Below are 57671 nucleotides of genomic sequence, written 5' to 3' on the forward strand. Positions count from 1 at the left end.
CGTAAGCGGCATAATAAGTAATATCTGCCCCTGTAGGTGTACCATGTTGTTCTGTCCACATTTTTCCAGAATCTCCCCAGTTACCCGAAGAGCTGCCAAAAGGCATACCGGCACGAATGCCTTCCAGAGTAAAAATTTCATCTTTTACCATATCCACAGAATATTTATTTTCAGGATGGCACATTTCGGCATACCATTCAGGCGTTTTTTCTTTTATCATTTGACAGCTTGTTATTTGTATAGAGGCTAAAAAGCAGATTAAAAGTTTTATAGTTTTTTTATCCCTGTTGCTCCATGTTTTAACAATGCTGATTCTATTATTTATACGACTCATTATATACTTTATAATCGTTAGGATATATGCGTATACTGTCAACCTTAAGAATCTGGTTGTTTAGAAAAACTTCAATACTTCTATTGTCTTCTGCAATTTTTATCTGCATTTCATTATCGCCCGATATGTTTTTAAAACGTTCAAATAATTCTTTTTGATTGAAAAAAATTCTTCCTTCAAATTTTTCATTTTTTCCAGTTTCCCAGAAAAACTGCATGACTTGCGGCAAGGCTCTTTCTTTCATTTTATTTTCTAAGAGCCACGGGCGCAGCATTTGGTCTTTTTCGGCATTATAATATTCTGTATCAACTTCAAAGATTTTAAATTGCGGATTCTCAGATATAAAAACGGGTCTCCAGTTATAACGAATGCGATAAGTATCCCACAACTCACAGCTGGCATCTGGTACAAAAAAGTCTTTTGCCAGATCATCAAAACGTTTCGGAGAAAAACGCCAAATTTTTAAATACTTATTTTTGGCATCTTGCAGTTCCTCTTTATTTGTAATTATTTCGGCTTGATACCGTCCAATTTCAATTACCGTTAAACCATAGTTGGCCCAGACTACCACCATGCCTTTGGGCGCAAAGCCAAAAATAAGACTTGTAAAAGCATCGTAAGATCTATATGGAGCTTCTGTATCCTGAATATAACTTAAATCTGAATCGCCTTCGTAAACATATTCTTTAACTGTTTTTCCTTTAATTTCTTTAAAAGCATAGTTTCGTTTTATCTGATCTTTCATTTTCTCTACTGGGAGTTCTATTTTCAGTCTGTAAAAAGTATTATCGTAACCGGCATAATAAGTAATATCTGCGCCAGTGGGTGTGCCATGCTGTTCTGTCCACATTTTTCCAGAATCTCCCCAATTACCCGAAGATCCTCCATAAGGAAGTCCTGCTTGTAAGCCTTCCAGAGTAAAAATGTTGTCTTTTACTATATCTATTCTATATTTATTTTCAGGATGGCACATTTCGGCATGCTATTCGGGTGTTTTTTCTTTTATCATTTGACAGCTTGTTATTTGTATAGTGGCTAAAAAGCAGATTAAAAGTTTTATAGTTTTTTTATCCATTGTGTATTTCTCTTTTGCGGTATTTTTCGTGTAATGCCCCTTCTTTTGCAGGTGCCTGGCTTTCGCGCCCGCCAAGCCCAATTTCATTGGCTTTTACAGACCAGTGCAGGTATTGGTTTTTTAATTTTTGAAGGCTTTCTAAATCAAGGTAATCTCAATAAGATAATCAATATTTATATCTATATAATCTATGAACTATATAAAAAGTAATAACTAATTCAAATAATAAATAAATAAGAATAATAACAATTGAAGATGTTTCAAAACATTTGGGATTATTAAATAAATGATATTGATAAACGCATTTATATAAAATACAGACAAACAATTCAAATACAATAAAAAATAAATTCCCCATTTATATTTAACTCTCATTAATTTTTCTACTATAACTAAAATAGCAGACAGCACATATAGCAAAAATGTTAAGTAGAACGCAATTAACGTAAATATTCCTCTATCACTGCTTTCATAATGTTTTGATATGTATATGTTTAATCTTGTAAAAAGAATAATTAGAATAAAAAATGCACAAAAACATTAAAAAAGCATTAACTATTATTTTTTTCATTAGAAATTTATTCGTGATCTTTTGATTGATAAAGCTTGTTAACTATAAAAAAAGTCAAAAACAATTCGAAAATAAAATAAATCAAGATAATTATAATTGATGAAATGCTAAATGATTTTGAATCATTAAATAAATTATATTCATAAAATGCATCACAACAAAAATGAAATATGCAATGTAGATATAGTATAAAGATGCATATATATTTTAGACTTGTTTCAACGATTTTTTCTACAAATACCATTATAAAAACAATTAACCAAATAATTGTGGTAACTATAAACTCTAGAGCTATTAATATAGGATTCCCAGAAGTATTCTCAGGTGCGTAAGAATCTAATGAGGTAAATAATCCTCTAAATAAAAAGAATTGAATAAAGAATATTAAGAATCCAAAGATTAAAAGCTTTTTCATTAAAATTTTAATTAGATTTATTTTTTGTATATAATATTTTTGTCACATAAAAAGTAACCATTAATTCAAATAATAAATAAATAAGAATAATAACAATTGAAGATGTTACAAAACATTTGGGATTATTAAATAAATGGTATTGATAAAACGCGTTTATACAAAATACAGACAAACAATTCAAATACAATAAAAAATACATTCCCCATTTATATTTAACTCTCATTAATTTTTCTACTATAACTAAAATAACGGACAGCGCATATAGCAAAAATGTTAAATAGAACGCAATTAACGTAAATATTCCTCTATCATTACTTTCATAATGTTTTGGAATGTATGCGTTTAATCTTGTAAAAAGAACAATCAGAATAAAAAAATGTACAAAAAACATTAAAAAACTAATTAAAGCTATTTTTTTCATTAAAATTTCAGTTTATATGCGTCAGTATAGTAAAAATAATTTTCAGTTTTTATGCTGAATTTAAGATTTAATAAATTGGTTATTTCTTCTCCATCAAAAGGTATGGGATAGTTTCCTTCGTACATCATATATTTAATTGTAAATTCCTTAGCTTCTTTTGCTTTTTGTAAATAATCTGTAAAAGCAATAGAATCCCCTGACGCTGCTAATCTTGTAGGACTAGAATAAAAAACTGGTATAAAAAACTCTCTTTTTCCTCTTTTTTTAGCAATCTCATAATCAATTATTCCTTTTAAAGAACATTTATTTTCTGCAGCAAATTTTGTCATTCTTTCAAAAACGCTTATGTCAAATTTTTGTAGATCTAATTTAAATTTTAGGGCAAGCAGCCATGCTAAATTCTTCACATAGTTTAAATACCAGTCAGGTCTTATGTAAATCATATCTGGATAACCACTATCTATAGTTAGATGCTCTGTTGTAAAATATCCACCGCCATACATTTTAAATTTATCTGTTGATTTAAGCAAATAGATTTCTTGAAATTCTTCGGTTAAGGTTTTTCCATTAAAAGCTTCTCTTTGATAATTTTCATTTGTTAAAAAAGAATATCCATATTTTTTGGTGAATTCGTTAATTCTAACAATCCACGGTTCTACATCTTTAGCCAATGATTTTCCTCCTTGACCTTTCCAGCTGGCAATTGCTTTCGGTAAGTTTTCATCCCCTAAATGCAAATTATAAGCAGTTAAATTACTCGGTTTGATATTATCTAATTTTGTATGCGCATAGGTATCACCAAACCTATGCAATAATTCTCCAAGTTGACGAATACAATCTTCCCGATTTTTATCATTAATTTTTAACCATAGAATTTTTACTGCCGTCATAAATTCTTCAATTCCATGAAAGCCTCCTGTTAAAGAATGCACAGAACCTTGATAATCTGGATCCGCCCAAGTGTCGTTTAATTCAAAATCTATTTCACTATGAATTGTAGTGTCTGGCGCTTCAGTAGCAATTGCTAATTCTTCAGCATTTTCTTCATTCATCCCCAGCATTAAACATACTAAATATACTGTACTATAGTGTCCGTCTGTTTCATAAAGTAATGCAGAATTTATTAGTTTTTTCTTTGGCGCATCTTCAGGATTTCCGTATGTAATTTGATTATCTGCAGTTTCCCTAATAAATCCACCTGCATTATTAATAATATTACCATTACTATACATCTTATAATTCCCACCGGTAGTTTTTGTGATCGTACCTTTTACAAATCTTGTCCTCATGATTTAATTATTGGTAGTGGTTTCACCACTATTGTTTTGGATATCATTTTTAGCATGTTTTTGAATGTCTTTCTCGGTATTGTTTTGAATACCCTCTAAAGCTGTTTCTTGTCTTTCTTTTTCAGTATGAGAATGAAAATCTCCGTCAATTTGTTCATGGTATCCACCAACCACATAAAGTGTTTTATCTCCGTCAACCTTTGTATTCATTATTCCTCCGACCCCTAAAGTTTTATTGGCCCCCGCTGTTTCAGAAATATTTTGGCCACCATCAATTTTTATATTTTTTCCTGCTGTTATAATAATATCTTCACCAGCTTCCAGTTCAATATTTTTAGGTGCTTTTAGTTTTATATTTCCATCACCATATACTACAACAAGAGCTTGTCCTTTTTCGCTTTCAATGGTAATATCACCCGTTTCATCATTAAGAATAGCCTTATTACCGCTTCGGGTTCTAAATACCTTTAAATCATTATTAGGCGTACTGAAACCGCTTTTTTCTTTTCTACTGGTTATGGTTCCCATTGCAATAGGCAGTTCGGCATTATTGCCCTGAAAATCTACAAAAACTGTATCGCCAATTTCCGGCAGCGTATGGTTTCCTCTGGCATCGCCTCCGTATTTCTGCACGAAGGGAATATAAGGAGTGGTTTCGCCTTTGGCTTCCTGCCACGGCATCTGCACCTGTATGCCGCTGAGTCCGTCCGGGTCTGCATTGCCTGTTACAACTGCGGTCTGGCTTCTGCAGAACGGCACTAAATCAGGATCGGTTTGGGGAGAAAATACAGAACCGTTAAAGTTTACGGCTGTAAAATAGTTTTCATACCCGCCTCCGTCGTCGCAAATGTGGGTTATCTGCGTTACGCGGTAGGAGCTTTCCAGCTGTACGTCGACACCTGCTATCCTGACTTCGTTTCCTATCGTAATTCCCGGAACTTCGCTGGAGGCTTTTACTTCTGTTAAACGGCTTAGAATTTCGCGCATTTTGTTTTTGGCATATTCTTCTGAGGATCGTCGTGCATATCCTCCAACAGGATTCTGGTTGAGCTGTATTATGGTTTCTTTATTAAAGAACTCATTAGACTTATTTAAAAAATTCTGCTGAAAACCGTCGGCTTCCCTTCTGTATTTTAAGGTTTCATCGGTTCTGTAACTGCCGTCGCGGTTGTCATTTTCTATTACTTTGAATATTGCCGGCAGGAGTTTTATGGAATAATCAAAATCCTGCATGTTTACCCCGTAAACTAATTGCGGCTGTCCGCCCACACCGCCCGGGCTTCCAAAAACAGTTGTGCGTCCGTTATAATACAGCCAGTGTCCGTTTCTTTTTGCCAGACGGTTTAGAAAAGAGAAATTACTTTCGTTATACTGCACCGTATAAGGCAGGTTTTCTAAATAAAATGGTCTTACATCCATATCAATATCACAGCCTGATTTTACTTTGGTTACAATATCGCTCAGGGTCATATTGGTAAAAGAATTGCATTCGGGACCGTTTTCCAGTGCTATCGTGGAGCTTTTTCCTTTTATTACGATAGTTTCTTCTATATTTTTTACATTGGATTTCTGCAGTTTTACTTTGGTTACCACACCATAGAACTGCATGGTATAATGTTTAAGGTCTGCGCCAATCATAAGATCTTCCAGACCGTCTATAGGTTTTATTTCGATGCTGATTTTCTCGCCGTACAGTTTCTGGGAAAAAGGCATCACACTTTTAAACTCGTCTACTAATAAATCCTGTCGTACTTCAAATGAAAAAGTATGATGATCATGGATGGTTTGAAAAATTTTTAATTTATTGAAATTGGTAATCCTGATTTCGCCTACTTTAATGGTGGTTATTGTTTGTAATGCCATGGTGGTTGTTTTTAATTAATTACTGGATATATATGCTTCTATCTGCGGATGAATACAGGATTTGAATTTTTGAAAAACAACAAAATATTTATCGGTTTTATCGCCGCTGTTTTCAAAAAAATACATGCCGTTTGTTACTCTTTCAATTCCGTAATGAGAATTTTCGAATTGTTTAAAATAGCTGTATGCCATTTCTATTACGGTTTCTTTTGTAGTGAAGTAATGAGTTATGCCATGACTGGTAAATGAATCTCCAGGCTTTGGATAATAGATTTTACCATTTATAATTAATTCTTTGGGAATGGTCAGCCAGACATTATCATTTTTGTCTTTAAAATAAAATAGAAAATCTGCGGAAACATTAAAAAGAGTACCATTGTCTGTGTCTAAAAGAGCAGCACTTTTACGGGTTTTATAATCACCTTTAGTTACAATAGGTTTTCGATACTTTTGGCTTAGTAAATTTTGGAGTAATTCCTGAGACTGCATATAATTACTTTAAATTGGTTTGATAGTTTAGTAAATATATGTCTGGTTGAAACTGTTAATTAGCCCCTAAAAGGTATTTTTATAACAGAATAAGGTATTTTTTGAAGCAGAAAAGATATTTTGTTTGTGAGAGTATGACTCAATTGTAAAGCATGAATCGTATATTTTTTTCTAAAACTTTAGATTAAGATATTTCTTAAAATGAAAAAACTTCCCGCTAAAAAGAGGGAAGTTTTCGGTTTTTAATAGTATTAAAAACTTATAAATCAATTTTTAAAATGGCGCCATTACTTGTATTGCTGCTCTTTCATTTGATCAATTTACTTTTTTTAATTGCAAAATTATTCCAAACGAATTTTATAAACCTTGACATTTGTCAAAATCGTACTTAATTCTTCAAAAAAATGCCGGATTTCCTGATTTGGCCCAAATAATTAATCTGATTTTTTAGGAATAGTTAATTACTGAAAAAAAATAAATTTAGGTACGCATTGCGGATAATTAAATAAAATGAGATCTATAATTTTGTGTAAAATCCAAGAGAAAAAGGATTCTAGAACCCTAAATAAAACTAAAAACATATGTCTGATTTTTTAAAACAATTTGGAGAAGACCTTAAAAAAAATATTCCAGGTTTCATCGCAGTTTCTGTAGCAGAAATTCAAAGCGGAATGTCGTATTTTTCACTTTCAACTGTAAGTGATTTTGATCCGGAACTAGCTTCGGCTTATAACCTTGAAGTAGTTAAGGCAAAAATGAATGCTATTAAGGCTTTAAAAATAACCGATCAGGCTATTGACAATATCATGATTACGCTTACATCTCAAATTCATATTCTTGACGTTTCAGACAATGGTGATTATTTTATCTACCTGGCTGTAGATTCTACAAAAGCAAATCTTGGAATGACAAAATCGATTTTGAATAAATACAAAAAAGAGATTACCCAAAAACTGTAATTGCCCTAATTTATAATTTTAAAAGAGGATTTTCTATTTTGAATTTCCTCTTTTTTATTTCATGCCATTTTTTGTCTGCGAAGATTGATTTATATTTAGTCCGTAAACAAATTTAGTAAATGGAATTACGAAAGTACTTCGAAAAATACCACGACGAAGAAACCTGTATTGAAGAATTAAGAGACAAACGGCTGCAAAATGGTTTGTCTTGCAGGAAATGCGCACATAATCAGCATTCGTTTCGAAGAGTTGATTTAAAATTTCAATGCAAAAAATGCGGCAGCAGAATGAGCCTGCGGTCGGGAACCGTGATGGAAAATTCAAATCTGCCTATAAAATACTGGATGATCTGTATTGAATTGATGACGCTTTCTAAAAGAAAATTTTCCATATTGCAGATTCAGTATTTATTAGGCCACAAACGCTACGAACCTATTTGGTTAATGGTGCAGAAAATTCGTCTGGTGATGCAAAAGAGAGACGAAAAATATACTTTGCGTGCTTATTCTGAATTCGATTCTGAATTTCTCAAGGAGATCGACAAACTGACCTACAAAAAGAAAACTAAAGATACCAGCGAAAACTGACCGGGAAATATTAATTACATCGAAAACTTTGTTTCATTTTATAATCTGCAACCTGTAAATTTCAAAAGAAACTATTTCCAGCTTTTATCTTTGTTACACTTCTATCAGGATGTTTTCTTTTTAGATGTGTAAATCGAAATTTATGAGCACGATTAAAAAAGGTTGTATACTACTATATTGTGTCTTGGCTTCGCAAATTTTAAAAGCTCAGGACGCGCCTTATTCAATAGGTTTTATACCGGCTTCTATTGAAGAAATCGATGTTGCGTTCCCTATTTATGACAAATGGCATTTAAGCGGACAAGCCGATGTACAGTTAGTTACACAAGGAGCTTATACAAATGGAAATCCGTTTGAATATACACAAAGAGTAGTAGTAAGACCATGGCTGATATATTCGGGATTTAAAAATATCAAACTATGGCTTGGTTATGCACACAATCAAAAATATGCTGTAGAAGAAGCCGGAAACTACGAAACTCTCGAAAACAGACTTATTGTAATGGGAACTTTTTCTCAGGAAATGCCTAAAGGATCTATTTTTGAACAGGTTCGTTTTGAAACTAAATTTTTTGATGACAGAACCGGCACTCATCAAACAATTCCAAGAATAAGAGCAAGATTCGGCGTAAACCATTATCTGCGTCAAACAAAAGAAAAACCATTGTTTCTGGCTCCCAATTTAGGATATTATACAGAGCTGATGCTGAAATTTGCTTCTAAAGATTATGCGAAAGAACATTTTGATCTTTTTAGATTATCTGTGTATTACAGTGCAGGTATAACACCAAATGTTCATTTTCTGGCAGGAATAATAGGGCAGATGCAGCTTCGCACAAACGGAACCCAGTTTGATGTGTATTACGGGCCAATGGTTTCTGTAAAATACAGCATCAGACCAAAAGAAAGAGAAACTTTTGACAGCGTTGACGGCGGTGCTGATTAGAATAGTGTTTTAAATAAAATGTAAATATAATGGGTTGGCTTTTAATCCTGTTTAGGTTAACTAAACAGGATTTTTAGATTTAAGTTATACCGTTTTTAAAACGCCTCCATCGGCTCTAAGACAAGAACCGTTTGTTGCAATGGCAAGCGGGCTTGACAAATAAACAGCCAGAGAAGCAATTTCTGCCGGATCGATAAAACGCTGTAATAAAGAATGCGGATTCGTCTGCTGTATAATAGCGCTTTTCATTTGCTCAACTTCTATATTTTGTAAAGAAGCAATATGTTCAATTGCTGAGGCAACACCATCAGAATAAGTTGGACCGCCTAAAATAGTATTGACAGTAACTTCAGTTCCTAAAGTTAGTTTCGATAGACCATTGCCAACAGCCATCATAGCCGCTTTTGTCATTCCGTAATGAATCATGTTTCCGGGAATATTCACACCAGATTCACTGCTGATGAAAATAATTCTTCCAGATTTTTTCTGAAGCATCTGCGGTAAAAGTTTCTTAGAAAGTTTGATACTGCTCATTACATTAATCTCAAAAATTCGGTACCAGTCTTCGTCTTCTATCGTTTCAAAATCTTTTAATTCAAAAACACCTACGTTGTTTATTAAAATGTCAATATTGCTTAGCAGGTTTAATAATGCGGTTACTTCTGCTTTATTTCCAAAATCGCACACAATACCTGAAACTGCGGCATTTGGAAATTCATCTTTTAATTTTTGAACCGCCAGGTTGGTTTTTTCTTCATTTCTTCCGTTAATAATAACTTCGGCTTTTTCATTTAATAATTGTTTCGCAATCGCAAAACCAATTCCTTGTGTCGAACCGCTGATGAAAGCTTTTTTTCCTTCTAATTTTAAATTCATTTTTTATTGTTTTAATTTTTGTAATGATCGATACATAAATAGTCAAAAAAATTAGCTGATAACAGCTAATTGCATTTCTATTTGATTTCTTAGGACGTTTTTGTCCGGATACATTCGGCGAAGTGTATTAAGTCCGCACCAAAATGTTATTAAATATCTGCCCAGTATTTCGGGATCTGTCTGCGTTTTTAGGTTTCCTTTTATTTGTTCGTTTTTAATAGCCTGAGTAAACATTTGTTCGACTTCTTTTAAAATCTGAACCGCATTGGCTTCCAAAGCTTCATCAATAAAAGTCATTTCTACAACCGTATTAGCAATAATACAGCCTTTAAGGTGCTCATTTTCTTCTGCGGAAGCGATACTTCTAAAAAAATCTTTGATTAATTCTAAGGGAGAGTCGCTCTTACTCAATTCAATTTTAAAAGCATCAAAGGCCAATCGTCGTTCTTCAATGGCTTTTTGAAAAACCTCTTTTTTACCGCCTTTAAAAGTGTTGTAAAAACTTCCGGCTCCGGCGCCGGTGGCTTTTTGCAAATCGCTCAATGAAGTGGCGCTGTATCCTTTCTGCCAAAAAACTTCTTGTGCTTTTTTTACAACATCAGCGTCTTCGTAGATTGTTGGTCTTCCTCTCATTTTTGATTTTTGATTTTGTAATGATTGGTACAAAATTATACAAAAATAGCTTTACTCCAAATTTTAAAGCATTTTTTTAAACTCTATTTATAGTTTCAAGTTCCATTCTTTTTGATGCTCCGGTTATACATCATGCTTTTTGAGTGTTCCTGTTTTATGTTTGATTATAAGTTAAGATATAGTAAATCAGTGTTTTGGAAAGAGTTTGTGTTCAGGTTTTTTGTGTTCGTGTCGATTGAATTACTAACTTATTAGTTAAAAAACTAACAAATTAGTTTGTCTACTAATTAATTAGTAGTATCTTGCATCAAAATATTTCAACTATGATAAAATTAGCCAAACGAGAAGAACAGATCATGCAGGTATTTTGGGATTTAAATAAAGCTTTTATACGAGATATAATCCCGCTGCTTCCAGATCCGAAACCGCATTACAATAGTGTAGCCACTATAGTAAAGATTCTTGCCGAAAAAGGTTTTTTAAGTTTTGAAACCGCCGGAAATATGCATTGCTTTTTTCCAATAATCAGCAGGGAAGAATACCAGCAGTTTGCCCTTAAAGATATTGTCAGTCAATATTTTGATAACTCATATCCCAGAATGTTAGCTTTTTTTGCAAAAGAACAAAAGCTTTCAGATAAGGAATTAGATGAAATTGTGAGCATCATTAAAAAAGAAAAAATATGATACCTTATATCTTATACACCGCGCTTATTCTTTCGGCTTGTTTTTTGTTTTACAAACTGCTGCTGCAAAAAGAAACTTTTTTTCATTTGAACAGATATGTACTGCTTTTTTGTATGGTATTGGCATTTACACTGCCTTTAATTCCGGTGCCGCAGCAATTATCATTTAGAAAAAATGCAGCAGAACAGTCTATTGAGGCTGTAAAAATCCCAACTGGAACTGCTGCGGCTCAAACATCAAAAGAAAAATCTATTCAGCCTGCACCTGTTGAGGAGACAAAACAAGTAATCAATGTTGATGTCTTACTGCAGGGTATAATTTATTTATACTGGTTTGGTGTGGTAATATTTGGTCTTAATTTTTTAATGCAGGCCCTTATATTGCTTTTTAGATCCTATTCAGGATCTGCAATTCAGGATGGAAAGTTTCGTATTGTTGAAATAACGGGCGATAAAGCGCCGTGTTCTTTTGGTAATAACATTTTTATCAATCCTGAAAAATACGAATGGGAAACCTACAACCAAATTCTGCTTCACGAAAAAATCCATATTGAACAGAAACATACCATAGATCTTCTGCTTGCAGAGGTTGTTTTGGTTTTTCAATGGTTTAATCCGTTTGCATGGCAGTGGCGAAAAGCACTCGAAACTAATCTTGAATTTTTAACCGATGATCAAATGCTGCAGCACGATACGGTTGAAAGAGAGAGTTATCAGTTTAGTTTGTTAAAAGTAGCTGCGCCGCAATTTCCTTTGAGTCTTACAACTAACTATAATCAATCATTATTAAAAAAACGAATCATCATGATGAACTCAAAAAAATCAAATGTGCACACCACATGGAAATATTTTTTCCTTGTGCCGCTAATGGTGCTTTTTGCCTGCCTTTTTAATCAATCGGCAGCGCAGAGCCAGTCTTTAAATTCTAAAGGCGAATCGAAACAAAATGTTATCGTTGAAGATGAAATGAAAACCGATGGGAACTGGTTTGCCGTTATCAAAGGCGATTCTATAGAAATCAGCTTTAAAAGTGATCAGCATAATAATTCTTCGCATACTTTTCAATTACGTGAATTAAGCGGTATTCCGAGAGATAAACAAGGCGATTTTACTTTGACGCGCGAAGCAGGAACCATGAATTTTAATGGAAAATTTGAAGGTGACAAAGGAATGGGAACTTATAAATTTACTGCAAATAAAGATTACAGCACCGCTATGAACAAAGAAGGATTAGATATTAAAAAAGATAATGATCTAATGGTGTTCTTTTTAATTAATATCAAAGTCTCTTATGTGCAGATGCTTAAGAAAAACGGCTTTAATAATTTAGATAAAGATCAGGTTATTCCGCTTGCTGCTTTAGATGTAAATGAAGCTTATATAACTTCAATCAAAAAAGCTATTCCGGATATTGATTTAGAAAATCTTGTTCCTTTTAAATCATTAGGAATAGACAAAGCTTTTATTGAAGAAATTCGCAGTTCAGGTTATAAAGATGTTAGTCCAAGTAATATTATTGCCTTAAAATCTCAGGGTATTGACGGAAAATATATCAATGATTTCCGCAGTTCAGGTAAAAAAAGCGATAACGCTGAAAATAACAACAGAAACAATAATGATGACAACGACGACGATAATATCATTGCTTTTAAAGCATTAAACGTTGATAAGGCTTTTATTGATTCTTTTAAAGCATTAGGATATAACAACCTTTCAAACGGTGATCTTATTGGATTAAAGTCTTTAAATGTAACTCCAGAATACGTTAAAAGTTTTCAAAATGCCGGTTATAAAAACATTTCGGCAGAAAATCTAATGGCTTTAAAATCTCAGAATATTTCACCAGATTTAGTAAAAGAATACAAAAGTCTAGGGTTTGATAATCTTGATCTCGAAGAAATTGTGGGAGCAAAAGCAATTGGTACAACTCCGGCTTATATTAAATCGATGCGTGCAAAAGGGCATGATTTTAAAAGTCTTGAAAAATATATTGCTTTAAAAGCGCTGGCTAATAATTAATTATTTGAATCAGCTTTAAAATACCTCAGTTGTAAGACTAAAAAAGCCCAAACCTAAACAGGAATGGGCTTTTTTGTATAATGAGTTTTCTATATTTCTTTTTTCTTTAAACAGCGGCCTCTTGGTTCGTCGCCTTCATAGAGTACAATTTCCGAATGTAAAAACTGAGCTGCATCTGCAGAACCTTTTACTTTTATAGCACTGCGTTCTATCATTTCAGCTTCAAATTCTGTTAATACAATTTCTCTAATTCCAGTTTTTCTCCATTCAGAAGAAGTCTGGCATCTTTTTACAATTCCACGTGCCAGTGTCAGCGCGTCTAGTAATGCCTGATTAGCTCCTTGTCCTTTAAACGGACTCATTGGGTGAGCAGCATCGCCAATTAAAGTTACTGAACCGGCATTTTTTAATAAATCTGGCTGCAGCAATTCGCGGTCATAAACAGGATATCCTGAAATCTGGGCTTCTTGGGTTGCCATTAATATCTGCGGAATAGGATCGTGCCACTGTGTCCTGCGGCAGGCTTCTTCTTTGAGTGCTTTTGGACCTTTTGCACTTAATATTTTTGCATCGTTTTCAGACATTGGAAAACTAAGCTGCCACATTATAGAATCTGATTTATAAGGCATAATGTAGATACGTTCATTGCCGTTTGCCGTTTGAAAAACCGTTGCACCGTCGAGCAAAGGACTTTCTAGATTTTCAAGAGCGCTCAATGGGCAGATTCCTAATATTACAATGCAGTCCAAATAACGTAAAGGCGTAATTTCATCGCCAATCAGCAACTTTCGAACAGAACTGCGAATTCCGTCAGCACCAACAACAAGATCTGCTTTATAAGTTTTAGTTTCGCCGTTTACCTGAAAATTGAGATCAATATTTTTATCATTTTGGTTAAAATCAATTAATTGATGTCCCCATTGAACTTTATCATGTCCGCCAAGCTGTTCAAGCAAAGACAAACGCAAAGACTGCCTGGCGATGTGCATATTGGTGCGTTTAGAAGTTGTTTTTGCATTAGACTGCAGCCATTTTCGAATTCCCCATTCGCCAATAACTTTTCCTTCAGTAGTATGAACCAAGTGTCTTGTCGAAATAACTTTTTCGTCTAATGAAAAAATACCTAAACCTTCTATTGCCTTACTAGCCTGCTGTAAAGTAAGTCCGTAACCCTGAGAACGGGCTTCGAAATCAGCATCACGTTCAAAAAGTGTAAAAGGAATCCCTCTGTGCAAACAAGCCACAGCGAGAGCCGTACCGCCAATACCGGCACCAATAATGGCAATATGGGGCAGGTTTTTATTGTCTGGTTCAGGAAAATTTAGTGAAGAAATTAAACCAGATCCGTTGCATTTTGTGCAGGTGTATAAGTGTGCTTTTGGGCGGACAGGAGCTTTGCCTTCGTTGTTATTTGTTTGAAATAAATTTAATGCTGTTTGATAATCACGACGGGCTTTATTGCTTAGTCCGCGGTTTTTTTTACCACTTCCTTGGCATTCTTTACAAATAGTCCAGCTTGTTTTTTCGTTTTCTGATCTTTCCACTTTCTCTTATTTTACCGGACTTTAAAACGTGAATTTTTCTGCGTTTTCTGGTGTGCAAATTTATGACAAAAGATGGGTTTGTCAAAACGGCTTCAAAATTTCGGAATTAAGATTGTATTCTGCTTGCAATGGTTTAATATTAAATAATTTGTGTTTTGTTTTGGAAGTATATTTTATAACTTTTACAGATGATTATGTAAGCGCCGTTTTTTGTATTTGAAGTAATTTTATTAAAATTTAAAACTTGAAATTATGGGCACAAATAATCAAAATCCGAATGCTGCTAAACCAAGCGGATCAGATAATCGAAGCGACACAAGAAAACATCAATATAAAGATCATGATGAAGTTTTAACAAATGATGAAAATTATGATGTTGATACTCATGAATTTAAAGGCGAAGAGCCTGATTTTGATGATAAGTTGAATAACGAAGAAAAAAAATAAAATAAAAGTCTCAATTTTTTGAGACTTTTTTATTTTCGATGACAGAAAAGGACCAATTAGAAGATTGTTTACAATTTTTGACAAAAATGAAGAAGTAAAAAGAAACTATGATTTGATTTTTATAGATTTGTAAACTCTCAGATTTTTTCTAAAAAAGTTGAGAACCATATTATAAAATTTTATTACAATGAAATCTGTTACTCCACTATTTTTATTTTTAATGTTCATCTGTTCAACCTCGTATTCTCAATTAAGTTCAGATAAAATATTCGAAAGCTTTAAGCAGGGAGAACGTACTAACTGCTCATCAATTGCTTTTATAAAAGCCTCTTTAAATGTTTACGGATTAGATAATCTTTTTGAAACTGAAAAAATAGATGATAATCTGCAAAAAATAACATTAAAAAATAATGCCTCATTCAATTTAAAAAGTGAAGAACTAAACAGAGCTAAAATTTCTGCAGGATTTGTATTTATTAAGGATAACTGCGACAGCGAAAAAATAACTGACTATGCGGTTTTGACTTATGCCGTAATGGCAAAATACAAGCAGATCATTGATAAAGAGAAAACTTTTGATGAAGCTTTGGAAGATTTAGAAGATGGTACGGTTTATACGCCGACAATTTATAAGTATTTGGGTTTTAAGCTTGGAAAACAAATCGAAAAATTAGGAAGACAGGAGGGAAGTGAATTTTGCGGCGTAGTAGCATGGTCAAAAGCACATGCTGTTTTTGTATGTGAAGAATTTATGGATTATTACGGAAACAAAAAAAGTATTTTTATTAAATATCCCGGCCGTTTTAGAATAATTAAGTCTTAAAAAGACAGAAAAACGCCAACTGTTAAAGTTTTCTAAAAAAAAGAAAATAATAAAGTTGCAATTTAACTTAATTTGCATATTTTTGCCCTAACCAAGAACCTATTAGATCTACGAAAATGAAGAGCAAAATTATTTTTTTAAGTGTCCTTTTCTTCTTGACAACGGCAGCTGTTTCGGCACAGGCAAAAAACGCCCCAAGAAGTATCATCAGTACAACAGCCTTAATCCGTAAATACCACGATCAAAAAGAATTGAGCGGTATGCAAAAAGGAGAACTATTGGAATTGTACATTGAGCGTATTAAAGTTTTAGTTAAAACGCTTCCTTATATTGCTTTGGTTACTAAACCTGGCGTTACAATGGCAGATTTAGGTATTCCAGACGATGGAGATCACAAAAAAATATTAGACAATCAAGCGGTTGGAACATCAACTTTCTTAGATACTACAGTAGAGTTTCAAAGAAAAATGATGCCTTACTCTGATAAAGGAAACCTTATCGCGGCGATTTTATTCTACGAAAACACATTAAAATCTTTACACGAGTTTAATGAATTAAACGAAATGTAATATTTTTTATAAAGCAAAAATAAAACCTTCAAAGTCAGTTGATTTTGAAGGTTTTTTTTATGATTAAGCTTTTCAGATTCTTAAAATAATTCAAGCTGATTATTTGTATTTGGAGGTCTTTTTTTAGGAGGTTTGGCATCGCCAAAAACAGTTTTTCCTCCATATTTATAGGATTCATTTCGTTCTTTTTGAATCAAAGCGTCAAAATTAGAATTGGGTGTAAAACTCTGTTCCGCTTTTCTGGAGATTTCAGATAATTTTTTAATTGCTTCAATCTTATCGCCATTGCCAATTTTCGCCCGGTTAATTGCCCGTTGTAATGTATTTATAGTTTCATCATATATAGTTACAGGAACCGGAAACGGATGTCCGTCTTTACCTCCGTGTGCAAATGAAAAGCGCGCAGGATCTTCAAATCGGGTAGGAGTGCCGTAAATAACTTCACTCACTAATGCGAGTGATTGTAAAGCTCTTGGTCCCATTCCTTTTAAAAGCAGTAATTCTTCAAAATCCTCAGGTTTATTTTCGTGTGTTGCCCAAAGCATTGCACCAAGTCTTTTCATGTTTACATCTTCCATTCTCACATCATGATGTGCAGGCATAGAAAGATATTGCATTTCCTTCATGATTTTTGCAGGAGATTCTTTAGATAATTCTAAAATTCCTTCTCTGGATTTTGAAGCAGCCTGAGCGGTAAGGTTTAAAATTGTTCCTTGATTTTCTCCATAAATAAAGGTATGAGGCTCTTCAATAAAAGATTTTAAATCCTGTGAATGCCAATGATATCTTCTGGCAGTTTTAGAATCGGGGTTCATTCCCTGCTGAATGACAGCCCATTGTCCCATATTATCAACAATAAAATTGTGCTGATACAATTGAAAACCATCCTGAATGGCTGTATTGTCTACTTTAGCAGCAAGTTTACTGCAGTTTGCAAGATTATTTCCGTCAAGTCCTGTTTTTTCGCCTACAAATAAAAGTTCCTGAGGTGTTAAAAGCGAATGTTTGCCTTTTCCTCCGCAAATGTAAATTCCAAGTTCTTTTGAATGCGGATTGACAGATTTTTTTAAGGCGCCAAGTACAGAAGTAGTAATTCCGGATGAATGCCAGTCCATTCCCATAACAGCGCCAAAACTTTGAAACCAAAACGGATTGCTTAATTTGCTTATCACTTCAGAAGTAGAAAATTCTAAAGCAATAGTTTCTACAATTGCCAGGCCAAGCTTAGACATTCGTTCAGAAAGCCATAACGGCACTTGTCCATAATGTAATGGAAGATCTGCTGTACCGGAACGTTTCATGGGAGTATTGAATTTTTACAAAAATACGAAAAAAACTTTTATTAATCGTTTGCCATTCAAAGCCTTGATTACTTTCGTTCGTCCCATTCTCTTTTTAACATTGCATATTGAAATTCACTTCCCCATTTCCCTTTAAAAAATATGTTTTCTATAAAATGACCTTCTTGTTTAAAACCGACACTCTGCAATAGTTTAATTGAAGCTGTATTCTCTGCATCGACTATTTCGACTACACGGTGTAATTTTAATTCATCAAATAAAAAAGTCAAAATGCCTAATAAAGTTTCTTTTGCAAACCCTTTTCTTTGTTCCAGATGTGAAATAGTAATTCCAATTTCGGCAATTCTTGTATCGTATTGATCAAGTTGAATGGCACAGTCGCCAATTAGCTGTTTGGTTTCGCGATTTTCAATTGCATATTGTACCCATTCACCGGCTTTTCCAAAATATTTAGCAGCGTTTTCTGTTATAAACTCTTCTGCCTGTTCTAAATTCATAACATCAAAACCTTGATATTTTGTAACTTCTGGATTCGAGCGGTAAATAATAAAGTTAGACAAATCATGTATATTGAGATGTCTTATAATTAGACGAGGCGTTTTTATATGCAATGACGTCATTGTTGGTATTAGTTAAGATTTTTTGCAAGTTATGAAAGTACATTTTTAATTTAATGCTTCGGATTAGTTTTTATTAGAATAAATAATACTCAGTTTTATTTTTAAGAAAAGAGAATATTATAATTTATGATGTTAAAAATTTCCATATTCTTATTAATTTGAGTAAAAATTATGAACTTCTCATCTAGATAAGTTCTTGATTTTTTATTTGTATTAAAATTTTATTTAATTGATTTTCAGTGTTTTATTTGTTTGAAAACGTTTTAGATATCTTGATTTTTATTCCACTTTTTTTGTAATCTTTTTTTTAGGTCTAGTTTCGTTATAATCCTATTTCTAGGAACTAACTATTTAAAAAACCGAAAATTATGAGAAAACAATTACATGGTATTTTATTTAAAAGAGAAAAAAGCTGCCACTTTATAATGTGGATTTTTTTCGTTCTTTTAACTTCAAATTTGTATGCGCAGCGAGGTTATTATGATGCAGCTTATAAAAGATACGAAGCAAACTTAGGACAATTGTCTAATGGAGCTTCAGTAACTGCAAAATCGTATAATCAAGCTGATTTACAGTCAGAAGCTTCAGATCAAATTTGTGTGAATATGTCTGCGTCAAATGCAGCAGTTCAATGGACTTTAACTGAGGCTGCAGACGGACTCGTTATTCGATATAGCGTTCCTGACGGTCAGTCTGGAACAATAGGCGTATATAATGGCAGTACAAAAATTACAACGCTTACTTTGACTTCGACATGGTCATGGGAATATTTGTGGAGTAATGGAAATCCAAATAACAACGGAATTACAAACCAAAATCCAAGAATGCGTTTTGATGAAGTACGTTATAAACTTCCAAGTAAAATACCAGTATCCGGAACATTGCGTTTGGTAAGAGAAACGGGTAATATTCACTTGGATTTTGCCGAAATGGAACCCATTCCGGCTGCAGTAACAGCGCCTTCAGGTTCTGTAACTTATACAGGAAACGGAAGTGATCTTCAAACTTTTATTGATGCCAACGGCGGTAAAAAAATATTTGTTCCAAGCGGGGTTTTTAATGTGAACCGCGAATTGTATTTTGGTTCTGCCAATACCTCTTTAATTGGAGCGGGAATGTGGTACACACAGATTAATTTTACCAATACCAGCAGCGGTAACGGAGGATTGAGAGCCAATGCAAGTAACATTTCTTTTTCAGATTTGTATTTAACGACAAATTCTGCTTCAAGAAGTAATTCTTATAAAGCGATAAATGGTGTATTTACATCTGGTTCAACAATAAAAAATATCTGGGCAGAACATTTTGAATGCGGCGCATGGATTGCTCAATATAATGTTGGCGGCCCTGCAATTGCAGATGGATTTACCTTATCACACTGCCGTTTTAGAAATAATTATGCTGATGGAATTAACCTTTGCAAAGGAACTGCAAATGCTATTGTTGAACATTGTAATTTTAGAAATAACGGTGACGACGATCAGGCAATCTGGTCTGCTAACGGGCAGGAATGTATCAACAATACTTTTAGATATAATACGTCAGAAAACTGCTGGCGTGCCTGCGGACTGGCTATTTATGGTGGGAAAAATAATAAAGCTTACAACCTGATTATTAAAGACAATCTGGAAGCAGGTATTCGTGTGAGCAATAATTTTGATGGTGCACCATTTAATAATGACGGAACCCATGAAATACACGATATTACAGTAAGTACGTGTGGTACTTTTAATGATACGTATAACAATCCTGTTGCGGCAGTAGATATTTTCAGCGCCAGCAATGCAGGAACTCAGGTTAAGAACGTTCAGTTGTATAATATCGATATTTTAGATTCAAGAAATGATGCTATTTCTATAAGCAAAAGATCTGGAGACGGTATTTATAATCTTAGTTTTAAAAACATTACAGTTAACGGAACAGGAAAAGAATATCCAAACAACAATGCTCTTAACAGAAATTGGGGCAGAGGTTATTTTGTACTTATTGCGGGTTCTCCCAACGGAAACGGAACGTACTGCAATATGAATTATTCTAACAGAGGAGGAAATGCAGCAGCTAATGAAGAAATTAGTGCGATTGGCAATTTTTCTTGGACACAAAGCAGTAACTGTTCTGTAACAAATGTTCCGGTAACAGGTGTAACAATTGCACCAACAACAGTAACGCTGGGTGCTGGCGCTACACAACAATTAACGCCGACTATTGCTCCTGCAAATGCAACAAACAAAAATGTATCGTATAGTTCTAATAATACTGGCGTGGCAACAGTAAATGCATTTGGTTTAGTTACTGCGATTGCATCCGGAACCGCAACAATAACGGTTACTACGCAAGATGGAGCTAAAACAGCATCTTCGGTAATTACTGTAAATTCATCAGCTGCAGCTGTAACAAGCGTTAGTTTAAGTCCTAATGCAGCATCATTATCAGTAGGAGGAACACAACAATTAACACCAACTGTTCTGCCTTCTAATGCAACAAATAAATCAGTAAGTTATAGTTCAAACAATACAGGTGTTGCTACAGTAAATGCTTCAGGACTTGTAACAGCAGTTGCTAATGGAACAGCAACAATTACAGTAACCACAGCAGACGGAAACAAAACCAGTACAGCCTTAATTACGGTAAGTACTGCCACAGGAAGTTATTTTACCATTAAAAACAAATGGACAAATAATTATTTATATGATGCAGGGGCTAATGTAGGTTATGGCGCAACTGTTGCAAATAACAATTATAAATGGGAAAAAATAGCTGTAGATGCTGCAAACTTTATCTTGAAAAATGTAGGTACAGGAGATGTAATGCATATTGAAAATTTGACAGGATCTGTACAGTGTACAGCAGCAGGATCTGACTGGTGGAGCGCACAATGGTCAACCGAAAATGTAGACGGAACCTGGGTAAGAATCAAAAACAGATGGCAGACAGGAAGTATGATTCATATTGAAAACCTAACAGGTTCTGCTCAATATGTGGGAGCTCAAAATAGCTGGGAAAGTGCACAATGGCAGTTTCAGGCAGCTTCGGCATCAAAAAAAATCAATGAAGCCGAAGTAACAGCCGAAAATAATACTGCTGTTAGTATTTACCCGAATCCGTCAGTTAATAATGAATTTAATATTGCATTACCGGAGTTAAGCCCAGATGATACAGCAACGATAACAGTTACAGATATAAACGGAAAAAAAGTTTTAGTAAAGAAACTGAATTCATCGGCAGCAATTAGTCATGATTTGGCTTCAGGAATATATGTTGTTACAATTCATTCAAATGCTTTAAATATTTCTAAAAAACTGATTGTGAAATAATTTGCAATAATATTTTTTAATTTAAATAAATCCAATAACCCTTATGCAGCATGCATAAGGGTTTTGTTTTTTTTAAACGAAATAAGCAGCCAGCATAAAATTTTGTAAAAATTAATGGGAATTATATAAAAACAAACTAAAAGTGGTAATTTATATTTGGTTTGTTATCTGTAGCTCAAATGAAATCATTTAGAACAATTGTTCACCTTAAAAAGAATTTTAAAGAGATTTGGATACTTCATATTTTTAAATTTAAAGTATTCATTTTTCATACGTATTCAGCTTTAAGACTTGATAGAATATGCGGGGCGGCTTGTAATAATTTTAATTTTTATACTGTCTGTTTTTTTTTAAATATTCGACGGTAATAAAGTATATTTGACAATTAGCAGTTAAGGCAATTAAGCTTTTTTAGATATTCTACAGCAATGGGGTTAACAGGTAATGATGAACTTTTTTATACAATTTTTAACTCTGCGGCAAACGGTCTTATTGCACTGCGGCCAGTATACAATAAAGAAAAGATTGAAGATTTCTTACTACTGTTCTGCAATTCCCGTATTCAAGAATATTTTGAAGTTGAACAATGTAAAGACCAGCTTTTTACAGATATTTTCAAACGTTATGATGCAGATATTCTCCTCGAAAAATTTACAGAAACTTTCGTAAATAGAATAAATTCTACTTTTGAAATCAGTTTTGAAATTAGAGAACAATTACATTGGTTTCGCTTTACGGCAGAAGAAAAAAACGGTTTACTAATCGTTACTGTTGAAAACATAACCGAATATAAAACAAAGAGAAACAATCTTATTGCCGCACTAACAGCGATTGAAAAGCAGGAAAGATTTTATAATTCCATTACCAATACCACACCAGATTTAGTGTATGTATTTGACCTTGCATATAATTTTACGTATGCCAACAAAGCTTTGCTGGATATGTGGGGCAAGTCAGCACAAGATGCTATAGGTAAAGGCTTAAGAGAGAACGGCTACGAAGAATGGCACGCATTGATGCATGAAAGAGAAATAGACGATGTTGCTGCTAATAAAAAAATGATTAGAGGCACCGTATCCTTTCCTCATGCAGAATTAGGGCGAAGAGTTTATGACTACATTTTTGCTCCGGTTTTTAATAAGCAGGGCGAAGTAGAAGCGGTAGCCGGAACAACACGCGATATTACAGAAATAAAACTGGCAGAAGAACAGCAGTTTTTAGCAAGAAAAAGGATAGAAGAAAGTGAATCCAGACTACAGTCGATGATTCACCAGACACCTTCGGCTACATTGGTTCTTATGGGAGCAGATTTGGTAATCGAGCAGATTAATAGACAAATGCTTGCTTTAATTGGCCGTGGCGAAGAAATTATAGGCATGCGTTTAATTGATGTTCTTCCGGAATTAAACGGGCAATATGTTTGGACACAGGTGCAGAACGTTTACAATAAAGGAATTCCTTTTGATCAGGCAGAAGTGCTTGTTCAGCATAACCGAACAGGCGAAATGCGCGACTATTATTATAATCTGGCATATCGCCCTTTAGTTCAGGATGGCGTAATAACAGGAATGATTCAGGTAGCAGAGGATGTTACAGAACAGGTTACGGCAAGAAACAAAATGGAAGAAAGCGAAAAGCGTTTCAGAGCTTTGGTAAATGCTTCTTCAGACTTTGTGTATCGTATGAATGCAGACTGGACTGTAATGAGGAGTTTAGAAACACTGGATTCTTATGCATCTGAAGGCGAACCGGTTTCTAACTGGATTAACAGTTATATTCATCCTGATGACCGGAAAAATGCTTTAAAACTTATATCTGAAGCAATAGATAATAAAAGTATTTTCCAATTAGAACATAGAGTTCTAAACGCAAATGGAACTATTGGCTGGAATTTTTCCAGAGTAGTTCCTATATTAGACGATAATAATACTATCATTGAGTGGTTTGGTGCCGCAAGTGATATTACTTCACAAAAAGAAGTACAGCAGATTATTAATGAAAGTGCAGAAAATTTTCGACAGCTTGCTGATTTGGTACCTCAGATTATATGGACAAGCAGGCCGGATGGTTTTATTGATTATTACAATAAACGCTGGTACGAGTATACGAATTTGAAAGAAAATGAATATGGTGATTCGAGCTGGATTTCTGTATTACACCCGGATGATGTAGAATTAGTTAAAGATAATTGGTATAAGAGTATTCAATCGGGTAATTTTTATCAGCTTGAATTTCGATTAAAAGATAGTGCTGCAGGAGAGTATCGATGGTATTTAAGTAAAGCTGTTCCTATCAGGGATGCATCAGGCGTTATTACAAAATGGTTTGGTACATCTACAGATATTCATGAACAAAAAACTGCTACCGAAAAATTAGAAGTCCTGATAAACGAACGCACGCGTGAACTGCAGCGTTCTAATGAAGACTTACAGCAGTTTGCTCATGTTGCTTCCCATGATTTAAAAGAACCGGTACGAAAAATAAAGACTTTTATAAGCAGGCTTGAAGATAATCTTGAAGGAAAACTCGATGACTCGGCAAAGAAATTCATTGACAGAATACACGTTGCATCAGATCGAATGTTTAACATGATAGAAGGTGTTCTGGCATATTCTAAAATAAATGCAGATCAGCAGAAACCAACAGTAGTGGATCTAAATGAAGTTTTAAAAAATATTGAAACTGATTTAGAAGTTTCTTTACAAAAAACAGGCGGTGAAATTTATTATGATAATCTTCCCGTGCTGGAAGGTGCACAGGTATTATTGTACCAGCTTTTTTACAACCTGATTAATAATTCTATTAAGTTCGCTAAAAATGATGTTCCGGTTAAAGTAAAATTATCATCAAAAATAATAAAACAACAGGATAATGATTTTGCCGTTATTACTGTTGAAGATAACGGAATTGGTTTTAACGAAAATCAGGCAGAAAGAATATTCGAAACTTTTACAAGACTTAATTCTAAAGATTCTTATGAAGGTACAGGTCTGGGGTTATCGCTCTGTAAAAAAATAGTTGAACGCCATGCAGGAACTATAACTGCATCAGGAAGTCCATATAATGGAGCAGTATTTACTATAATGCTTCCTTTGAAACAAGAAGAAAATGATATTTAAATATGAATAAAAAAATAATTTTACTGGCTGACGATGACAGAGATGATATAGAAATGTTTTGCGAGGCCTTAGAAATGGTTAATGAAAATATTATCTGCCATTGTGCACAAAACGGCGATCAGGCGTGGCGTATGCTAAACGACAACAATGAAAAACCACAGCTTATCTTTCTGGATATTAATATGCCTATTATGAATGGATGGGAATGTCTGAAATTAATAAAAAAAGATCAAAACTATCAGGATATTCCTGTGATCATGATTTCAACATCTTCGCATAAAAATGATATGGAGACGGCTTCTCAGCTGGGAGCACTAGGTTATTTTGTAAAACCAAATGATTTTAATGATTTAAAAAGCATGCTCAAAATTATTACTTCCAATGGAGGAACAGATTTGAGTGATGCTTTAAATAATCTGCAAAACAGTGGTTCAAAATACATTTTTCATTTGTAAAAGAGTTCAAAACAACCCTTATTTTAAAGTTTAGAATAAAAAAAGTATTGCTTCTTTTTCCTGTAGAAAGATTTCTTTTATCTCCTATATTTCTTATTTTTAGTATTCTAAAATAAAAAGCATGATTTTAAGTGTGAAGCGTTTAGTGTCCTCTTTGCTTTTATTAGCAGCATTACTGATAAATTCTAATGCAGTTACAGCCCAATTATTGGGTTCGGCAAAAACTACAACAGAAGAACCGGCAAAAGCTCCGGAAGATTCTTTGGGAAGAAGAACACCTCAGGGAACTGTTAATGGATTTATTAAAGCTATTGGCGAGCAGAATTACCTGCGTGCCAGCCAGTATCTGGTACTAAGTAAACGCTCTTACCGCAAAACAACCGAAAGAATACGCATAGTAAAAACATTTCAACAGCTTTTAGATCAGGGCGGTAACCTTTCGCCCTCGTCCATTATAAGCAATAAAGAAACCGGGCGGACAGACGATGATCTGGCAACGGGTGTAGATCTTGTAGGGAATATTTCTACGGGTAAAGAAACCATACAGCTCTATGTAGAAAATCAATCAGATGACAGCCAGCCCGCATTATGGCTTTTCTCTGCCGAAACAGTAGAATCCATACTTTCAGCCGATATTAGAGGAGAAAAAACTTTTTTAGATCGTATACTTCCTCATTATTTAAAGGAACGAAAATTAGGAAACGTTCCTATTGGTCATTGGGCAGTAGTAGTTGTCATGACGATTTTATCTTATTTATTGGCCAGAATATTAATTTTCGTAATAGGTTTTGTGATTCAAAAGCTATGGAAAAAAGCCGATACAGAAAATGGAACAGCAATTATAGAGGCATTGACACTGCCGGTTCACATGTATCTTACCGTAATTTTGTTTGTTGCCTTTACACAGCGCATGGGAATTTCCATAGTCGTCCGCCAGCGTTTTAGTATTATTATAATCACCATTGGAATCGTAGCTTTTTTGATACTGCTTTGGAGAATGACCGATTTTGTGAGTATGTTTGCGCGAAGCAGAATGAGCAGGAAGGGCCGGATTTCTGCCATATCGGCAATTTTGTTTTTGAGCCGTACTACTAAAGCTGCCATTGTTTTTGTTGGAATTATTGCAATTCTCGGAATTATTGGTGTAGATGTTACGGCAGGACTTGCGGCACTTGGTATTGGAGGTATCGCCCTGGCTTTGGGAGCGCAGAAAACTATAGAAAACTTTGTTGGCAGCGTCAGCCTTATTGCAGATCAGCCTTTAAGAGTAGGCGATTACTGCCGGGTTGATGATATTAAAGGAACAGTTGAGTCTATCGGAATGCGATCTACCACACTTCGTACTTCTGCTAGAACTATTGTAACGATTCCTAACGGACAATTATCGGCCAGTAAAATAGAAAACTTTGCCCATCGCGACCGTTTTATATTTAATCCGGTATTTACCTTTAGAATGGAAACTACTCCTGACCAAATGCGTTATCTTTTAGTAGAACTAAGATCTTTACTATATGCTCATCCTGCAGTTTTAAATTCTCCGCCTGTAGTTCGTTTTACAGGAATAACTGCAGATGCTTTAAAAGTTGAAATTACGGCATATATAGAAGCATTAAATTTTGATATATCTCAAGAAGTACAAGAAGATATTTTGCTTCGAATGATGGATATTATAGAAGCAAGCGGAACATCTTTAGCCTATCCGTCTCAAACACTTTATATGGCTCAAGATAGTTTACCTTCAAATGAAAAAGCGGCAGCAGTTGCAGAAACGGTTAAAAAATGGAAAGAAAAAAATGAATTGCAGCTGCCTAAATTTGATCCCAAGCGTGTTGAAGAAATTAAAGACAGTATTAAATATCCTGGAGAAGGCAGTTTTAAGCCAAATGAAGATTGATTTTTTTGATATGACTATGTGTATGAGGTAATTAGATTTTGATGAAAAAATGTTTTTTGAAGAACATTTTATAAGATTTTTTAATTCAAAATTTCAAAATATGATATAAAAAGTGTTAAAAATTACTGTAAACGTCAAGTTTTCAAATATTTATAATATATTTAACACTGCAAACATGGGAATTCTGTAAAATTTGTGCATAATTTTGCAATGTCAAAAACTTGATAGAAGTCCCAAAACTGCTTTTAACTTTAATTTACTGTCTTAATATGAGAATATTTTTTATGGCACTGCTTTTTTCTTTAAGTTCGTTTACCACTTACAAGACTGCGGACAATAAAGAAATTTTATCTGAACTGGAAATGATAAGACTTACAGAGCATGTAAATGAAATCAAAACATTTACTGCTTCAAATCATGGCTACAATAAGAAAATCGCTTTTCTTGTAGATATGAAAATCAAATCAGGTAAAAATCGTTTTTTTGTATATGACTTACAAAATAACCAAATTATCGATCAAGGACTAGTTGCACATGGTTCAGGATCAGAAACCGGAATAAAAGGTGATATTCTTCAATTTAGCAATACCCCAAATTCTAACTGTACATCATTAGGCCGTTATTGCGTAGAAAAACCTTATAAAGGTGTTTTCGGAAAAGCATTCAGATTGAGCGGTATGGATGAAACTAACAGCAATGCTTTAAAAAGAGCTATCGTACTGCACTGCTACAAAGAAGTTCCAGACGATGAAAAAGAATACTATATAATAAACAGCCACGGCTGCCCAATGGTAAGTGAACTTTTCTTTAAAAGACTTGAAAAAATAATTGACAGCTCAGATTCTAAAATCATGCTTTCAGTTTATTATTAAAAATCAGAATGCAATTTTTAGCAGAAACTGCTAAAACAAAATATCAAATACAAAGGGAGCTTTTACAGCTCTCTTTTTTTATACATCATTCCGCGTCATTTTTGAAAATTAAATTATTCCTTTTTTTCTAATTCGATATACTTTTAAAGTATCCATCGCTCTTTTAAAACAAGGTTTGTTTAAAACTAAATTTCTGATATCAATTCCAAAAGCTCTATTTCTCATTTCCTTATTTGACAGTGCTTTAGTATCAGAACAATTCGGTCTGTAATTAATTCTAATAGTGTTTAAGATTTTGCCTTCTTTAAAAAATTCAATTTGATCTTCAGAACTCGGCATAAGCCAATAACATTCAGGATAACTGTAATCGCCTCTAATTTCATCTATTTTGTTTTTAGAGATAGAACTGAGCAGTTTAATACTGTCGTTTTTAGTAAATAAAATAGTGTCCAGATTTTCTTGTCCGCGGTAAAATGTTCTAACTGTTTTATTTTTAAAATCAAAAGCAACACATTTTTCATATTTAAATAAAATTGAAATATCAGTATCTGGTTTCTGTTTTGTATTGCATGAACTAAAAATTAAAGCGATAATAAGTAAGGGGAAAATGGTATTTTTCATGTTGTGAAAATTAATAAATTACTTTTTTGTTTTCAATTATCTTTTCATTTTGAGCAGCTGTTTTATCATTTTGATAGGCTTTTATAAATAGAAAATGGCTTGTCTTTTTTATTATATTGATAATCAATGTATTTTGTTACCCTAGAATGTTTTGGCATATCATTTGTTTTTTATTTTAAAAATAAAAGCAAAATAATTGTACTATGAAAGGGAATAAAACCAGAAGTAAAGAGATTACAAAAGTGTATCTATCTAATAAATCTCTGCAGCATAAAAACAGAATCATCAATTTAATGGTATTTACGATAGTTTTCTTTATCGCTCTTTTGCTAATCTCACAAATAGTTTAACAGTTTAGAGTTTAGCATTTGAATTTCGATAGAGTAGTATTACAAATAGAAATTTTCTAAACTGATATGAAAACTATAAAGCGTAAAAAAGAAACCGCTGCAATTTTGCCTTATGCGGTGTCTAAAGAACCAGTTGATTTTAGTATTGAAACTGCCGGGCCTGCTCACATTTTATGGATAAATGAAATTTGTGAAGTAACATTACTATCGGCTATAGCACGTGGAACGGGTATATCTGGGCGTTCACCGGAACTTCTTATGGAAAAAATGAAAAAGGGAGAAGCTGTTATTGCATTTACTGCAGACGGAAGATGGGCAGGTTTTTCCTTTATTTCTTCTTGGGAAAACGGCCGTTATGTTTCAAATTCTGGTTTGATTGTCGCGCCAGATTTCAGACATACCGGATTAGCGAAAAAAATTAAAAGAAAGATTTTTGAACTTAGTATTCAAAAATATCCTAACGCTAAAATATTTAGCCTTACAACTGGTCTTGCGGTAATGAAAATGAACCATGAACTGGGATTTGAACCTGTAACATATTCTGAACTGCCCAGTGACGAAGAATTTTGGGATAATTGCAAAACCTGTGTCAATTGTCCTATTTTAAAAAGTAAGAACAGAAAAAACTGTTTATGCACTGCAATGCTTTATGATCCAAAAAATATTCAAATATAAAACAGACTCCGTGTTTGCTGTAAAAATTAGTAACAAAATTGATTTTTGATGCGTATATTTGATATAGTAAAAAAAGGAAGCATTTATGAAAAAGCTAGGATTTTTATCATTTGGGCATTGGTCAAATAATCCATCATATCAATCTCGTACAGCTGCTGATACACTGCTTCAATCTATCGATTTGGCGGTAGCTGCAGAACAAATAGGTTTAGACGGAGCTTATTTTCGTGTGCATCATTTTGCGCAACAGCTCGCATCGCCTTTTCCTTTGCTTTCTGCAATTGGTGCCAAAACAAGCAAAATTGAGATAGGAACAGGAGTAATCGATATGCGGTACGAAAATCCATTGTATATGGTAGAAGACGCCGGTGCAGCCGATTTGATATCTGGAGGACGTTTACAACTGGGAATAAGCAGAGGATCACCGGAACAGGTCATTGACGGATGGCATTATTTTGGTTACGAACCAATGGCTGGTGAAACAGATGCCGATATGGGACGAAAAAAAGCATTGGATTTTTTAGAAGGACTAAAAGGTGAAGGATTTGCAGAACCTAATCCATATCCAATGTTTCCAAATCCGCCGGGATTGTTACGTGTTGAACCGCATTCTGAAGGATTAAGAGAACGAATCTGGTGGGGAGCCGCATCGAATGCAACTGCTGTCTGGGCGGCTGAAAACGGTATGCATCTTCAAAGTTCTACCCTTAAGTACGATGAAAATGGTAAACCCTTTCATGTTCAGCAGGCAGAACAAATCAGATTGTATAAGGAAGCTTGGGAAAAAGCAGGACATCAGCGTGAAGCAAGAGTTTCGGTAAGCCGTTCCATTTTTGCAATAGTTAATGAACAGGACAGGTATTACTTTGGCGGACAAGGCAAAGGAGCTGACAGTTTTGGTTATATCGAACGCGATAAAAGAGCTGTTTTTGGAAAAAGCTACGCAGCCGAACCAGACAAACTAATCGAAGAACTAAGTCAGGACGAAGCGATAAAGGAAGCCGATACATTACTGCTTACAATTCCTAATACTTTGGGTGTAGATTATAATGTACATATTTTGTCTTCAATTTTAGAACATATTGCTCCTGCATTAGGATGGAGATAGAAGGGAAATTAATAAATAAAAAAAAGGAACTGAAATATCAGTTCCTTTTTTATTGCTTTTTAAAAGCTTTATTATTTTCCGCTTGAAGCAGTAATTTTTCCTAATTGAAGTCTAAAATCTGGTCTTTTAGCATTATATACGTCAACAAAAGTTTCTTTATTATCTGTTTGTGAATAAACGTTAAAGAAAACACTGTTTCCATACCAGTTTTCTAAATCTGAATTGTCGCTTTTGTTTTCTGCAAAAATGTTCCCGCTGCATTGGTTAAAAAACATTTCTTCAAATTTGATTTTCTTTAAGTTATCAGCATTGATTTCAGTTTTGCTGTCAATTAAAACCGCAGGATTAAATCCAGAAACTACACTTCTTTTTAATTCTAAAGAAGCATTTTCAGCAACATAAACAGCTTCTTTTACTAAACCAGCCTGAATATCAGCTTTAATTTTTTCGCTGTCATTAAGCATTGTAATGTTTGTAGCAGAAACAAATGTAGATTTTTTCGTAAAGTCAGTTTCGCTTTTCTTTTCGTAAGCTTTAACCTCTAAACATCTAGAGCCGTCTTTGTTACTAGATAAGTAAGAAGATCTTACTGCTAACGAATTAAACAAACGACATTGTATACCTTGTGTAAATTTAAAATCATCATTGATTGATTTGTATGAAACTAACTGAGAAGCATTTACATCTCCGCCGTAAAAAGCAAACGAATCACCGCCTGAGTAACTTACCATGATATTTTCTATAACAGTTTTATTACCAACACCTGCAATAGTCAATGCATTAAAAGTATCGGCACCTTTTACTCTTTTACCAGCAAATTCAATTCTTACAAACTTTAATACTCCTGAGTTTGATGCTGTATTATTTCCACCATACACAGTAAGAGCAGGATCAAGATCCATGTTGTAAGAGCCAACGCTGCCAAATTTGTTAATTGGAGCATCACCAAGAATTACTAAACCTCCCCAGTCTCCAGCTTTTTTCATGCTGCTGTTTGAGGTAAAAACAATTGGATCAGTTTCTTGTCCTTCTGCCATTATTTTCGCACCTTTAGTGATGATTAAAGCACCTTTAGTACTTACATCGCCAATAATCATTGTACCTGGCTCAATAGTCAAAACTGCATTGTTTGTTACATAAACATTTCCCTGAAGAATGTATACGTTTCTTTTCATCAGTTTTGTGTTTTCAGTAATGTTTCCAGCTAAAATTTGATTTGCATCTTTAGATTCGGACTTGTGAGGTTTAAATTCTGTCCAGTTGTCCAGCCAGTTGTTGTAACCAATAATTCCTTTTTCTTGTTGTGCGTTTACGCCGGCAGCTGTCAGCAGTAAACAAATCATTAGAGTAATTTTTTTCATAGTCTTGGGGGCTATTTAGGTATTATACAATTTTTAAACATCTCAGAACGAAGCTTTTATTCAATACAGCTGTTTTTGACCTTCGGCAACCGTTAAGTGAACATTTATTTTAAATAGAACTTTTAAAAAAAATATCAGAGTAGGTTTTTCTGCAGTGTTATACACAAATATAATCAAAAAGGTTTACATAGACCTTGATTTTACTGATATTTAACATTTGCTGCAGTAAATTTAATACAGCACATTTTTTTAAATTAGCACTACAGATATTTAACGATGAGTAAAGGCTTTTATTGTGCCGAAAATTCCTAGAATTAACTTTCTTGCAATATCTCTTCTTCTCGTAAAATCAAATTTGCCGATAAAGACCCTTTTATATAATTTTACATGCTATGTATGAAATATTCCAAAAATACCTTGAAGATAAAACTGAACTGACACAGGCAGAATCAGAACGTATACAATCATTTGCTATTATTAAAAAACTTCGTAAAAGACAATATCTGCTTCAGGAAGGAGATGTCTGGAAATATGACGCCTTTATTACTCAGGGCTGTGTTAGAACTTATACCGTAGATGAAAAAGGAAGCGAGCATGTAAACAGTTTTAGTATAGAGAACTGGTGGACAGGCGACAGGGAGAGTTTAATGATGCAGCAGCCGTCACGTTTTAATATAGATGCTATAGAAGATACCGAGCTTGTTCTTTTTACTCATGAGAATTTTGAACTGCTGTGCAGAGAAATTCCCGCGTTTAATAATATGGTTAATGCTATTTTGCAAAGAAGTTTTATAGCCGCTCAAAACAGAATTCAGGCTTCACTGACTTTAACAGCCGAAGAAAAGTATTTAAATTTTATAAATAAATACCCGGGATTTGCTTCGAGGATTCCGCAGACCATGATTGCTTCATATCTGGGCATGACACCAGAAACGCTAAGTCGTATTCGAAAACAAACCGCAAAAAAATAATATGATCAGGAGCTTTTAAAGCTCCTTTTTTATGCCTGCTTCAAACTCTTGATCTAAATCAAGTTTTTACTTATTTCTAATCAATGTACAGGTTTTGCATTCGTCGCAACTTTGTAATGTTCAAAAGAAACAAACATTATAAACATTTAAAAATTAGAAATCATGTCAAAAACAATTTTCATTACAGGAACAAGTACAGGCTTTGGAAAATTAACAGCTTTAACATTAGCAAACGCTGGTCATTCAGTAATTGCAGGAATGCGCAACACAAACGATAAAAATGCCGCAGCCGCAAAAGAACTGGGAGCAGTAGAAAACATTGAAGTAGTAGATATCGATGTTACTGATGATGCATCAGTTAACAAAGCCATTGAAAAAGTAATCACTAAATACGGCAAAATTGATGTATTGATAAACAATGCAGCAGTAAGCGGTTTTGGTCTGCTTGAAGGCTACTCAATCGATCAGGTTCGCAAAATGTTCGATGTAAACGTTTACAGCGTGCTTCGTATGTATCAGGCGGTGCTTCCTTCTATGAGAAAAGAAAGAAACGGACTTGTCATTAATATTACAACCGGAGCAAGCGGACACACACTTCCTTTTATGGTTCCGTATATCGCATCAAAACTTGTAGTAGAAAGTTTTACAGAAGGATTGCAAGACGAACTTGCTGATTACGGAATTGAAAACGTAAGCATCCAGCCGGGAGTTTATCCAACAGAAATGAATAACGGATCGAAAGCGGGTATTTATGCTGATAAAACAGAAATTATAGAACAATACGGCGAAGCTGCAACAGAAAAATTCAACGCATTGGGCACAGCATTATTTGGCAAAATGGCACAGTTCGATATGAATCCGCAGACTATTGCCGATGGTATTCTGGAATTGGTAAGTATGAAAAAAGGAGAGAGACCGCTTCGTTTTCCGCTTGATGCCATTGCTCAGGGAACTGATAAAGAATTTATAGAATCCCGTGCTGCTATTAAAGCAAAATGGGTAGCTGCTTACACTAATTAATTTTCCTTTTAAACACATTTAATAATTTACAACACATATAAATAATCATGAAAACAACTCATAAAAAATCAAATAAAAAAGTACAGACTTCAGCAGCGGCAATACTTAATTTAATACTGCTTTTTTCAGCTTCAGAAAAAACAGCCGCACAAACTAGTGCAGGAATCGTTGGAATCGATCACGTGGGCATTAATGTGCCGGATCTCAATAAAGCCGTTATATTTTTTAACGATGTACTTGGTTTTACGCCCGTAACACAATTAGGACCAATTCCGCTTGATGCCGACTGGAAAAAATTAAATAAAATTAATCCTAATACTGGTGCTGTTACCATAAAAATGATCAATGCAGGAAACGGAGCAAGCATAGAAGTGTTTGAATATGCAGATAACAAAGGAAGCAAAACACATCCTAATACAGATGATATTGGAGCATCACACATTGCGTTTTATGTAAATGATATTAATGACGCAGTGCAGTATTTAAAAAGCAAAGACGTAAAAATAATAGGAGAACCTTTTACAATGCCTTCTGGTGATACAGCAGGAGAAACCTGGGTTTATTTTGAAACACCTTGGGGGTCTAAAATGGAACTGGTTTCGTATCCAAACGGAAAAGGATATGAAAAATCACATCCTAAAACTATATTATGGTCGCCAAAAAATGTGTCAGTGAAAAAAGTTTCTCCAGACGATTTCGATTCTAAAAAGAACACGGCAATAGTAGAAAATCATCTTAAAATTTGGAATGAAAAAGACGAAACAAAACGCAAAGTTCTATTAAATAAAGTGTATACTGTTAATGTTGAAATGGTTGACCGTCATTTTATTGCAGAAGGAATTGAGGATATCAGTAAGTTTATTGTAGAACTTCAAACTAAAAATCCGGATTTCAGGTTTACTGCCAAATCAGTAGAGACAAATCATAACATTGTTCGATTGTACTGGCAGTTTGGTTCAAAAGAAAAACCGGCTGTTGTAAGCGGTATGGATTTGTTTGTAATTGAAAACGGAAAAGTACAGAAATTATACGTTTTTGTAGATCAGAAATAATTGACCCATTCAATTTTATCAGTTTTAAAAAGCCAGCGTACCTATCGTCTGGCTTTTTAACTTTAAATCAGGATGTGCCTCTGTTAAAACCTATTGTATCTCTGTAGAGCTGTGAACGCTTTATTGATACCATGCGCGGCTGGCAGACTTTTGTAAAAGCAGGCTCTTTGTAAAAGCTCTTGATATTTTGTAAAAAGAAGAAACCGATGCAATAATTATCGTACATTTATATACCTTAAGATTTGATTTTCATTCGCTTATTTTATTAGTATTTATATGAAGGTACAAGCCATTTCGAATCGGTTTCTTGTTTTTTTTAAAGAGAGAAAAGGCATTTCTTTTCTTCGCGAAAATGATAAAATTATCAGACAGTTTATTTTTACTATTTTTTTTATCGGAATTGGAATTTGGTTTATCAAACACGAAAATTCAGAATTAAAAGAAGTAAAAAATGTAATTGCAAATGCCGGCAGTTTCTGGGTTTTGTGCGGTGTTATACTTGCCGCTGTTTATATACTGCTTCAGGCATTCATGTATTATGCATCGTTTAAGGCTGTACAAAGTAAAATTTCTTTTAAAGATGCTGTGATTTTGTTTCTGAAACGAAATTTTATAAGTGTTTTTCTTCCGGCAGGAGGAATTTCTTCCTTAGCTTTTTTTACCAAACCCATCGAAAAGAAAGGTGTTAAACCCACTCAAATTCATTTTGCGTCAATTATATACGGTTTCGTTGGAATTCTGTCTGTAATAATAGTGGCAATTCCCGCTTTGCTGTATTCACTTTTTGAAGGAACCACCGGATCAGGAGAATGGTACGCATTTGGGGCCGTTGCAGGATTAAGTCTTATTCTGTATTTTATTTATGATTCTGTTTTAAAGAAAGGATCCATCTACAGATTTATCATTAAGTTTTTTCCATCTGCAGAAGTATTTATGGAGGACTTAAGAAACAACAGAATTATAAAAAATAAATTTCTGCAGGTTGTTTTTTATTCGGTGCTGATTGAGTTTGTGGGAATAGCGCATTTGTATGTAGCTATGATTGCGCTGGGATTTACTCCGTCTTTAACCGCAGCGATAATGGGCTATATTATTTCTGTTATTTTCCTGATTGTTTCGCCTTTTCTCCGCGGCTTGGGCGCTATAGAAATATCGATGAGTTTTATCTTAATACAATTTGGTTTTACAAACGTTAATGCTATAGCCATTACTTTTTTATATCGTTTTTTTGAATTTTGGATTCCGCTTATTGCCGGGGCATCGCTTTTTATATTCAGTGCCAATAAGCTGTTAATGCGTATAGTACCGTCATTTCTTCTTTTTGCTTTAGGATTAATTAATATCATTTCGGTTTTAACACCCGCAATCTCAGAACGTCTGCATGTTTTAGAAAATATAATACCAATTTCGGCCATCAAAGTATCCAATTATTTTGTAATAACCGCCGGATTATTCATGCTTGTTAATGCTGCTTTTCTGCTCAAAGGATTACGAACTGCCTGGTGGTCTGCTATTTTACTGACAAGTATTTCTGTTGTGGGAAATATAACGAAAGCAATCGATTATGAAGAGGCTTTAATTGCGCTTATGGTTTTGGTTAGTTTAATCGTAACAAGAAAAGAATATTACATAAAAAGCAATGCACATTTACAGAGCATAGGTTTAAAAACGGTTTTGATAAGTATTGCAGCTGTTTTAATCTACAGTATTTTAGGATTTTATTTTCTGGATAGAAAACACTTTAATATTGATTTTGACTGGCTTCAATCTATAAAATACGGGCTGCAAAATTACTTTTTAATGGGAAGCTCGGATTTAGTTCCCTTAGATCGTTTCGCCGCACGTTTTTTACTTTCTATAAACATCTGCGGGTTTTTATCTTTAGGGTTTTTGGTTTATGCTTTAGTTCGTCCGTATACAATTAAAAAAGAAGCGGTTGAAGATGACTTCATGACCGCAAATTCTATTTTAGAACAATACGGAGCTTCTGCTTTAGATTATTTTAAAACCTACGATGACAAAACTATTTTTATTACTCAAAACCGAAAAGCATTTTTAGCTTATCGTACAGCCGATAATTTTGCTGTAGTATTAGAAAATCCGGTTGCAGAATCTGCTGCTGAAATGAAGGAATGTATTATAGAATTTGATAAATACTGTTATAATAACGGATTAAGAAGTATTTATTATCGTGTTCCCGAAGAAAATCTGGATGTGTTTACTTCTCTGCAAAAGAAAAGTTTGTTTATAGGGCAGGAGGGTGTTGTTGACTTAGCAGCATTTACTTTAGAAGGAAGCGCCAAAAAAACACTGCGTAACGCCATAAACAAAGTGAAAGAAAAAGGGTTTAAAACCACCGTTTATACTGCACCAATAAAAGACGGACTGCTGCAAAAAATAAAAGCGGTGAGTGATGAATGGCTTAAAAGTACCGAAAGAAGTGAGCTCGTTTTTTCGCAAGGCAGATTTGAATGGGAAGAATTAAAAAACCAGACCATTATTACGGTTGAAAATCCCGAAGAAAAAATTGTCGCTTTTCTAAACGTAATTCCGGATTATGTCAAAAACGAAGGAACATACGACTTAATTCGTAAAACCGATGACGCACCAAACGGAATCATCGATTTTATTTTGATAGAGTTATTTACGTATTTAAAATCTCAGGAATGTACCGCTGTAAATTTAGGATTAGCAGCTATGAGCGGCATTGAAGAAGCAAATACTTTTCCCGAAAAATCAATGAAGTTTGCTTATGAACGAATTAAATATTTCTCGCATTACAAAGGATTAAGAGATTACAAAGAAAAATTCTCTCCCGTATGGTATAATAAATATTTGGTGTATTCGCATGATTATGATTTACTGCAGGCTCCTTTGGTTTTAAACAAAGTAGTCAAACCATAATTTTTTAAATAACAGCATTTAATTGTTCAATACTTAAAACCAAGTAAGATGAATAAAAAGATAATATTAATCTTGTCGATTTTTATTTGCAGCACGGCTGTTTTTGCTTCTGTGCAAGACACTATTCGTGTGGGAGCATTTGGAAAAGTAACTCTTTATAAACCTAAAACTGCTCCAAATGCTGTTGTTTTGTTTATTTCCGGTGATGGAGGATGGAACAGCGGCGTTGTCGAAATGGCTAAAAACATAGTCGATCAGGGTGCTTTGGTTGCAGGTATTGATATTCAGCATTATTTTAAAGCTATTAAAAAAGAAAAAACCAAATGCTATTATCCGGCAGGAGATTTTGAAGAATTGAGTCTTATTTTGCAAAAGAAATTAAAGCTGAAACAATATTTTAAACCAGTTTTAATTGGGTATTCTTCCGGAGCAACTCTTGTGTACGGCATGCTGGCACAAGCTCCAGCCAATACGTTCAGCGGTGCGGTGGGTTTAGGATTTTGTCCTGACATAGAAACTGACCGAACTTTATGCGATGGTTCCGGATTGACTTCTCATGTTTTAAAAGAAGGAAAAGCGTATTATCTTGATAAAACAGAAAAACTAACTGCACCTTTTATCGTTTTGCAGGGCGCAACAGATCAGGTTTGCAATTATGCAGATACTAAAAAATATATGGACGGGCTGAAAGAAGGAAAATTAATTAGACTTTCAAAAGTAGGACATGGTTTTTCTGTTACCAAAAACTGGCTGCCGCAGTTTATTGAGGCTTACAAAGAAATCCTAAATACACCTAATTACACTAGACAAAAAGCAGAACAAAATCCTGTATTGAAAGAGCAGAACCTGGCGCCGCTTCCGTTTGAAATGCCTTTAATTTTAATTCCTGCAAAAAATAAAGATGAAAATCTGCCTATTGCTTTTTTAATTTCAGGCGACGGCGGATGGACAAGTTTTGACCAGTCAGTTGGTGAAGCCTTGGCAGAAAAAGGGATTTCTGTAATAGGACTCGACGCTCAGAAATATTTTTGGAATGCCAAAACGCCTTTAGAAACTTCTGCAGCAATTTCTAAAGCTGTAGAACATTATTTACAGCAATGGAATAAAAAGACGTTTATACTTGCCGGTTATTCGTTTGGAGCTTCTGTTGTTCCATTTGCAGCAGCTAATTTCCCTGAACCTTTAAAAGAAAAATTAAAAGGGGTGTATTCCTTATCGCCAGATGTAAAAGCCGATTTTGAAATTCATATTGCCGATATGCTGAGTCTGGGAAGTTCAAAAGATAACTATGATGTGATTTCTGAAATTAAAAAAATTAAAGCCTATAATCCTGTTTGTTTTTTTGGAACCGAAGAAGATCCTGAAACCCGTAAGCGTTTTGCAGAATCGGATATAAAAACGATACAAATACCAGGCTCACATCACTATAATAATGATTATGCCAAAGTTGCTGAAAGCATTATAAAAGAAATGAAGTAAAAATAAAATACTGTTTTTTACTGAAAAGCCTCGTGCATAAATTCTTTTAAACCTTGTTCTTCCAGTATTTCAATTGAAAATTCTCCAAAACGTTTTGGAAGCCAGATAATGCGTATGCCGCTTGGAGAATTTAGATTTTCTCTTAAAATGAGATTTCCATTTTCATCTTCAGGCTGAACACCATTTGCAGTTAATTCGTCAAAAGCTTTTTCAATATCAGGAGTAGAGTAGCAGTGTCTATAAATCGTGCCTTCTCCTTTTGTATCCAGCAGGTTTTTAAGATTTCCGGAAAAAGGCTGTACCAGCATAAAATGCTCCGTATTCATTTTTACAACAGCATACACAACATGCAGATCATATCTCATCCATGTAAATGTCTTTGAAATTTGGGCGTTCAAAGTTTTTTGGTAATAATCACAAGCGGTTTGAAGGTCTTTAACCAAGATATCGATGTGGCTGAATTTAAGTTCCATTATCTGCTGTTTAGTATAGATTCAATGACATTATAAATTGTCATTTTAGTTAGAAATAAAAGCTAAAATACAATTTTGGATAAGGTTATTAAACAAAAAAAGATCTTTCGTGTTTTTCATAAAATAAACAAACAGCCGTAAAATTTATCCGGCTGCTTGTTTTTATATCTCGAAATTAATCTTTTATAATTTATCCTGCATTGCGGCTTCGAGCATTAAATAATGCATATCAGTATTTTTTACGAAAGGTTTTAAAAGTTCACTTCCGGGACCAAAAGCAGCTAACTCTACATAATCACCAGAATGATCCATGCTGATCCATCCAATGTTATTATGCTTTTTTTGTATTTCTGAGTAAGCTTTAAAAGGTAGTTTTTTGTAGTTGTACAATCCGTCTTCCATTTTTCCAAACCAGAATAAAAATCAAGTAAATGTTGTGCTTCCTGATCGCTTAGACTTATTTTGTTGGTTTGGTAAATCCAGTCTTTTATCTGTTGTAAATTAAAATTACTGTGAATAGCATTCAAAATGTATTCATTAGTGTATTTATAATCGGCAATGCTGTTAAACTTTTTTGTAGCATCTGTGCCATAAATAAGTCCCGGATTGGCATTACCGTGGTCTGTAGTTATAATAACAAGCGTTTCTGTATCTTTTTCAGCAAAATCGACGGCTGTTTTTACAGCTTCATCAAATGCCAGCTGATCGTGTATTAGTGCTGCAATATCATTTGCATGTGCTGCCCAGTCTACTTTTCCGCCTTCTATAAGTAAAACAAAACCGTCTTTGTGATCTTTCATTTGGTCAATTGCAGCTTTGCTCATTTCGGCTAGCGTTGGTGTATGCTGTAATTCTGGAATATTGATTCTGTCAATAGAATAGGGCAATGCGCCTGTAGAAAATACTCCAAGAGTTTTTGCGCCTTTTTTTAAATTTCCCAGTTCAGTTTTATCTTTTAGTATTTGATATCCTTTTTCCTGATAGATTTTATAAATATCTTTTTTATCAGATCTTTTATCGGGATTGAAAAATTCGTCTCCGCCGCCCATCAGTACATCTAATCCTAAACCAGCATACATTTCGGCAATTTCATTTTCAGCATTTCTGCTGTCAGAGTTTACGCAGAATCCCGCCGGAGTTGCATGTGTAATAGTTACTGTGGTAACACAGCCGGCTTTTTTTCCGGCATTTTTGAATTTCTGCCAGATTGGAAGGTATTTTTCGCCATTTGGTCCAACATTTAAAACACCATTTCGAACACGATATCCGCCTCCAAAAGAAGAACTTGCCGCAGCAGAATCAGTTACTGCCGAGCTTGCAGAAGCTGTATCCATTAAAGCTCTGGAAACTTTATTTTCTGCATAAAGATTCATCCAGTTTCCATTTTTATTTAAAATATTCTGCGAATATAAGTTCGCCATTTGCAGAGTTCCAGTGCTCATTCCGTCACTGATTAGAAATATAATATTTTTGGCTTTTTTATTTTTCTTTGAAATGGATTCCAAATCATTTGAAAAGATAACCGTTGGGCTCATAACCGCCAATCCGCTTAATAAAGTTGAGCCTTTAAGAAATCTGCGTCTGTTCATTTTGCTTCATTTAAATTTTCAGCAATTTAGTTTTTAATTTGGAATTAATGAAACATAGTTGCGTTAATTAATTGTCATTTTTTTATTAGATGATTTTATAATAAAAATGCCCGTTCCTTTAAGAAACGGGCATTTAGAATTAAATATATTATAATTTACAAAGCGTCCCAAGATGCGCTAGGATAGTAAATAGAACTTGTTACAGGAGCTTTCCAGTATTCCTGACTGCCGCCTCTAAAAGTATGAAGACTTACAGCATTAACATTTCGCTTAGCATCGTTAGTCACCCAACGGATTTTTTCATTTAAGATTTCAGTACCATTTACATAATACTTAACATATCCGTCTGTATTTGATCCCGTATTTAACTTAACAGATATCTGACAATTGTATGTAACTCCTTCCTGAATGTAGTATTTTTTTCCAAAATCGTTACCGTATTGTCCCGGCTGGTCTTTGTAATAAACATAAGGCTGTAGATAAGCTCCGCTTCCTTTCGCGCTGTTTGATCCATTAGGGCAGTACCACATAAATCTGGCACTTCCGCCATTACCATCCCATCCCGGATCGCCGCCCGTATTCTGGTCACCAATTAATATACCGTAACCGCATTTTCCGCCTCGGCTCCAATAAAATCCATTATTAAATTTCATTGTAAACCAAACCGTGTAAACGCCTGTTGACCAAACACCGTACGATGTACACAAACCGCCAGGACACGATAATGTGTTGGTTTGCAAAGTAATGGTTCTGGCTCCCGTACTGCCTTTTGCCGTAGAAGCGTTTTCAGATACGTTGTTTACAATTGGAGCTTCATCCTTTACAGCTTCAGCAATTTCTTTGTTAAGAGCTTGTGACGCATCTGGATCTTGTTCCTTTTCACAGGAATTAAACACTAAAGCCGTAATAAACAGAATACTTGCTAATTTGAAAATTCTTTTCATTGTTTTAATTTTAAAGGTTAGTAAATAATTAATAGTTAATAAATTGTGGTTATTATCGTGTTGAAAAAGAGAGCGTTTTCTAATTTTCAAAAATTATATTATGGATATTTAACCGCAGACAGCTATGTTATTTTTGTACGTTTTTTTTGCGATTAATTTGATAATGTAAAATTGATTAATAATAATTTACATAAGGAGTAATAAAGTCCGTTTTTACGTACATAAAAATCCAATCCCTGCATTTAAACGATTTTTTTAGACTGCATAACGAGCTTTATTCAGCTGGTAGTAATTGAGAATTGTTATATTTGAGTTAATATTATAGCCAATATTTATCCTTTATTATTAAATCTCTATTTTTAAATTTTTAACAGATACGCCACAAATAATGATTAAGAAGTTTTTAAAAAAAGCTGCAATTGTTTTTGCAGCCCTATTTTTACTTTTAATATTAGTCCTGACAATTGTTCCCTATATTTTTAAAGATAAAATAACAGATAAAATAGAAAGTATCGCTAATGAAAACCTGAATGCAGAAGTGCGTTTTGATGAAATTGGACTTTCTGTTTTTAAACATTTTCCGGCATTAATTGTATATGCCAAAAATGTCAACATAGTGAACAAAAAAGTTCAATTTACTTCTTCAAATATTGTAAAGGCCGAAACAGCAGCTGTTGGAGTTAATTTTTACAGTTTATTAAAAGGTAAAATTATTTTGGATGCTGTTTATTTAGATGATGCAGATTTAAACCTGGAAATAGATCCTAAAGGAAATGCAAATTTTAATATTATAAAACCCTCTAAATCTTCTGATACCACCCAAACCGAATTTAAGATTAAAAAGGTCGTGGTAAACAAAACCACTATATCTTACAATGATAAAAGTGCGTTTTTAAAATTTAAAGTTCAGGATCTTAACTATAAAGGAACAGGAGATTTAAGTGCAGATATTTTTGATCTTAATTCGAATGTAAAAATAAAAACATTCGATTTTAGCTTAAATGGAGTTGATTATGTACGCAGCAAACCAATAAATGCTGAAATTGTCACGTATATAGATGCAAAGGCGCTTAAGTTTAAGTTTGAGAGAAATGTTATTCGCATTAAAAATTTTCCGTTCTCGTTTAATGGTCATTTTGCCTTTATAAAAGGCGGGTATGACTTTGATTTACGCATGCAGTCTAAAAATTCTACATTAGAAGAAATGCTGTCACTTGTGCCTCCGGCTTACGACCAATGGCGTGAACAAATGACAATTACCGGTAATATTGATTTTAGGATTTTTGCACGCGGTAAATACATGCAGGATCAATCAGAAAAACCAGTTGTTTCGGCAGATTTGCAAATTAATAACGGTACCATTGCGTATAAAAAAATTAAAGAACCGCTAAAAGATATTAATATTTCGGCGAAAGCGCAGGTTAGAGATTTAGACATTAATAAATTAAAATTTGATTTAGACAACCTGTCTTTTAATCTGGATAAAAAGAAAACAACAGCCAGTTTTCATTCAGAAGGTTTTAAAAAGCTAAAAATTAAAACTGCCATAAAAGCAGATCTAGACGCCGCTAAATTTAAAGAAGCCTTAAATCTCAACAAAAATGATATTCGCGGTGATATTGCTCTTGATTTAAAAGCCGATGGAATATTTTTGCGCGATTTAGGTTTCAGCCAGCGCTTAAATAAAATAGACACAATCATTAAAAGTATTCCTAAATTTCAGCTAAACGTAAGCTTAAAAAATGGGTATTTAAAAAATATCAAAAAAATAGATGCTGTAAAAAACGTAAGTCTAAATCTAAGTTTAACGGCTAAAGACAGTATTTTACGAAATATTACGGGTAAAATAACCAATTTGAATGTAGAAGCCCTTGATAATTTTGTCCGCGGACGTTTTGAACTTCATAAATTGTATCCATTTACCGTAGATACAGAATTAGAATCAAAAATTGATTTAGCTGCGATACATAAATTTTATCCTTTAGACAGTCTGGAAGTAAAAGGTGATTTAAATTTAAAAGTAAGCATGCACGGAATTTTAAATCGTAAGCAGAAAAAATATCCATCATCAAAAACAATAGTAAATATTAAAAACGGATATTTAAGATCGCTTAAGTTTCCTAATATTCCTATTGAAAATATAAATGTAAGTGCTGCTTTAACCAGTAATAAAGGCACAGGAGAAGACTTAAATGTAAAATTACAGCCAGCTGAATTTGTTCTGGCAGGATCACCTTTTAAAGTGCAGGGAGAAGTTAATAATCTTTATGATTTAGTTTATAATATCAAAACTCAGGGAACTTTAGATGTTGGTAAATTAACTCAGATATTTCCAATTAAGGATGTTACTGTTTCCGGAATAATTCAGACCAATCTTATCGCGAAAGGTTCTAAAAAAGATTTAGATGCCAAAAATTACGATAATATCAAAAATGGCGGAAAGCTTGAAGCTAAAAACGTAGTAATCAAGAGCGATATGTTTCCGGAAACGTTTCAAATTTCTAAAGGAACATTTAAGTTTTTTAAAGATAAAATGCGATTTGAAGATTTTAATGCCACATACGGTAAATCTGATATTGTATTAAACGGTTACATTCATAATGTTTTGAGATACCTTTTTAATCGAAAGTATTTGCGCCAATCTAATGAAAAGCTTAAGGCCGATATTGAACTTTCTAGTAATCATATTAATGCAAATGAGTTTTTTGACATGATTGCTAAATATACAGACCAAAAAGCAGAGGAGGAAGCATTGCAGAAAACAGATTCTGCGTCTGTAAATACAGCTGTCAAAACTAATAACGGTGCTAAAAATAAAAATTACGTTATAAGAATTCCAAGTACTGCCGATTTGAAAATTACGGCAAAAGTCAATAATCTTCAATTTGATACTTATAAGATTAATGATTTTAATGGAATCCTAACGGTTAATGACCGAAAAGTTCAGGTCAATCAGGCCGCTTTTAATATGGCGGGAACCAAAATAGAGATGACTGGTGATTATAAAGCCCAGCATCGCCTTTTAGCTAAATACAATGCAAATTTTAAAGCCAGCAATTTTGATATTCAGCGTGCTTACGCAGAAATTCCAATTTTTGCTGAATTAGTCAGTATGGCTAAAGATGCTTATGGTCTGGTATCTGTTGATTATCAGCTTGGCGGAAGTATTGACCAAAATATGAATATTGATTTTAAATCTATTGACGGTGAAGGAACACTGACTCTTGAAGATATTAAATTTAAAAACTTTAAGCTTTTAAATCATGTAGCCAAAAAAGCGGATGCCGCCGACTTAGAAAAGGCTTCATTTAATAAAATTGCAATACATTCTGTCATAAAAAATAATGTAATGACCATAACGCCTACAACTATGAAAATGGCTGGTTTTAGAGGAAAACTGGAAGGTCAGGTTACGATGGATGGTAAAATTAATGTTGGTTTCAGGTTAGGTTTACCGCCAATGGGTCTTATCAATATTCCGATGAAAATTACGGGTACAGCAGACGATTTCGAAATTTCTACTGGAAAATTTAAAGAAGACACAACTTTTTCTGAAGAAAGTGAACTTAAAAATTTAAAGCCTGAAGAACGTCGACGATCGAGAGAAAGAGATTCTTTAGGCCATTCTTCTTCAAATTCAAGAAAAAGAGATACAATTAAATAATCTTTTCTGAATAACTTTCAGGTATTAATTGATTACTATTTAATGAGTTTTTCGATTCTAAAAAGCTGTTTTTTGATAGCAAAGTACCATGATATCAGGTATTGTTTTTTGTGTTTTGCGTCAGTAAATTTGCGACTAACCAAATAAATTCTAAAGGAAGTTAACATTTCAGACAGCTATTCTGGTAATGAAATCGTTTTTAAAGCTTTTTCATGTATTAGTTGTTAATCTTCCTTATGAAGACATAATCAACTCATAAAGACAAAGTATTCCAAAATGATAAAAACCAATTTGTTTCCCAATTACTGTATTTTAAACATGAAATTATATACACTTGTGCTCACACTGATTGTGCTGCCATTTACTGCATTCAGCCAAAAAGAAATAGCTCCCGGCAATAAGGATATTAATACCAAGTATATTAAACCAGAAAAGTCACTCTATACCGTATATTATGTTAAAGGTACAGAATGGAAAAATATGGGCGCATTGACTTATGATATTGTTGCTGCTAATAACCAATTGACTTTAGACAATACTTTTACTCCAAAAGACAATGGAAAACCTACAACACGTATAAGTACTGCAGATGCTCAAACGCTTAAAGCCATCAGCTATACTGACGAAACGAAGAACGCAAAACTAAATCTTAATTTTGGTGAAACTATTACAGGTAATTTCTATTCGAAGAAAACCAAAAAAGATAAAAAACTAAAACTTAATCCTAAGGTAGAATATTTTGATTTTAACTGGACTGATCACTTAATAGGAACATTACCACTAGATGTAGGATATAAAGCTCGTTTTCCACAGTTTTATTATAATGATGAGTCAAACGTGCTTGTTGAATATTATACTATTAAAGAGGTAAAAAGTTATGTTTACAATTCTCCAAGAACCGGTAAACATGAAACATGGATTGTATCCGTTTTAGAAGAAAGCACCGGTGCTTTTTACAATTATATCATTGACAAAAAAGACCGTCGCCTGTGGCAGCGTGAAATGTCTATGGCTAACGGAATGTGGGAAATTACAGTTAACGAAGAGTTAGACTATCAGCCTATTAAAAACAAATTTAATAAAGAAGATGCTGCACGTCAGATTAGCAATGGTAATAGTGTAATTATTGGTACAGCCTATGCACGATCAGACTCAGGTAAAAGATTGGGCGGTTTAGTTAATACTGCCAAAAAACAGTATGCTCCAAGAGGTACAGAGATTACACTTTTTCCAAGTTCTGCTTATTATGAAGAGTGGCTGGAAGTGAACAAAAAAATTCGTAAGCAGAAAAAAATGCCGGAAGTTCCTTTAAACAGCGATTTTGGATACTCTATTAAAAAAGCTAAAGTTTATGACGATGAAGGACATTTTGAGTTTGCAGATCTTATGCCGGGTACTTACGTTGTTATGGTAAGCTTCGATTTTTCTAATTCTTATAATTATTCATACGTATCTGGTTATACTAATTATTATAATTATTTTGGCTATCAGGGTTCTACAACAAATTACGGAACAGCAAGGCAATCTTATACTGATAAAGCCAATATTGAAAAGCGTGTAACGATTGATAAAGACGGAGAAAAAAAGGAAGTGAATTTAAAAGAAATATAATAAAAAGCGAAGCCGTGTCATTATAAAATTTGACACGGCTTTCCTTTTATCGATAAATTTTTTTATATCAAAATGATTAAAAAAGTAGAATAAATATTTCAATTTCTGCTTTACAATTTGACAAACATGATATTTTAAGTTCTTTTGTTTTAGTCTTCCTGTTCAAACTTTGACATATACATATACCAGTTCCATTCCCAGGATTTTCCATTGTCTGCAGAAAATGCCTGGCTCCATACCGGATTATTTTTGTCTCTTGCATCCCAGCGAAAAATTACCAGAATATTTTTTCCATTAAAGGTGTCTTTCGTAACAAAATGCCCTACATTATTTTCAAAAGAACCTAATACTGGAGGATCTAATTTTCCTTCATTAGAATCTGCCCAATAAATGCTCCATAATCTGCTTTTCGGATTAAACAATCTTACTGTCATTCCTTCAAATGGCTGTCCGTCAAAAGTGGCAAGAAAATTATCAATATTGCCAATTCCATTTAGAACTTTGTACATTTCCTGTGTCGATTCAAATTCTGTCCATTCTGTACAATTAGACAATCTGGAATTGAGTTTTTTATTACGGAGTTTCCATTTTCCTTCAAAAAAATCAAAATCATTTTTAGACGAAGTGGGAGAGGCGGTAATTATTAATTCTCCATCTGCATCAAAATTGATTTTTGGGATTTCTAAATTTTCAGTCTGCATCATTTTAGTTCTTTGATTATTAGTTAATTGGTTTAAAAGTAATAATTTATGCTGAATCGCTGCTAATTTGCTGTATTGAAATATGGAATGAAGACGGCATAAGGAATACACCAAAAATTAAGCTGTTAAGAATGCGTCAGCTGATTATGATTCTATATTTTTGCACATAAATTAACTAATCTATTACTATGAGTGATACATTTTCTTCCAGTAGTCAAATAGGAATCGTTTCTACTTTCTCTGAACTTGTACATGCAGATTTCAAGGGAGAAATAAATGCATTATGCTGGTACAGAAATTTGGATGGCGATTTTAATGAGATTGTAACCAAACTGCGTTTAAAAGAAAATATTACAGAAGTTTTTCCAAAAGATTTACTTGCGCTCCAGTTATCAGAAAAAGGCAGTACAGCTCGAGAAATAATCTTAAATGATTTGCAGTTATTAACTGATTTTGGAGCTTCGCCTTCTCTTAATTTATTGAAATGTTATGAGCGTGATGATGAATTTGATTTTATCTCTACTGATGTATATTCATTTCATGTTGATCGTTCACCTATTACAACAGATACTTTTTTATGCACCTATCACGGAGCGGCAAGTGATATTATTTCTAATTCTCAGGCAGAACAAAAAATTTTAATTCCAGAAATCAGGGCAAAGCTAAAAGAACTTCATGATGGACCTGAAGAAGAATTTGAAGAGTTTTTAAAAGAGAATTATTTTGATTTGCATTATCAGGTAAATACCAATGCAGAACCTATTAATTTAGGATTGATGCATCTGTGGCGTCTGGCTGTAGATCATCCCAAACAACAAGTACTGCCTTGTATTCACAGGGCGCCAGTTGAAAATGATGGCGAATATCGATTGTTGTTGATTTGTTAAATGAAATTGTTGATTTTCGTGATTCAGTAAATACTTTTGTGCAATTTTAGGAATTAAAATTATACGTTATGACTTTTAATTTACAACCCATTTTAGAAAATGATCTTTGTGTTCTATATCCTTTAGAGGAAAAGGATTTTGATGCTCTATATGAAGCGGCTTTCGATCCGAAAATTTGGGAACAGCACCCTAATAAAGACCGATGGAAAAAAGAGGTTTTTGAAAAGTTTTTTGAAGGTGCCATAAAAAGCCGGGGCGCTTTTAAAATTATAGACAAACAAACCGAAAAAGTTATTGGAAGCACACGGTTTTATGATTACAGTGAGACAGACGATAGTATTTTTATTGGATATACTTTTTATGCTGTATCCTGCTGGGGAAAAGGCTTTAATCAAAGTGTAAAAAATACAATGCTGGATTATGTTTTTGATTATGTTTCAAAAGTAAAATTTCACATTGGCTCAGAAAATATTAGATCACAAATAGCAATTTCAAGATTGAATGCCGAGAAGATTGATGAAGAAGTAGTGGCTTACTTTGGCGAAAGCCCAAAATTGAATTTTGTATATCAGATTGAAAAAAAGCGAACCTAAGAAACAAAAGACTTTAAAGTTTTTTAAATTTGTTTATGTTTTATTTTTGAATGTTAGTTTACAATGGATAGCCAATTTCCCAAATATGCCCAAACGGATCTTTTAGCTTTCCAATTCTCCAGTCTTCTTCAGTTGCTATGGGGCAAATTACTGTTGCACCAAATTTTACTGCATTTTCAAATATCTTATCTGCATTTTTAGTTTCCAGAATTATCCTAATGAGCGTATTATGTGTCTGATTTATAATTTGACTTCCATCACATGCTTCTTCATCGCTAAGATAAAATTCAGAATCCTCAATTTGTATTACTGAAGATATTTTGTTGTTTTCCAGTTCAAATCTTTGTGATTCGACAGCTCCAAAAGCTTCAATGTAAAATTCAACCGCTTTTATTCCGTTATTAACTGTGAGGAAAGGTTTGATGTTTGCCATTTTTTCTATTATTTAATTAGAGTAAATGATTCTTTATAGATGATGATGAGATAAAATTAAACAATTGTAATTTAGTAATTTAAATCAAAAATCATTCATTTAAGCTTAAAAAAAAAGAATCTGTCCTTTTCTGGGCAGATTCTTTTTTTAACGAATAATCTGTGTTTAAATTTTATAATTGAAACACCATTTATATTCTAAAAAAAAAATTAAAGAAGAATGCTTATCTTAATTTTCCAACAAAGATTAAACTACCGCCCAGAGCTTCAGAAATTGCTTCAAATTCAGCAGCTCCTTTTTGTTTTAAAAGTCTGTATTTGAAATTATTACTGTCAGTAGGAATGTTTCCATAATACTCAACACCATCAATTGTTCCTACTGAGTATACTGTTCCGTATTGTTCAAAAGAAGTAAAAGGTTCTACTTTTAGAGTTTTTAAATCTACAAGTGCATATTTAGTTGTAGCATTGTACCATTCTGCAGGTTTAGCCGGAGGCGTAAATGTGTTATCTAAATATTGAGCAAGTGCTTTATCTCCGTTAACATAAGGCACTACATTTACTGAATGTGCATTTATAGCAGCTCTTAGATCTACAAAGAAGTTAGGATCAAATGTTCCGTCAGGATTTACCTTTAATAATCCACCTGTTGGCGGGTTGCCAGTTACAGTACTGTAATCTAAAGAAAGAGCTGTTTCACGAGAAGATCTGTAATACAAAGTTCCGTCATTACCTTTAGCAAAAGTAAAATATCCCATTGACATACGTGTATCCTTAACATAAGTAACCACTTTTGATGCAATATCAAAAACTGCAATTTGTGCATATTGTGGAAACTTATTATAATCTGTTGGTGTTGCGCCCACAGGTAAAATAATTTTTTTTGCAGAAGTAACATAACTGCTGTAAGTAGATGTTTTAACAGCAGCATCATTACTTAATGGTAATGGAGTAACTGCTATAGTTTCAGTTATTGTCATACTTGTTGGGTTGAACTTGATAATTTTTCCATCATTTAAGGCGAAAAAATAAGCTTCTGTTTCAGAGACGAAAGCAGGAGGGCCAAAAGTACCGCTTACACCTGTTCCTGCAAGACTTAAAGCATCTGAAGCCGAAATTTTCATGTCGTTGCTTACATTGTATCTTGTTAAGGTTGAAGCAGTACCATTCCATACATACGGATGTTCGCCATACGAATAAATTGTAGCACCAGGACCAATCTCTGTCATTGTTTTATAATCAAGAGTTGAAGGGAATTTGTCATAAGCTCCTAAATAAAAAACTCTTCCTGAAGGAGTATTTACACGAACTGCAGCAATAACTGCAGGATTATTACCCTGACCTTCGTCATCTGTCTTGTTATCATCTGAGCTGCACGATGTTAATGCAAATAAAGAACACATTATGGCTAATGCAGCATTTTTTATAAAAAATCGATTTGTTTTCATATTGATTGGTTATATAATTAAATTAAAATTGGGTTACTAATTTTATATTGAATGATCTTCCTGGTTTTTGTACACCAAAAAAGTCATAATTTTTTTCGTTGCTTAAGTTTTGTATTTCTGCGGTTAAGGCATATTTAATTCCGTTAAAGCTGTTATGATACGTCGATCCAAAATCAAAAGTCTGCTGGCTTGGAATTACAAACGGATTTACAGAAGCACTTTCCCAGCTTCTGAAAAATTCATATACATATCTTGCATCAAGGAAAAAGGATAATTTATCAGACTTGCCAATTAGGTTGTGAAAAGAATAAGCTGCGCCTCCGTTAGCAAAAAAGTAAGGCTGATTTGGTACTCTGTCTCCTTTATAAGCGACAAATATTCCTTCGTTTGAGTCATTATAAAAATGCTGGTATGTACTGTTTGCGTGAAATGAAAGCCTGTCGTTTTTAGAAGTCCAGCTTCCCGCCGCTTCAATTCCTTTAGAAGTCGCTGCAAATACATTTTGATAGATATTATTACGATCGAGACTTGGAACAAATAAGATTTGATTGTCTATTTTTCTTAAAAAAAGATTGGTCTGAACCTGCCAGGTACTCTTTTCATAATTTTCTTTTGACTTGAAGAAAAGTTCAAAATTAATGTTGTGACTGCGTTCCGGTTTTAAGTTTAGATTACCTTGTATAAATTGGCCGTCTCCAAACAATTCATCTGTCTGCGGCAGGCGGGTAGCATATTCGTACGTTAATCTCGCTGCAAATTGTTCATTGAATTTAAAACGGAATCCATCTCCAAAACCAAAATAGTTTACGCTTCTGTCTTCTTTTATTACTGAATTATTTGAAGGTATTTTTTCCTCAGAATTGATTTTCTGCCAATAATTTTTAACAAAGAAAAGATTTTCTAATTTTTCATTAAAGGCATTTATTTTAAAGTCTGCACCATTAACCCATGTAAACAAATCTCTTACCGCAGCGGCAGGATCATAGCCGTCAATAAGTCTGTCATCTCCGGTTTGTTTGGAGTAGGTAGGTGCTGAAGTAAAACTCACTGCATACTGCTCATTGATTTTCCATGAAGCTTTCAGGCGTGAAAAAACATCATTATTCCAGGTGTAAGTATCACTTGGACCTGTAGATTCTGAAATTTCTCCTTTAATATTTCCTGCAGAACCTTCGATACGTTCACCGTACCAATTGTAAACATAATCAGATATATCTTTAAACTGGCGTTCTCTGTAATTGTATCCCGAAATAAAGTCTAAATTAAAATTATCACTAAAGTCATTGCGATAGGTTAGGACAGTTCCAGCCGATTTTCGGTACGTCATAACTTCTCCGTAAGGAACGCCAACCATTAATTGATTGTGCTGAATTTCTTTTGTGTAATCAGTATAAAATCCTTCTATACTTAATTCTTTTGCCCAGATTCTGTCTTTTACACCTGTTACCAACTGCAATCCGTAGCCTTTGTAGGCATCATGAAATCTAGGAACCGTTACTTTTTTGATCTTGCCGGCATCATCCGGAACATCAACATCTACTTTATAATTGTTTTTAGAAGCGTCGTAAAATCCGTTTCCTTTTATAAAAAATCCAGTCTTTTTATTGTAGTCACTAAGTATCAATGAAGTTCTGTAAGTTCCAAAAGATCCTGCCTGAGCAGAAAATGAACCGCTGAAACCAGATTTTATTTTGGGAGTAATTAAATTAACAGCACCGCCAAGAGCATCTGCTCCAAATTCGATAGGAACGACTCCTTTATAAACCTCAACACGATCTACTAAATTAACCGGAACTGTTGAAATCCCGAAAGTATAACCGTGATATTCCAAAGGAATTCCTTCCAGGAAAAATCGGATTTGATTTCCTGTAAGTCCATTCATCGAAAAATTGGTTCTTGAACCTAAACCTCCGGTACGCCTAACATTAATACCCTGTGTTTGGGCAAGCACTTCGCCTAAATCTGCCGTTTTAAATTTAGCTTCCTTCATTTCTATTACAGAAACGGCTTCTGCTGTTTCCTCTTTTTTTCTTTTTTCAGACACACCTTTTACCAGTACGTCATTTAATTTCTCTGCTTCTTTTGATGTATGCGCTTTTTCTAAAGTTATAGCAACTGTAGTATTTAGAGAATTTTCTAAAGCAATAGTCTGTTTCTTCGAAACATATCCATCTAAGCTAACTTCAATAGTATAACTGCCTTTTGCCAGATTTTCTATTTGATAAAACCCGTCTGCATTTGTTGCAGCATTTATTTGTGTTCCTAAAAGCTGAATGTTAACACCGCTTAACGGGTTTCCGTGTTCATCATTTACTTTTCCGGTGATTCTGTTTTGTGCGAGTAAAAATGTCGACGAAAATAAAAAGAGCAATACTATTTTGAGATTCATGAAATATACTTAGAATTAGTAATTATCCTTATTTAGAATAAATAAAAATTCAAAAGTATGAAATTATCTATTAATAATATCTAAATGTTAAATAAAATATATTAAATTTTAATTAAGTACTTCAATAGCCTTTGATTTCTGGCTCTTTTTTTTCAATAAATCAAAAAGTATCTGAACTGAAAAAGTCAATGCTATATACATTACTATAAGTGCCAGTACCGTTGTTATTCCATTTTCTCTAAAACCGAAGATGCCTTTGCCCCAAGAAATTAATATCCATTGTGTCATGTACATAGAAGTCAGGTTCTTGCTGCAGTATTTTAAAAGTCGAACAAACTTATTTTCTCTAATATTTACTGATATTTTATAAATAATCCATAAGAAAATTAACGTCCATCCTGCGAAATAAAGGACACCACCTGGTCCCATATGGTAAAAACCATTATAATTGTAATCTCCGTAAATAAAAACTAGGGGAGCGCCTGATAAAGTAAATAAAATACCGATATACAGCATACTCTTAAACAATTGAGGTCTGTTATAATTAAGTTCCTGATACCATTTACCAAAAAACATCCCTATGATAATAAAAGACATCCATGGAAAAACAGGAAAATAAACGTATGCCGGAAAATCATTATTGAAAAGAAGATCCAGCACATAATTAATTACAGGATAATTCAAATTGATGCCGCTGACTTCTCTGGAAACTAATGCTATTAATAAGCCAATGGCTAAGATTCCGTATTTATTGGTAACATATTTTCGAATAAAACCAATGAACAGCAAAGACATTCCTGCTAATTGAAGTATGTCGCCCAGTAACATTAAATACAAATACTGCTGTTCAATTGGTCCGTGCCATCCGTATCGTTGTATGAAATTATCTGGTGCAAAACCAAAAATTACCGGAAAAATGAATTTTAAGAAATTCATAAAAAGAGCCGCCGCCAAAAGCAGTCCGCCTCGCTTTAGAGAACTAGTAAGGCTTTGATGACGAGAAGTCATAAATGTTATTCCCATACAGATTAGAAAAATAGAAGTTCCTCTGCCCAGGAAAACAATAAAACTTCCAATAACGGTTTCCGACTGTGATTTGACATCTGCAAATGTCAACAGTGTATGTATAATTATCATTCCTATAACACTCATTCCTTTTATTAAATCAAGTGCCGGGATTCTTTTGCTTTGCTGTTCCATGGTTTTGTTTTTTTATTTTAGGTTTTCGCCTAATTGTTAGTTAGATATTTAAAATTACCCGACAACTGTTTTTGCAGCTGCAACTGCATTTTCGTTTTCGTTGATGTATCTGTTTATAGCAGGATAATCAACTTTACCGTTAACAGTCAGAGGCACTTGATCGAAATAATAGTTTTTTATTGAACTGGCATGCAATCCCAGTTTTTCCTTAATTACCTGTGTTATGGTTTCGCGGAGTAAAGAAGCATCCTGATGTATAACGCCAAGATATTTGTCCTGAACACTTATACAGATAAAAGTTTGTCCTCCCAGTTGATTTTTAAGCAAAACCTCAACCTCATCAAGGTTTAAACGGACACCAAATAGTTTCATAATACGTTTAATACGTCCTTTAATATGAAAATATCCAGATTCATCTTTTTCTGCCAGATCGCCGGTATAAAGTTTATCTGTCTGTTCATAATGCTGAAGATCGAAAATGTTATTGGCATAACCTCCGGAAACATTAGGACCGTAATAAATAAGTTCTCCTGTGTTTTCATCAATTTCAAATCTTCCATTTTTTACAGGAAATCCTATTGATGTTCCTTTTGTCTCAAAATCTTTTGGAGGTAAATAAGCCATTCTGCCGCTGGCTTCAGTTTGTCCGTATTGTGCAAAAAACTGTTTATCGTAAATATGGGTATAATTTGAAATCACGTTTGCCAGTTCTTGGTTCAGCATTCCTCCCGTATGGGTGAAATAGCGTACAGAAGGTGTGTCTTTTTTAAAGAAGCCAAAACGATGCAGTAACTCATAAAAATAAGGAACGCCGCTTAAAGTCGAGTAGCCATATTCGGCAAGATCTGACCAGAATTCTTTTTGGAGCACATCTCTTTCCGTACATACAATTGTATTTGCTTTTATACAATTTGTTGTAAAAATGGAAAAGCCATACACAAAATTAATAGGTACATTTAACGGAACAACATCGTGTTCCGTTATTGGCATATACTCCATGATAGATAAAGCATTCTGTACCAGATTATCATCTGAAATCTTAACAAATTTTGGAGACCCTGTGGTTCCTGATGTACTCATTAAAAGCTTAACATCGCCATGAATAGGGTAGAGACGAATTTCTTTTCTTTTAAAAACAGATATGTCTTTTGATACCTGTTTTAAATTATAATCTTCAACAATCGTTCTAGACGGATCGAAGATATAAGCTGGTTTGTATTCGTTCTCCAGGTTTTGTTTAAATTCAGGATGCAGCCCCGCATTAAGCAGGGCTACTGTGTACTTTTTTTGATAAAAATTCAAAAATGCTTCGATTGCCGGCAGCTGATTGTCATTATAAATGAAAACAACTGCACGAAGATCTTCAATATCTAAAGATTCGTGTATATCGTTAAACGTTTTGACAACCTTGGTGTTTGCATCTATAAAATTTAATTTTTTATTTTTTTTAATTAAATCATAAAGTCCCATACTTTTTTCTTTTGAATTATTGAATTTCTACGCCGTTTTTCTTCAATATTGCTTTTATTTTATCGATGTTTCCCATTTCGAGAATATCTTCCATAGAAATAGAAACATTATAAAAACGCTCCAGTTCCTCAACTAAAAGTAAATGGCTCATAGAATCCCATTCGACAATACCCTGATATTCTAAATCTGGTGTAATTGATTCTACAGGTATTTCAAATGCAGTTGCAAAAACTTGATGTAATTCTTGTGTTGTACTCATAATGATGTTATTTTAATTTGTTTATGTTATTTGTTTTTAATGTGTTGGGTTTAATTATTTTAAACACATAGAAACATAGATTTTTGTTTTATAAAAAAGATAATTGAAAGAACCCCCTTTCTCACACATAGCTAGTGAATTAAGTAAAAGTGAAATGCCTATTCTCAAGTCCAAAAACTATGTCTCTATGTGTTAAAAATTTATACTATTTAATTTTAAACTTTAGTCAATTTCCATTTTCCAGTTCTGAATATGGTGATACAGCCAAAAGCCAATACCAGTTCTGAAATTAATATAGCTGCAAAAATGCCTTTTGGACCAAAACCCAATGCTACTCCAAAGACATAAGA

The 57671-nt window shown here is 33.7% G+C and carries 45 protein-coding genes and 2 pseudogenes (2 of these 47 cut by a window edge); 24 read left to right on the top strand and 23 right to left on the bottom strand.

The window, feature by feature from the left end; all coding sequences use genetic code 11:
* From PQ462_RS09935 to PQ462_RS09955, 5 genes are all read right to left on the bottom strand, one after another.
* On the bottom strand, window positions 1–220 hold the 5' portion of the coding sequence (locus PQ462_RS09935) for a DUF2931 family protein (RefSeq protein ID WP_274253332.1). 104 nt of this gene lie to the left of the window's left edge; the window shows 220 of its 324 coding nt (coding positions 1–220); it begins with the start codon at window positions 218–220; its stop codon lies beyond the left edge, outside the window.
* A gap of 97 nt (window positions 221–317) precedes the next feature.
* Window positions 318–1307 carry a DUF2931 family protein gene (locus tag PQ462_RS09940; RefSeq protein ID WP_274253333.1) on the bottom strand — a complete coding sequence of 330 codons (990 nt, stop codon included), beginning with the start codon at window positions 1305–1307 and terminating at the stop codon, window positions 318–320.
* A 1508-nt stretch (window positions 1308–2815) separates the two neighbouring features.
* A complete protein-coding gene (locus PQ462_RS09945) occupies window positions 2816–4105 on the bottom strand; it encodes a hypothetical protein (protein WP_274253334.1) in 1290 nt (429 codons plus the stop codon).
* Window positions 4106–4108: 3 nt separating this feature from the next.
* Entirely contained in the window at window positions 4109–5968 is a 1860-nt protein-coding gene (locus PQ462_RS09950) for a contractile injection system protein, VgrG/Pvc8 family (RefSeq protein WP_274253335.1), read from the bottom strand.
* A 15-nt stretch (window positions 5969–5983) separates the two neighbouring features.
* Window positions 5984–6457, bottom strand: a complete 474-nt coding sequence (locus PQ462_RS09955; protein ID WP_274253336.1) for a hypothetical protein — start codon at window positions 6455–6457, stop codon at window positions 5984–5986.
* 581 nt (window positions 6458–7038) lie between these two features.
* Between PQ462_RS09955 and PQ462_RS09960 the strand changes: the two genes are divergently transcribed.
* The 3 genes and pseudogenes from PQ462_RS09960 (at window position 7039) to PQ462_RS09970 (ending at window position 8949) form a co-directional block, all read left to right on the top strand.
* The gene (locus PQ462_RS09960; protein ID WP_012025202.1) at window positions 7039–7416 is read left to right on the top strand and encodes a hypothetical protein; all 378 of its coding nucleotides are present in this window, start codon (window positions 7039–7041) and stop codon (window positions 7414–7416) included.
* Between the two features lie 119 nt (window positions 7417–7535).
* Window positions 7536–7997 (top strand): annotated as a pseudogene (locus PQ462_RS09965) (IS1595 family transposase); the annotation flags it as partial.
* Between the two features lie 148 nt (window positions 7998–8145).
* The gene (locus PQ462_RS09970) at window positions 8146–8949 is read left to right on the top strand and encodes a DUF2490 domain-containing protein (RefSeq protein ID WP_274253337.1); all 804 of its coding nucleotides are present in this window, start codon (window positions 8146–8148) and stop codon (window positions 8947–8949) included.
* Window positions 8950–9033: 84 nt separating this feature from the next.
* Here the strand turns inward: PQ462_RS09970 and PQ462_RS09975 are convergent, their stop codons facing one another.
* Entirely contained in the window at window positions 9034–9825 is a 792-nt protein-coding gene (locus PQ462_RS09975; RefSeq protein WP_274253338.1) for an SDR family NAD(P)-dependent oxidoreductase, read from the bottom strand.
* A 51-nt stretch (window positions 9826–9876) separates the two neighbouring features.
* Window positions 9877–10458: a TetR/AcrR family transcriptional regulator gene (locus PQ462_RS09980; RefSeq protein WP_274253339.1), complete on the bottom strand. Its 582-nt coding sequence runs from the start codon at window positions 10456–10458 to the stop codon at window positions 9877–9879.
* Between the two features lie 323 nt (window positions 10459–10781).
* On the opposite strand from PQ462_RS09980, the gene PQ462_RS09985 reads away from it, so the two are divergent.
* A complete protein-coding gene (locus PQ462_RS09985) occupies window positions 10782–11144 on the top strand; it encodes a BlaI/MecI/CopY family transcriptional regulator (RefSeq protein WP_012025197.1) in 363 nt (120 codons plus the stop codon).
* Entirely contained in the window at window positions 11141–13162 is a 2022-nt protein-coding gene (locus PQ462_RS09990; RefSeq protein WP_274253340.1) for a M56 family metallopeptidase, read from the top strand. Before PQ462_RS09985 ends, PQ462_RS09990 begins: the two co-directional genes overlap by 4 nt.
* Window positions 13163–13251: 89 nt before the next feature.
* Here PQ462_RS09990 and PQ462_RS09995 read toward each other — a convergent pair whose 3' ends face one another.
* Window positions 13252–14706: an FAD-dependent oxidoreductase gene (locus PQ462_RS09995; RefSeq protein ID WP_274253341.1), complete on the bottom strand. Its 1455-nt coding sequence runs from the start codon at window positions 14704–14706 to the stop codon at window positions 13252–13254.
* Window positions 14707–14958: 252 nt separating this feature from the next.
* Between PQ462_RS09995 and PQ462_RS10000 the strand changes: the two genes are divergently transcribed.
* The 3 genes from PQ462_RS10000 to PQ462_RS10010 all read left to right on the top strand — a co-directional run bounded on the left by PQ462_RS10000 (window position 14959) and on the right by PQ462_RS10010 (window position 16545).
* On the top strand, window positions 14959–15153 hold the full coding sequence (locus PQ462_RS10000) for a hypothetical protein (RefSeq protein ID WP_274253342.1): 195 nt from the start codon (window positions 14959–14961) through the stop codon (window positions 15151–15153).
* A 187-nt stretch (window positions 15154–15340) separates the two neighbouring features.
* The gene (locus PQ462_RS10005; protein WP_073409493.1) at window positions 15341–15976 is read left to right on the top strand and encodes a hypothetical protein; all 636 of its coding nucleotides are present in this window, start codon (window positions 15341–15343) and stop codon (window positions 15974–15976) included.
* Window positions 15977–16092: 116 nt separating this feature from the next.
* Window positions 16093–16545, top strand: a complete 453-nt coding sequence (locus tag PQ462_RS10010; protein WP_012025192.1) for a hypothetical protein — start codon at window positions 16093–16095, stop codon at window positions 16543–16545.
* Window positions 16546–16625: 80 nt separating this feature from the next.
* Here the strand turns inward: PQ462_RS10010 and PQ462_RS10015 are convergent, their stop codons facing one another.
* Window positions 16626–17846: a DUF763 domain-containing protein gene (locus PQ462_RS10015; protein WP_012025191.1), complete on the bottom strand. Its 1221-nt coding sequence runs from the start codon at window positions 17844–17846 to the stop codon at window positions 16626–16628.
* A 68-nt stretch (window positions 17847–17914) separates the two neighbouring features.
* On the bottom strand, window positions 17915–18466 hold the full coding sequence (locus PQ462_RS10020; RefSeq protein WP_274253343.1) for a GNAT family N-acetyltransferase: 552 nt from the start codon (window positions 18464–18466) through the stop codon (window positions 17915–17917).
* A gap of 368 nt (window positions 18467–18834) precedes the next feature.
* Between PQ462_RS10020 and PQ462_RS10025 the strand changes: the two genes are divergently transcribed.
* The 5 genes from PQ462_RS10025 to PQ462_RS10045 all read left to right on the top strand — a co-directional run bounded on the left by PQ462_RS10025 (window position 18835) and on the right by PQ462_RS10045 (window position 28120).
* Complete coding sequence (locus PQ462_RS10025; protein WP_274253344.1) at window positions 18835–21780, top strand: Ig-like domain-containing protein; 2946 nt, start codon at window positions 18835–18837, stop codon at window positions 21778–21780.
* A gap of 428 nt (window positions 21781–22208) precedes the next feature.
* Window positions 22209–24899 carry a PAS domain-containing sensor histidine kinase gene (locus PQ462_RS10030; RefSeq protein ID WP_274253345.1) on the top strand — a complete coding sequence of 897 codons (2691 nt, stop codon included), beginning with the start codon at window positions 22209–22211 and terminating at the stop codon, window positions 24897–24899.
* Window positions 24900–24901: 2 nt separating this feature from the next.
* The gene (locus PQ462_RS10035; protein WP_274253346.1) at window positions 24902–25354 is read left to right on the top strand and encodes a response regulator; all 453 of its coding nucleotides are present in this window, start codon (window positions 24902–24904) and stop codon (window positions 25352–25354) included.
* 121 nt (window positions 25355–25475) lie between these two features.
* Window positions 25476–27248 (top strand): mechanosensitive ion channel family protein, encoded by a 1773-nt coding sequence (locus tag PQ462_RS10040; protein WP_274253347.1) that lies wholly within the window; start codon window positions 25476–25478, stop codon window positions 27246–27248.
* 269 nt (window positions 27249–27517) lie between these two features.
* Window positions 27518–28120 (top strand): murein L,D-transpeptidase catalytic domain-containing protein, encoded by a 603-nt coding sequence (locus PQ462_RS10045; RefSeq protein ID WP_121361413.1) that lies wholly within the window; start codon window positions 27518–27520, stop codon window positions 28118–28120.
* 108 nt (window positions 28121–28228) lie between these two features.
* On the opposite strand, the gene PQ462_RS10050 is transcribed toward PQ462_RS10045, so the two are convergent.
* Window positions 28229–28741, bottom strand: a complete 513-nt coding sequence (locus PQ462_RS10050) for a hypothetical protein (protein WP_274253348.1) — start codon at window positions 28739–28741, stop codon at window positions 28229–28231.
* A gap of 416 nt (window positions 28742–29157) precedes the next feature.
* Between PQ462_RS10050 and PQ462_RS10055 the strand changes: the two genes are divergently transcribed.
* Both PQ462_RS10055 and PQ462_RS10060 read left to right on the top strand, forming a co-directional pair.
* On the top strand, window positions 29158–29766 hold the full coding sequence (locus PQ462_RS10055; protein WP_274253349.1) for a GNAT family N-acetyltransferase: 609 nt from the start codon (window positions 29158–29160) through the stop codon (window positions 29764–29766).
* An 85-nt stretch (window positions 29767–29851) separates the two neighbouring features.
* Window positions 29852–30874 carry an LLM class flavin-dependent oxidoreductase gene (locus PQ462_RS10060; RefSeq protein WP_012025182.1) on the top strand — a complete coding sequence of 341 codons (1023 nt, stop codon included), beginning with the start codon at window positions 29852–29854 and terminating at the stop codon, window positions 30872–30874.
* A gap of 71 nt (window positions 30875–30945) precedes the next feature.
* Here the strand turns inward: PQ462_RS10060 and PQ462_RS10065 are convergent, their stop codons facing one another.
* Window positions 30946–32235: a hypothetical protein gene (locus PQ462_RS10065; RefSeq protein ID WP_274253350.1), complete on the bottom strand. Its 1290-nt coding sequence runs from the start codon at window positions 32233–32235 to the stop codon at window positions 30946–30948.
* A 392-nt stretch (window positions 32236–32627) separates the two neighbouring features.
* On the opposite strand from PQ462_RS10065, the gene PQ462_RS10070 reads away from it, so the two are divergent.
* From PQ462_RS10070 to PQ462_RS10090, 5 genes are all read left to right on the top strand, one after another.
* The gene (locus PQ462_RS10070) at window positions 32628–33206 is read left to right on the top strand and encodes a Crp/Fnr family transcriptional regulator (RefSeq protein WP_121361410.1); all 579 of its coding nucleotides are present in this window, start codon (window positions 32628–32630) and stop codon (window positions 33204–33206) included.
* 162 nt (window positions 33207–33368) lie between these two features.
* Window positions 33369–34226: an SDR family oxidoreductase gene (locus tag PQ462_RS10075; protein WP_274253351.1), complete on the top strand. Its 858-nt coding sequence runs from the start codon at window positions 33369–33371 to the stop codon at window positions 34224–34226.
* A 47-nt stretch (window positions 34227–34273) separates the two neighbouring features.
* A complete protein-coding gene (locus tag PQ462_RS10080) occupies window positions 34274–35278 on the top strand; it encodes a VOC family protein (protein WP_274253352.1) in 1005 nt (334 codons plus the stop codon).
* Between the two features lie 276 nt (window positions 35279–35554).
* Window positions 35555–38182, top strand: a complete 2628-nt coding sequence (gene mprF, locus PQ462_RS10085) for a bifunctional lysylphosphatidylglycerol flippase/synthetase MprF (RefSeq protein WP_274253353.1) — start codon at window positions 35555–35557, stop codon at window positions 38180–38182.
* Between the two features lie 48 nt (window positions 38183–38230).
* Complete coding sequence (locus tag PQ462_RS10090) at window positions 38231–39661, top strand: AcvB/VirJ family lysyl-phosphatidylglycerol hydrolase (protein WP_274253354.1); 1431 nt, start codon at window positions 38231–38233, stop codon at window positions 39659–39661.
* 17 nt (window positions 39662–39678) lie between these two features.
* On the opposite strand, the gene PQ462_RS10095 is transcribed toward PQ462_RS10090, so the two are convergent.
* The 3 genes and pseudogenes from PQ462_RS10095 to PQ462_RS10105 form a co-directional block, all read right to left on the bottom strand.
* On the bottom strand, window positions 39679–40134 hold the full coding sequence (locus PQ462_RS10095; protein ID WP_274253355.1) for a VOC family protein: 456 nt from the start codon (window positions 40132–40134) through the stop codon (window positions 39679–39681).
* Window positions 40135–40317: 183 nt separating this feature from the next.
* Window positions 40318–41723: pseudogene (locus PQ462_RS10100) on the bottom strand (alkaline phosphatase).
* A 155-nt stretch (window positions 41724–41878) separates the two neighbouring features.
* Complete coding sequence (locus PQ462_RS10105; RefSeq protein WP_274253356.1) at window positions 41879–42667, bottom strand: polysaccharide lyase; 789 nt, start codon at window positions 42665–42667, stop codon at window positions 41879–41881.
* Between the two features lie 388 nt (window positions 42668–43055).
* On the opposite strand from PQ462_RS10105, the gene PQ462_RS10110 reads away from it, so the two are divergent.
* Both PQ462_RS10110 and PQ462_RS10115 read left to right on the top strand, forming a co-directional pair.
* A complete protein-coding gene (locus PQ462_RS10110) occupies window positions 43056–46331 on the top strand; it encodes an AsmA family protein (protein ID WP_274253357.1) in 3276 nt (1091 codons plus the stop codon).
* A 318-nt stretch (window positions 46332–46649) separates the two neighbouring features.
* Window positions 46650–47942, top strand: a complete 1293-nt coding sequence (locus PQ462_RS10115; RefSeq protein WP_274253358.1) for a DUF3108 domain-containing protein — start codon at window positions 46650–46652, stop codon at window positions 47940–47942.
* A gap of 149 nt (window positions 47943–48091) precedes the next feature.
* Here the strand turns inward: PQ462_RS10115 and PQ462_RS10120 are convergent, their stop codons facing one another.
* On the bottom strand, window positions 48092–48754 hold the full coding sequence (locus tag PQ462_RS10120) for a hypothetical protein (RefSeq protein ID WP_274253718.1): 663 nt from the start codon (window positions 48752–48754) through the stop codon (window positions 48092–48094).
* Between the two features lie 77 nt (window positions 48755–48831).
* Between PQ462_RS10120 and PQ462_RS10125 the strand changes: the two genes are divergently transcribed.
* Together PQ462_RS10125 and PQ462_RS10130 are read left to right on the top strand one after the other, a co-directional pair.
* Window positions 48832–49530 (top strand): DUF1826 domain-containing protein, encoded by a 699-nt coding sequence (locus tag PQ462_RS10125; protein ID WP_274253359.1) that lies wholly within the window; start codon window positions 48832–48834, stop codon window positions 49528–49530.
* A 68-nt stretch (window positions 49531–49598) separates the two neighbouring features.
* Window positions 49599–50123: a GNAT family N-acetyltransferase gene (locus tag PQ462_RS10130; RefSeq protein WP_274253360.1), complete on the top strand. Its 525-nt coding sequence runs from the start codon at window positions 49599–49601 to the stop codon at window positions 50121–50123.
* Window positions 50124–50181: 58 nt separating this feature from the next.
* Here PQ462_RS10130 and PQ462_RS10135 read toward each other — a convergent pair whose 3' ends face one another.
* The 7 genes from PQ462_RS10135 to PQ462_RS10165 all read right to left on the bottom strand — a co-directional run.
* Entirely contained in the window at window positions 50182–50556 is a 375-nt protein-coding gene (locus PQ462_RS10135) for a VOC family protein (RefSeq protein WP_274253361.1), read from the bottom strand.
* Between the two features lie 223 nt (window positions 50557–50779).
* The gene (locus PQ462_RS10140; RefSeq protein ID WP_274253362.1) at window positions 50780–52003 is read right to left on the bottom strand and encodes a hypothetical protein; all 1224 of its coding nucleotides are present in this window, start codon (window positions 52001–52003) and stop codon (window positions 50780–50782) included.
* A 22-nt stretch (window positions 52004–52025) separates the two neighbouring features.
* Window positions 52026–54392 (bottom strand): TonB-dependent receptor, encoded by a 2367-nt coding sequence (locus tag PQ462_RS10145; RefSeq protein WP_274253363.1) that lies wholly within the window; start codon window positions 54390–54392, stop codon window positions 52026–52028.
* A 108-nt stretch (window positions 54393–54500) separates the two neighbouring features.
* Window positions 54501–55592, bottom strand: a complete 1092-nt coding sequence (locus PQ462_RS10150) for a heparan-alpha-glucosaminide N-acetyltransferase domain-containing protein (RefSeq protein ID WP_274253364.1) — start codon at window positions 55590–55592, stop codon at window positions 54501–54503.
* 54 nt (window positions 55593–55646) lie between these two features.
* Window positions 55647–57062 carry an AMP-binding protein gene (locus PQ462_RS10155; RefSeq protein WP_274253366.1) on the bottom strand — a complete coding sequence of 472 codons (1416 nt, stop codon included), beginning with the start codon at window positions 57060–57062 and terminating at the stop codon, window positions 55647–55649.
* Between the two features lie 16 nt (window positions 57063–57078).
* Entirely contained in the window at window positions 57079–57321 is a 243-nt protein-coding gene (locus PQ462_RS10160; protein WP_012025162.1) for an acyl carrier protein, read from the bottom strand.
* A 215-nt stretch (window positions 57322–57536) separates the two neighbouring features.
* Window positions 57537–57671, bottom strand: the end of a protein-coding gene (locus PQ462_RS10165) for an MATE family efflux transporter (protein ID WP_274253367.1). 1272 nt of this gene lie beyond the right edge of the window; 135 of the gene's 1407 nt are visible here — the last part of the coding sequence; its start codon lies beyond the right edge, outside the window; the stop codon is at window positions 57537–57539.

This window comes from Flavobacterium sp. KACC 22758 (assembly GCF_028736135.1).
Classification (GTDB): Bacteria; Bacteroidota; Bacteroidia; order Flavobacteriales; family Flavobacteriaceae; genus Flavobacterium; species Flavobacterium johnsoniae.

What these genes read in the sequence shown, in the direction of transcription:
- PQ462_RS10105 (WP_274253356.1), bottom strand. Translation starts at nt 42,667, where the DNA reads ATGAAAAGAATTTTCAAATTAGCAAGTATTCTGTTTATTACGGCTTTA.
- PQ462_RS09985 (WP_012025197.1), top strand. Translation starts at nt 10,782, where the DNA reads ATGATAAAATTAGCCAAACGAGAAGAACAGATCATGCAGGTATTTTGG.
- PQ462_RS10110 (WP_274253357.1), top strand. Translation starts at nt 43,056, where the DNA reads ATGATTAAGAAGTTTTTAAAAAAAGCTGCAATTGTTTTTGCAGCCCTA.
- PQ462_RS10015 (WP_012025191.1), bottom strand. Translation starts at nt 17,846, where the DNA reads ATGAAACGTTCCGGTACAGCAGATCTTCCATTACATTATGGACAAGTG.
- PQ462_RS10055 (WP_274253349.1), top strand. Translation starts at nt 29,158, where the DNA reads ATGAAAACTATAAAGCGTAAAAAAGAAACCGCTGCAATTTTGCCTTAT.
- PQ462_RS10010 (WP_012025192.1), top strand. Translation starts at nt 16,093, where the DNA reads ATGAAGAGCAAAATTATTTTTTTAAGTGTCCTTTTCTTCTTGACAACG.
- PQ462_RS09970 (WP_274253337.1), top strand. Translation starts at nt 8,146, where the DNA reads ATGAGCACGATTAAAAAAGGTTGTATACTACTATATTGTGTCTTGGCT.
- PQ462_RS09945 (WP_274253334.1), bottom strand. Translation starts at nt 4,105, where the DNA reads ATGAGGACAAGATTTGTAAAAGGTACGATCACAAAAACTACCGGTGGG.
- PQ462_RS10045 (WP_121361413.1), top strand. Translation starts at nt 27,518, where the DNA reads ATGAGAATATTTTTTATGGCACTGCTTTTTTCTTTAAGTTCGTTTACC.
- PQ462_RS10130 (WP_274253360.1), top strand. Translation starts at nt 49,599, where the DNA reads ATGACTTTTAATTTACAACCCATTTTAGAAAATGATCTTTGTGTTCTA.
- PQ462_RS10060 (WP_012025182.1), top strand. Translation starts at nt 29,852, where the DNA reads ATGAAAAAGCTAGGATTTTTATCATTTGGGCATTGGTCAAATAATCCA.
- PQ462_RS10135 (WP_274253361.1), bottom strand. Translation starts at nt 50,556, where the DNA reads ATGGCAAACATCAAACCTTTCCTCACAGTTAATAACGGAATAAAAGCG.
- PQ462_RS10040 (WP_274253347.1), top strand. Translation starts at nt 25,476, where the DNA reads ATGATTTTAAGTGTGAAGCGTTTAGTGTCCTCTTTGCTTTTATTAGCA.
- PQ462_RS09955 (WP_274253336.1), bottom strand. Translation starts at nt 6,457, where the DNA reads ATGCAGTCTCAGGAATTACTCCAAAATTTACTAAGCCAAAAGTATCGA.
- PQ462_RS10160 (WP_012025162.1), bottom strand. Translation starts at nt 57,321, where the DNA reads ATGAGTACAACACAAGAATTACATCAAGTTTTTGCAACTGCATTTGAA.
- PQ462_RS10030 (WP_274253345.1), top strand. Translation starts at nt 22,209, where the DNA reads ATGGGGTTAACAGGTAATGATGAACTTTTTTATACAATTTTTAACTCT.
- PQ462_RS10080 (WP_274253352.1), top strand. Translation starts at nt 34,274, where the DNA reads ATGAAAACAACTCATAAAAAATCAAATAAAAAAGTACAGACTTCAGCA.
- PQ462_RS09950 (WP_274253335.1), bottom strand. Translation starts at nt 5,968, where the DNA reads ATGGCATTACAAACAATAACCACCATTAAAGTAGGCGAAATCAGGATT.
- PQ462_RS10050 (WP_274253348.1), bottom strand. Translation starts at nt 28,741, where the DNA reads ATGAAAAATACCATTTTCCCCTTACTTATTATCGCTTTAATTTTTAGT.
- PQ462_RS10035 (WP_274253346.1), top strand. Translation starts at nt 24,902, where the DNA reads ATGAATAAAAAAATAATTTTACTGGCTGACGATGACAGAGATGATATA.
- PQ462_RS10115 (WP_274253358.1), top strand. Translation starts at nt 46,650, where the DNA reads ATGAAATTATATACACTTGTGCTCACACTGATTGTGCTGCCATTTACT.
- PQ462_RS10090 (WP_274253354.1), top strand. Translation starts at nt 38,231, where the DNA reads ATGAATAAAAAGATAATATTAATCTTGTCGATTTTTATTTGCAGCACG.
- PQ462_RS09975 (WP_274253338.1), bottom strand. Translation starts at nt 9,825, where the DNA reads ATGAATTTAAAATTAGAAGGAAAAAAAGCTTTCATCAGCGGTTCGACA.
- mprF (WP_274253353.1), top strand. Translation starts at nt 35,555, where the DNA reads ATGAAGGTACAAGCCATTTCGAATCGGTTTCTTGTTTTTTTTAAAGAG.
- PQ462_RS10005 (WP_073409493.1), top strand. Translation starts at nt 15,341, where the DNA reads ATGAAATCTGTTACTCCACTATTTTTATTTTTAATGTTCATCTGTTCA.
- PQ462_RS10145 (WP_274253363.1), bottom strand. Translation starts at nt 54,392, where the DNA reads ATGAATCTCAAAATAGTATTGCTCTTTTTATTTTCGTCGACATTTTTA.
- PQ462_RS09960 (WP_012025202.1), top strand. Translation starts at nt 7,039, where the DNA reads ATGTCTGATTTTTTAAAACAATTTGGAGAAGACCTTAAAAAAAATATT.
- PQ462_RS10025 (WP_274253344.1), top strand. Translation starts at nt 18,835, where the DNA reads ATGAGAAAACAATTACATGGTATTTTATTTAAAAGAGAAAAAAGCTGC.
- PQ462_RS10150 (WP_274253364.1), bottom strand. Translation starts at nt 55,592, where the DNA reads ATGGAACAGCAAAGCAAAAGAATCCCGGCACTTGATTTAATAAAAGGA.
- PQ462_RS10155 (WP_274253366.1), bottom strand. Translation starts at nt 57,062, where the DNA reads ATGGGACTTTATGATTTAATTAAAAAAAATAAAAAATTAAATTTTATA.
- PQ462_RS10095 (WP_274253355.1), bottom strand. Translation starts at nt 40,134, where the DNA reads ATGGAACTTAAATTCAGCCACATCGATATCTTGGTTAAAGACCTTCAA.
- PQ462_RS10000 (WP_274253342.1), top strand. Translation starts at nt 14,959, where the DNA reads ATGGGCACAAATAATCAAAATCCGAATGCTGCTAAACCAAGCGGATCA.
- PQ462_RS09980 (WP_274253339.1), bottom strand. Translation starts at nt 10,458, where the DNA reads ATGAGAGGAAGACCAACAATCTACGAAGACGCTGATGTTGTAAAAAAA.
- PQ462_RS10075 (WP_274253351.1), top strand. Translation starts at nt 33,369, where the DNA reads ATGTCAAAAACAATTTTCATTACAGGAACAAGTACAGGCTTTGGAAAA.
- PQ462_RS09990 (WP_274253340.1), top strand. Translation starts at nt 11,141, where the DNA reads ATGATACCTTATATCTTATACACCGCGCTTATTCTTTCGGCTTGTTTT.
- PQ462_RS10125 (WP_274253359.1), top strand. Translation starts at nt 48,832, where the DNA reads ATGAGTGATACATTTTCTTCCAGTAGTCAAATAGGAATCGTTTCTACT.
- PQ462_RS09940 (WP_274253333.1), bottom strand. Translation starts at nt 1,307, where the DNA reads ATGTGCCATCCTGAAAATAAATATAGAATAGATATAGTAAAAGACAAC.
- PQ462_RS10065 (WP_274253350.1), bottom strand. Translation starts at nt 32,235, where the DNA reads ATGAAAAAAATTACTCTAATGATTTGTTTACTGCTGACAGCTGCCGGC.
- PQ462_RS10140 (WP_274253362.1), bottom strand. Translation starts at nt 52,003, where the DNA reads ATGAAAACAAATCGATTTTTTATAAAAAATGCTGCATTAGCCATAATG.
- PQ462_RS10070 (WP_121361410.1), top strand. Translation starts at nt 32,628, where the DNA reads ATGTATGAAATATTCCAAAAATACCTTGAAGATAAAACTGAACTGACA.
- PQ462_RS10020 (WP_274253343.1), bottom strand. Translation starts at nt 18,466, where the DNA reads ATGACGTCATTGCATATAAAAACGCCTCGTCTAATTATAAGACATCTC.